We start from the raw sequence: 55373 nt of genomic DNA, 5'->3' as shown, positions 1-55373 counted from the left end.
GGCCGCGGCAGTGTTCTGCGCGTCGTTGGACTGGAACTGGCTGCAGGCGGAAAGGCCGACGCACAGGGCAAGGGTGGAGACTTTCAGCGAATTCGAGAACAGCAGGTTCATGGGAGCGATTCCATAAGGCGGAACATGAAGGGAGGCTCGGCGCGGCTGGGTGGCAGCGGCACCGCAACTTCAGCAATCAGCTTAAGAGTTGTACATAACTTACTCAGTTGGAACGAGATTTTAATCCCGAACTGACGAGCGGCGCATACTTGTGCGCAGGGATGGCCGTCGCAGCCAGCGCGACGGCAAACGCGGACGACCTTAAGAAGGTGCGGCGGGAGGAAGGTTCCTCCCGCTCGTCGCTACAGGCAGTCGCCGGCGAGGCGCGCCAGGCGCTGGGCGCGCGGGTCCATCAGCACATAGGGGCCAAGGGTGTTGACGACGAAGCCGAAAGCCAGCTGGCGGTCCGGATCGGCGAAGCCGATGGAGCCACCGGCTCCCGGATGACCGAAGGCCTGCGGGCTGAGGCCATAGGTGGCGTTGGCCACGCTTGGCTGGTCAAGCATGCAACCCAGACCGAAGCGCGTACAGGTCAACAAAGTTCGATCCTCGCCAACGGCATGCTCGCGGGTGAGCTCGGCCAGCAGCGCGTCATCCAGCAGCTTGCCCTGCAGCAAGCCGCTGTAGAAACCAGCCAGCGAGCGCGCATTGCCGTGGCCATTGGCCGCAGGTTGCGACATGCGCCGCCATTCCGGCTTGTTGGTGCTGGTGAGCACCGAGGGCGGATTGGTGAAGGCGCGGGTGGAGAGCGCGGCGGCGTCGGTCATCATGGTGCGCAGCAGGCGTTGCGCCGCAGCATCGCCCAGGTTGCCCTTGCCCCGGGCAATGTGCGCCACGCGGTGGAACTCGGCGTCATCCAGGCCGATATGGAAATCCAGCCCCAGTGGCCGCGCGGTACGTTCGACGATGGCGGTACCCGGCTCCCGGCCGTCGACACGGCGGATCACTTCGCCGATCAGCCAGCCATAGGTGATGGGCGCGTAGCCGTGCTCGGCGCCCGGCGTCCACCAGGGCGTTTCGGCGGCCAGCGCGGCGGTCATGGTCGACCAGTCATACAGCGCTTCGGGCGCCAGCGGCTCGCGGATCGCCGGCAGGCCCGCGCGATGGCACAGGAGCTGGCGCACGCTGATGTTCTGCTTGCCGGCCTGCTCGAACTCCGGCCAGTAGCGCGCCACCGGGGCGTCGAGCTCCAGGCGGCCCTCGCCCACCAGTTGCAGCACAGCAACGGCCGCAAAGGTCTTGGTGCAGGAGAACAGGTTGAGCAGCGTGTCGGCCTGCCAGTCCTGGCCCGGGTCCTTGCCCGCGCTGCCGGCCCAGAGGTCGACCACGGTCTCGCCGCCGACCTGGATGCACAGCGCCGCGCCACGCTCCTGTGGGTCTTCGAACAGCGCACTGAAGGCATCGGCAACAGGGGTGAAGCGCGGATCGCAGTGGCCGTTCAGGGTCATCTCAAGCTCCGGAAATGCACAGGGGCGGAAGACGCCATTCTTTCAGCGCGCTCCGCCCCTGGGAACCCTGCCGAAGGCAGGGTGTGGCTTCACGAATGACGGATCATTGCTCCGAGGCCTGTTCCTCGTCGTCACTGTCGTCAGGGGCCGGCGCGGGTTTGGGTTGCGGCTCCGGCGCCACCTTGGCGGCGGCGCGGGCCTGTTCGTCGATGCCTTTGAGCGTCTGCTGGTTGGCCTTGCGCACGGCGTCGACGAAGCCGGTGAACGGCAGGTCGGTGATGCCGACCAGGCCGATGTGGCCGTTCTCGCCGTCGAGCAGGCGGCCGGTCACCGGCTGGTCGAGGTACTGGAACCAGTGCGCGCCGACGATGTTCGGTTCCTTCGCCGCCTCGGCCAGGAAGCGCTGGTAGGCCTCGCCACGCTGCTGCTCGTTGTACACCTCGGCGACACCGCCCCAGAACGGCCCGCGATCGCGGGAGCCGAAATGGAATTCGGTGATCAGCACCGGCTTGTCCAGGCTGCGCACGTAGTTGGCGTCGAAGCCCTGCTGCGGCAGCGGCACGTAGAGGTTGAAGCTGAGGACGTCGCAGTATTGCGCGCAGGAGGCCAGCGCTTCCGGCGTGCTGACGGCGAAGCGCGGACCGAGCAGCAGGTGGTTGGGCGCGTGCCACTGCAGCGAGTCCTTCAGGGTCTTGAAGTACTGGTCGGCGTACAGGCGCAGGAAGGCGCTGTAGTCCTGGGCGATGGCCGGGTGCGATTCGCTGGGGACCGGCGCCTGGTAGCCCGGCGCGTCGAGGTCTTCCCAGGAGCCCAGCTGCACGCCCCAGGCCTCGGCAAGTTGTTCGTGACCCTCGTACTTGTCCTTGAGCTGCTTGATGAAGGCGCGCTTGGCCGGGCTGTCGGTGGACAGCTTGAGCGTGCCGAAAGCCAGGGCATAGTGCGCCTGGTCGTCGTCGCCACGGCCGGCCCAGGCCAGTTCGTTGTCGGCGTAGTAACCCAGCAGCCAGGCATCCTCGCGGTGGTCGCGGGCGGCGATGGCGATGGCGCGCTCGGCGGCCATGGCGAAGCGCGGGTCGAACGGGTCGGGCATCGCGCCCCACCAATCGTAGCCCGTGCTGACTGTGGCGTAGTCGCCGCTGATGGACAGCGGCACGCTGTAGGGCATGCGCGGGTCGTCAGCAAAGGCCGGATCGCTCCAGTCCCCCAGGGTGTTGAAGCCCCAGGAACCCAGGCGCTGCAAGGTGCGCTCGCGCCAGGCGGCGGCAGCGGCGTCACCGCTCAGGCCGCCGTCGGCGCGGAAGCGGTTGGCGGCGTAGAAGTCGAACCAGCGACCGTTACCGAACGCACGGCCCTGCTGGGCGCCCACGCCGCTGCGGTCATCGCGCTGGCCGTAGAAGGCGGCCAGCGGCTCGTCCTCCTTCGGCAGGCTGGCGAACATGTATTCGCGGCCTTCAACGTAGGTCTGACTGCTGTCAGCGTTCACCGCGTTGACACCCATGGACCAGAACGAATGCCCTTCCGGCGTCACCAGCCACCAGCGACCGTTGCGCTTCTCGGTGCGGAAGAAACCGCTGCCTTCGAAGGCCGGGCCGTCCAGCAGGCCGCCAAAGGCATCGCGACCGGGCGCCGGCTGCCACTTCTTCAACTGCTCGCCTTCGGCTTTCCAGGCGCTGGCCAGTTGCTCGGGGCTCCTGACCTTTTCCGGCCAGTCGCTGCGAGTGGACTGGCCGAAAGCGTCGACGATGCCGGCGTAGGCCTTGTGGTACTCGTCGTTGCCAGCGCGGGTGCCGAAGCGGCCAACGAGGATGTCCTGCGCCGCCTTGGGCGAGGTGAGGAACAGCTTCACCGCACCGACCTGGCTGCGGTCCAACTCACCCGTGACCTTGCTCGCCAGCAGCAGGCGCTGGCCATCCAGGGTGACGGGCATGGGCACACCGGCACGCATGCCGAAGTCTTCGGGGGCGATGGCGTGCAGCGGGATCACGAGAGTCTGCGCCGGGCCCGGCGGCAGGGCGATGCTCGCGCGCAGGCCGGAGGCGCCGGCGATGCCTTCGATCTCCACCTCGAGGGTGATGGCCCAGTCCATGGCGTTCTGGATGCGCAGGCTGACGCTGTCGGCCTGGGACCAGTCCCAGCTACCACTGGAGGGTGCCAGGCGCAGGGTCGGTTGCGGCGCGGGGTTGAAGTTCACCCGGCGCAGGATTTCCCCTTCGGGCGTGGCCTCGGCGGTGGAACTGGGCAGGTCGGCGTTCTGCGTGGTGACGGTGACCACGGCCATCGGCTTGACGAAGTTGAACAGGGTTTCATTGCCGCCGGCCGACCAGGCCGGGGCACTGGCGATGGCCAGGCTGAGCAGCAGAGGCAGATGCCAACGTGGAGCAATCATTTGTCCTTGTCCTTACTACACACCGCCGCAAGGCGGGCGCTGAATTCAACCAGGAAGCATTTTCCGCTCAGGACTCAAGGATCTTGCGAGCTAGAGCAGAACAAGGCGGAAGCTGGCCCGGGAGCGGAGTTTACACGCAGTCAATGAGCATCCCGGACCAGCTTCCGAAGCAGTTATGCCGACGCGCAGCTGATCGAGCCCCGATCAAGCGATTTCGCGGCGGAACGGCGGCAATGCGTTAAGAATGGCCTTGCCGTAGCGCTGCGTCACCACGCGGCGGTCCAGCAGCGTGATGGTGCCGCGATCCTGTTCGGTGCGCAGCAGGCGTCCACAGGCCTGCACCAGGCGCAGCGAGGCGTCGGGCACGGCGATCTCCATGAAGGGATTGCCGCCGCGCGCCTCGATCCATTCCGACAGTGCCGCTTCCACCGGATCATCCGGCACGGCGAAAGGAATCTTGGCGATCACCACGTGCTCGCAATAGGCGCCGGGCAGGTCCACGCCCTCGGAGAAACTGGCCAGGCCGAACAACACGCTCGGCTCGCCATCATCGACCCGCGAGCGATGCTTGTTCAGGGTTTCCTGCTTGGACAGGTTGCCCTGGATCAGCACACGCTTGCGCCATTCGCGATCCAGGCCGTCGAAGACTTCCTGCATCTGCTTGCGCGAGGAAAACAGGATCAACGAACCGCGCGAGCCTTCGACGATTTCCGGCAACTCGCGGATGATCGCCGCGGTGTGGGCGGCGGCATCGCGCGGGTCGGCCTTGAGGTCGGGCACGCGCAGCACGCCGGCGTCGGCATGGTGGAACGGGCTCGGCACTACGGCGGTGACGGCGGCGCGCGGCAGGCCGGCGCGCATGCGGTAGCGGTCGAAGGTGCCCAGCGCGGTGAGGGTCGCGGAGGTCACCAGCACGCCGTAGGCCACGTTCCACAGGTTGCGGCGCAGGGTCTCGGCGGCGAGGATCGGGCTGGCGTTGGCCTCGATATCGTAGAAAGTGCCGCTCTCGGCGAGAGTCAGCCAGCGCGCCATGGGCGGGCTGTCTTCGGGGTCTTCGCTGGTGAAGGCGGTCCACAGCTCCCAGTTGCCCTGGGCGCGGGACAGCAGGCTGCCGAACAGCGGGTACCACTCTTCGGCCTGATGACTGGCGATGCCGACGCTGCCCTCTCCGTCCATGGCCTCCTTAAGCAGTTCGGTGAGGCGGGTGAAGAGATCGGTGAGCTTGGAGAAGCCCTTCTTCAGCTCGATGCCCATCTCGCGAATGTGCTCGGGGATCACCCCGCCCTCGAAGCGATGGCGCGGCCGCTCGCGGCCTTCCATGTCCTCGCCGGCGCGGAAGTCGCCGACCTCCTCGCAGGCGGTGAACATGAACTGCTGGTGCGTGCGCAGCTCGCGGGCCAGCTCCGGCACCTGCTCGATCAGGCGGCCGAGGTCGCCCGGTAGCGGGTTCTGCGCCAGCAGCTTGGTCAGGTTCTTCTCCACCTGGCCCAGCCAGTCGGCGGTGGCGCGCAGGCGGGTGAAGTGGGCGAAGTGGCCGATGGCCTTGTCCGGCAGGTGATGGCCTTCGTCGAACACGTAGAGGGTGTCGCGCGGATCCGGCAGGATCGCGCCGCCGCCCAGGGCGAGGTCGGCCAGTACCAGGTCGTGGTTGGTGACGATCACGTCGACCTTGGTCATGCCTTCGCGCGCCTTGTAGAAGGCGCACTGCTGGAAATTCGGGCAATGGCGGTTGGTGCACTGGCTGTGGTCGGTGGTGACCTGCGCCCAGTGCGCGTCCTCGATGGCTTCGGGCCAGGAGTCGCGGTCGCCGTCCCAGCGGTTGCCCGCCAGGCGTTCGATCATCTGGTTGAACAGCTTGGTGGAGGTTTCGTCTACGTCGATGCGGAAGCCTTCCTCCTCGAACAGCTGGGCGGTGGCGCTCTGCGCCTGGCCTTCCTGCAGCAGGTGGTCGAGTTTGGACAGGCACATGTAGCGCCCGCGCCCCTTGGCCAGGGCGAAGCTGAACGACAGGCCGGAGTTGCGCAGCAGGTCGGGCAGGTCCTTGTGGACGATCTGCTCCTGCAGGGCGACGGTGGCGGTGGCGACCACCAGACGCTTGCCGGCCGCCTTGGCGCAGGCGATGGCGGCGAGGCTGTAGGCGACGGTCTTGCCGGTGCCGGTGCCGGCTTCCACCGCGACCACGGCGGCATCGCCCAGGCGATGGCCTTCCTCGTCGCTGGCGATGGTCCCCAGGACCTTCGCGACTTCGGCGATCATCAGGCGTTGGCCGTAGCGCGGCTTGAGTTCCTTGGCCTCGAGGAAGCGCGAGTAGGCGCCCTGGATCGTGGCCTTGAGTTCGGTGCTGAGCATGGACTTCCCGGGCCCCGGACACGCCCTGGCGGACATATCCGGATGCTGGATAAATTTTCAGTGGTTCGAATCGGCGGCTATGATAGCGCGCTTGACTTCAATCGCCAGCGGAGATCGTCCGAATGACACCCTTTGCCTTCGTCTATGCCCTGCACGTCCTGGCTGCCCTGGTCTGGGTCGGCGGCATGTTCTTCGCCTGGATGGTGCTGCGCCCGGCCGCCGTCGCCGCGCTGGAAGCCCCGCCCCGGCTGAAGCTGTGGCTGGAGGTGTTCCCGCGCTTCTTCCGCTGGGTGTGGGCGGCGGTGATCCTGCTGCCGGTAACCGGCGTGGGCATGCTGCACCTGAGCTTCAATGGCATGGCCGGCGCGCCGCGCTACGTGCAGGTGATGATGGGCCTGTACGTGGCGATGCTCGCGCTGTTCCTGCGCATCCAGGCGCTGCAACTGCCGGAACTGCGCACAGCGGTAGGTGCCGAGGACTGGCCGGCCGGCGGCGCCGCGCTGGGCAAGATCCGCAAGACCGTGGGCCTGAATCTGCTGATCGGCATGGCGCTGGTGGCGTTCGTCGCCGCGCGCCCGCACTGGTAAACAAAAGGCCCGCCCGGTTGCCGGGCGGGCCTTCACTTGAAACGGGCGACAGGTTCAGAAGCGCTTCACATCCAGGCGACCCTCGCTGCCTTTCACCCCTTCCGCGCCGCCCTTGCCTTGCGCACCGGCCTTCTCGCCCGCCACCGAGTAGAACCAGCAGCCCTTCTCGCTGCTGCGCGCTCCAGCCTTGCCGGGCTTGCCGCCCGCTCCGCCAGCGCCGCCATCCAGGCGCACCTTCACCTTGTCGACGTCGAACTGCTCGGGCACCTCCAGACGCACCGCACCACCGGATGCGCCCGGCTGGCCATCGGCGCCGTTCTGGCCGTCGCCCGCGGACCTCCCGCTGCCCCACAGGCATCCGGACGTCTGCGCGCTGCCGCCATCCAGGCCGTCATAGCCCGGCGCGCCGACGCCGCCGCGCACGTCAATCAGCAGGTTTTCCACCGCCACGTCCTGCAGCCGCAGCACCAGGTTGCGACCGCCGCTGGCGGGTTTCTCGAAGCTGCCGGAACTGCCCTGCGCGGCAATGACACTGCCATCGGCGAGGCTGCCGTGCTGGACGTCGATCTGCAGCGTATCGCTGCCGGGGAACACGCCGATCCGCGCATTCTTCGCCAGGTCCAGCTCGCCGATCTTCAGCTCCTTGACCCGCGACGGAATCAGCAGCGCGCCCTCCGGGCCGACGCTGATTCGGTCCAGGCTAAGGCTGTCGCCCTTCACCGGCAGGCGCAGCACGGTGTTGGCTTCCACCGACACGCTGCCAGCGGCCGAACAGGCCAGCGGGGCGAACAGCGCCAGGCCCAGCAACGACTTACGCATGGGTATCTCCTTCTACTTTTGCGGATGCCGGCTGCGGCAGGGTAGCGAAATGGAAGACGCCGAACAGCAGGATCTGCAGGCGGTCCATGCCCGGATGCGGGCGACCCTGCAGGCGTTGGCGCAGTGCCAGGGCCTCGATGATGTGGACCAGCAGGATCAGCGCGCCCGCCGCATTGAGCAGCAGCGCGAAGGGATGTGCGAAGGGTTGGATCAGGTTGGCCAGCACCGCCAGCCAGAACAACAGGGCAATCAGTTTGCCCAGCCCCAACAACGCTTTCATGAAGTGCCCCCGTGTTTTTCTTTGCCGGGGAACATACGCCTCTGTCCCGGCCTGTGCCAGTGGCAACCGGGAATGACAAAGGGGGCCACGAAGGCCCCCTTTGCACCGATCACCCCGGACTTACTGACGGGTGATCTTGATTTCCACGCGACGGTTCTCGGCGCGGCCTTCCTTGGTCTTGTTGTCCGCAACCGGCTGGCTCTCGCCATAGCCGACGACCGACTTGATGCTGCTGGCAGGCACGCCAGAGTCGATCAGGTAGTTGGACACGGCGTTGGCGCGGCGTTCGGACAGTTTCTGGTTGTAGGCGTCGGTACCGATGCTGTCGGTATGGCCGCCGATGTTCAGCTCGGTGCTCGCGGCCTCGCCTTTCAGGCGGGTAGCGATGGTGTCGAGCTTGTCCTTGTCCTGCGCATCGATCTTCGACGAGTCGAAGGCGAAGTGCAGGTCACGCACCACGATGGTCTCTTCCTTGGGCAACGGAGCCGGTGCGGGCTCAGGAGCCGGCGCAGGCGGCGGAACCTCGGCCACTTGTTCTTCAGCGCCATGCACCCAGCAGTAGGACGCACCCAGCACGCCACCGATCAGGGCTCCCCAACCCGCCCAGGCGCTGCTCTCGATGGAACCCAGACCTGCGCCCCCGACACCGCCAACCACGGCGCAAGTCGGCCAGTCGGACTTCTGCAACCCTGCGCAACCGGTGAGCAACGTGCTTACCAGCAACAGGGGTAAAGCGGTCCTTGTGATGCTCATAAAGTTATGTCTCCTCTAATGATCGGGTCTTGACCGACAATTACCGAGTAAAGACGTGACTGACAGAATGCGCCAGCACTAGGCCATATGGGCGTCACACGCTAGTCTTCGTTCATTATTTTTTGCCTTCGACGAGCCCCATGATTTCGACACGCACGCCGCAACAAGCCCTTGCCGCCCTGCTCGATCGCTACGCGCCACGACGCCTTCTGCTGGTGGGCGCCAGCCAGATTCCGGCGGTGGATGCCTTTCTCGCGGCGCATCCCGATTGCGAACTGTTTCACGCCGATGCCGGCGCGTTGCCAGCGGAGCTGGCCGGTCAACGCTACGACCTCGCCCTGCTTGCCGATTGCCTTGAACATCTGCCGCGCCGCGAAGCACAGCAACTGGTGGGCGGCATCCGCAACCTCAACAGCAGCCGCGTGGCGGCACTCGTCGACCTCGACGCGGCGCAGGCACAGGACGCGGACTTCTACGCCCTGGCCATGCAGGCCAGCGAGCGCTTCCAGCGCGACGAGCAGGTGATCACCCTGTTCACCTACGATCTGCACGAATACAAACAGGTCCCGGACTGGCTCAACGCGAAGTTCTGGGCCAACCCGGAAAACTTCGGCAAGTACTGGTGGTGACCATGACCGAACCGACCTGCCCCTGCGGCAGCGGCCGCCCATTACCCGATTGCTGCGGGCGCTTCCATGCCGGCGTTACGGCGCCCACCGCCGAGGCGCTGATGCGCTCGCGCTACAGCGCCTACGCGCTGGGCCTGGTGGATTACCTGCGCGACACGACGTTGCCCGCCCAGCAGCAGGGCCTGGACCTGGACGCCATCCGCACCTGGAGCCTGGGCAGCACCTGGCTGGGCCTGGAGGTGGTGAGCCACGAAGTGCTCGGCGGCCAGCCTGAACATGCACGGGTGACCTTCATCGCCCGCTGGCACGATGCCGGCGGCGAACACAGCCACCGCGAATGCTCGGGATTCGTCCAGCGCGAAGGCCGCTGGTACTTCCTCGACCCGACCGTGCAGATGAAGCTGGGGCGCAACGACCCGTGCCCCTGCGGCGCTGGCGGCAAGCTGAAGAAATGCTGCGGGCCCTGGATCGAGTGAAGCGCGAACCCGCACCACTTGGGGGCAAACAGTGACTCGGCTAGAATCCGCGCTTTTTTCCGGGGCGGCGGTGATTCGCCGCACCGGCTACCCCTGCCGGACCTCGCCATGCTGCTGACCGTTCTCTACATCATCGCCATCACCGCCGAAGCCATGACCGGCGCCCTGTCCGCCGGCCGACGGAGCATGGACCTGTTCGGCGTGGTGCTGGTGGCCTGCGTCACCGCGCTCGGCGGCGGCTCCGTTCGCGACATGCTGCTGGGCCATTACCCGCTCACCTGGGTGCGTCACCCGGAGTACCTGGCGCTGACCGCTGGCGCGGCGCTGTTCACCGTATTCATTGCACCGCTGATGCGCCATCTGCGCTCGATGTTCCTCGCGCTGGACGCCGTGGGCCTGGTGGCCTTCACCCTGATCGGTTGCCAGGTCAGCCTGGAGATGGGCCACAGCCTGCTGATCGCCGCCGTGAGCGGGGTGATTACCGGGGTGTTCGGCGGCATCCTGCGGGATATCTTCTGCAATGACGTGCCGCTGATCTTCCGTCGCGAGCTGTACGCCAGCGTTTCCTTCGCCAGCGCCTGGTGCTACCTGATCTGCCTGCAGATCGACCTGCCCAAGGAGCAGGCCATGCTGATCACCCTGTTCGCCGGCTTCCTGTTCCGCATGCTGGCGATCCGCTTCCGCTGGGAAATGCCCAAATTCGTCTACAAGGACGACCCGCACCAGGGCGATTGATCAGTCCTGCAGCTTGAGATGGCTGGTGTCCGGCGCAGGGCCGGCGGGAGCCGGTTTGGCCTGGCCCATGTCACTGCCCACCGGCGCGACGCTGAACTGGCTGAGGTCCACGCGCGGCGCCTGCGCCTCGGGCTTCTCGTCCTGAAGGTCGGCGCCCACCGGGGCGAGGCCGAAGTCCGGCGCTTCGACATCGACGAAAGCGGCCATGTACTCGTCACGCGGCGCCACTTTCAAGCGGCCCTGCGGTGCAGCGCCAGGCGCCCCCGGCTGGACCGGTGCGCTGGCGGGCTCGGCGGGCGGTGGCGGGGCCAGTTCGATTTCCTCGATCTGCGCATCCATGTCGACCACTTCCACGACGGCGCCGGCGCGCTCTATCACACTGCGGTACTTTTCCGCGGCCTCGGCGTCGAGGTTGTTCTTGATCACCATGCGGCGACCGGAGAAGAGCAGATCGATGCGCTGGGCGTCGGCCTGGAACAACCTGGCCAGGTTGGCTTTCACGGTGTCGAGCTGAGCACCAGGAACAGTCTGACCGGAAAACGCGATTTCATAACGGCTCATCTTCACTCTCCTGTGTTAACCCGCCGGTTACATTCGGCCAGTATGGTGCAGCTTCTTTTAACGTAACAACAACTTGCGGCCGAGCAGGTGCTTGGTACACTGGGGCGTCTTGAGGGGTAGACATGAATTATCAGGCGCAAATGATAAGAATTCTCAGCCTGCTCTGGCTGTTCAGCCTTGTTTCGGGCTGCGGCTGGATGACGGGCAATTTCGAGCAACCCGACGTGAAACTGCAGAAAGTGGACGTCGTGAAAGCTCGTTTGCTGGAGCAGGAGTTCGTCCTGCATTTCCGCATCGACAATCCGAATGACTTCAGCCTTCCGGTTCGCGGCCTGGCCTACAAGGTCAAGCTGAACGATATCGACCTGGCCGAGGGCGAGTCGAATAACTGGTTCACAGTGCCGGCCAACGGCCATGAAACCTTCGAAGTACCGGTGACCACCAACCTGTGGCGGCACATGAAGTACATCGTCAAACTGCTGGAAGACCCGGACCAGCCGATTCGCTACCGCCTCGACGGTGAAGTGAAGACCGGCCTGCTCTTCGGACAGAGCGTGCACATCGCCCGCAATGGCGAGATAATTCCCGGCGATTTCATCCCCGAGTGAGCGTCACCATGAGCCAGGAACCCCACGTACACGGTCCGAACTGCAACCACGACCACGATCATGACCACCACCATGACCACGGTCACGTGCACGGCCCGCACTGCAACCACAGCCACGAGCCGGTGCGCAACCCGCTCAAGGACGTGGGCCGCAATGATCCTTGCCCCTGCGGCAGCGGCAGCAAGTACAAGAAGTGCCACGGCGCCTGACCCAGGCTTGCGGCACCGCGAAGAAGGCCCGCCCAGCGCGGGCCTTCTGCTGTCCGGCCCAACTATTCGTCGGCTGCTGAAAATCCCGCCGCGCGCGGCTTGCACAGCTATCCTCGGCTCACTAACGTAGCGCCTTTTCCGCGACCCCTTTTGTGCAGGAGCACATCCCCATGGCCCCGCGAGCCTTCCGCCGGCTTCCCTGCTTCGGCCTTGCCGCCTCCCTCAGCGCCGCTGTCAGCCTCACCGGCTGCCAGGGCTGGCTCAACGACCGCTACGCAGGCAGCCTGCCGCCCACCTATGGCGTGCAGCCGATCAAGGGCCTGGCGGACAACGTGTCGATCCGCCGCAACAGCCTGGGGATGCCGCTGATCGAGACCAGCACCTTCCACGACGCGCTGTTCACCCTGGGCTACGTGCATGCCAGCGACCGCCTCAGCCAGATGGTCGGCCTGCGCCTGATGGCCCAGGGACGCCTGTCCGAAATGGTCGGCCCCGGCGCGCTGGAAACCGACCGCTTCATGCGCACGGTGAACCTGAAGAAGGCTGCCGACGCCCTGTATGGTGGCGCTTCGCCGCGACTCAAGCGTTTCTTCGAGACCTATGCCCGCGGCGTCAACGCCTACCTGTACCGCTATCGCGACAAGCTGCCGATGGACCTCGCCGAGTCCGGCTACCGCCCCGAATACTGGAAGCCAGAAGACTCCGCACTGGTCTTCAGCCTGCTGAACTTCGGCCTGGCGGTGAACCTGCAGGAAGAGATCGCTTCCCTGGTGCTCGCGCAGAAGGTCGGCGCCGACAAGCTGCCCTGGCTAACACCGATCTACCCGGACGAAGCACTGCCTTTCGAGGAAGCCGAGAAACTCAAGGGCCTGCGCCTGGACGGCAGGATCGCGGGCCTGGAACAACTGGACAAGGCCGCCGGCCAGATCGCCGCCCTGCAGATGATGGGCGTCGCCGCGTCCAACAACTGGGCCATCGCCCCGCAGCGCACGCGCAGCGGCAAGAGCATCCTGGCCAACGACACGCATCTGCCGCTGTCCATGCCTTCGGTGTGGAACTACGTGCAGATCCGCTCACCCAAGTACAACGCCGCAGGCGTCTCCATCGCCGGTGTGCCGGGCGTGGTGGCGGGCTTCAACGGCAAGCTGGCCTGGGGCATGACCATGGTCATGGGGGACAACCAGGACCTCTTCCTCGAACAGGTCAAGCGCCAGGGCAGCAAGCTCTACTACCTCGCCGACGGCCAGTGGAAGCCGGCCATCGAGCGCAACGAGACCTTCTTCATCAAGGGCCAGAGCCCGGTCCGCGAAGTCATCTACGAAACCCGCCACGGCCCGCTGCTCAACAGCGCACTGGGCGAGCGCAAGCACGAACTGCAACCGCTGGAGCTGTCCAGCGGCTACGGCATCGCCTACCAGAGCATCCAGGGTGAAACCGACCGCACCCTCGACGCGTTCTTCGACCTGTCCCGCGCGAAGAACGTCGAGCAGGCCTTCGATGCCACTCGCGACGTGCGCGCCATGGCCCTGAATATCGTGTTCGCCGACGAAAAGCACATCGGCTGGCAGGTCACCGGTCGCTTCCCCAACCGCAAGGAAGGCCGTGGCCTGCTGCCCTCCCCCGGCTGGGATGGCCGATACGATTGGGACGGCTTTGCCGACCCGATCCTGCACCCGTCCGACCAGGACCCGCAGCAAGGCTGGCTGGGCACCGCCAACCACCGCAGCGTGCAGCCGGGCTACGGCGCGCAGCTGTCCAGTTCCTGGTACTACCCGGAGCGCTATGAGCGCATCGCCCAACTCGCCGGCGGCAGCAGGAGCCACGACTACCGCAGCATGATCGCCATGCAGTACGACCAGACCACGCCCTTCGCCGGCAAGCTGCAATCGATGCTGGATGCGCCGGGCATGGCCCAGCCGCTGAAGAAGGCCATCGACGCCCTGCCCGCCGACCAGCGTGCTCGCGCCCGCGAAGCGCTGGACCGGATCATGGCCTTCGACGGCAAGCTATCGGCTACCTCTGGCGACGCGGCGCTCTACGAAGCTTTCCTGCAGGAAAGCAGCAAGCAGATCTTCCTCGACGAACTCGGCCCGGAAAACAGCCCGTCCTGGAAGGCCTTCGTCGAGAACGCCAACCTCTCCTACTCGGCCCAGGCCGACCACCTGCTGGGCCGCGACGACAGCCCGTTCTGGGATGACACCCGCACCCCGCAGAAGGAAGACAAGCCGGCGATCCTCGCCCGCAGCCTGGCCGCCGCCACCGCCTTCTGCGAGCAGAAGCTGGGCAGCGACCGCCGCGCCTGGCAATGGGGCAAGCTGCACACCTACCAGTGGGTCAGCGACAGCACCAAGATGGCGCCCAACCTGAGCGCCGGCGACCGCGCCAGCCTCAGTGCGATCAAGGGCTACCTGGATCGCGGCCCCTACCCGGCCGGCGGCGATCACAGCACGCTGAACGTATCGGCCTACCACTGGGGCCAGGACTTCGATACCTGGCTGATCCCGGCCATGCGCCTCGTTGTCGATTTCGGCCAGAGCGAGCCGATGATCGGACTCAACAGCAGCGGCCAGTCCGGTAACCCGGCCAGCCCGCACTACGCCGATGGCATCGACGCCTGGCTGAAGGGCAACTACATGAGCTTCCCCTTCCAGCCACAGAACCTGGAGAAGGTCTACGGCGTGAAACGCCTGACGCTGGTGCCGGAAAAGTGATGATCTGAAAAATATTTCTCCGGGGTTGGGAACTTGCTTCCCGCCCCGGAATCAGATTTGTCGACTTACTCCATGATCATATTCAGGCACCCCTTGGGTGCCTTTCTTTTTTCCCCGCTCCGCTTCCGCCGCACCTCCCTTCGCAACACCCTTCCCCAGCCGGTACTCCCTTGCATCCTTCCTACAGGAGTCATCGCCATGTCCGAATCCCTCATCGTCATCACCGGCGGCCCTGGCGCCGGCAAGAGCACGCTGCTCGACCATCTGCACCGGCATCACGGCCTGAACGTCGTCGAAGAAGGCGGCCGCGCCATCATCCGCGACCAGATGGTCCGCAATGGTGATGCATTGCCCTGGGCGAACCGCGAAGCGTTCTGCCAGGCGATGTTCGAGCACGCACTGGCGACCCGCGTCCGAGCGCTCGACGCGGGAGGGCTGTGGCTTTTCGATCGCGGCCTGCCGGATGTGCTGGGGTATGCGCGGCTCTGCGGCCTGCCGGTTACGGATGAACTGGAAGCCGCCGCCCAGGAACTGCGCTACGCGCGGACGGCGTTCCTGGCTCCCGCCTGGGAAGCCATCTACCGCAACGATACCGAGCGCCGGCAGGGCTTCGACGAGGCGCAGCGAACAGCCATGGTCATGGCCGAGGTCTACGAAGCATTGGGGTATCGCGTACTGGAACTGCCCCTGTGCAGCGTGCATGAACGTGCTGAATTCGTCCTGGCGCACTGCCCCTTGTAGGAGCGAGCTTGCTCGCGAACCTTATCTTCCAGTGGGAGTCGAGCCGGGCGTTCGCGAGCAAGCTCGCTCCTACAGGTTTTCGACCGCAACAAAAAACCGGGCCAAGGCCCGGTTTTCGTCAAGCGCAGGGCCATCAGGCCTTGGGCAGGGTCACACCGGTCTGGCCCTGGTATTTGCCGCCACGATCGCGGTAGGACACTTCGCAGGCTTCGTCCGACTGCAGGAACAGCATCTGCGCCACGCCTTCGTGGGCGTAGATCTTCGCCGGCAGGTTGGTGGTGTTGGAGAACTCCAGGGTCACGTGGCCTTCCCACTCGGGTTCCAGCGGGGTCACGTTGACGATGATGCCGCAGCGCGCGTAGGTGCTCTTGCCCAAGCAGATGGTCAGCACGTCGCGCGGGATGCGGAAGTATTCGACGGTGCGGGCCAGGGCGAAGGAGTTCGGCGGGATGATGCAGACGTCGCTGTTGATGTCGACGAAGCTCTTCTCGTCGAAATTCTTCGGGTCGACCACGGCCGAGTGGATGTTGGTGAACACCTTGAACTCGGCGGCACAGCGCACGTCGTAGCCGTAGCTGGAAACACCGTAGGAAATCACCCGGCTGTCATCGGCACCACGAATCTGGCGCTCGACGAACGGCTCGATCATGCCGTGTTCCTGAGCCATGCGGCGAATCCACTTGTCCGATTTGATGCTCATGGCGGGTGTCCTGTGCGGCGGTTGAAAAAAGAAGGCGAATCTTACCGGCAGGCGCGCCGCCCGGCAAAGGGGCGCGCCCGGCGGCGTTGTCACGGATCAGTCGTCGCTGATGGAGATATTCGGCATGTCCGGCGCGGCCTTCTCGCTCAGGGCGATACGGGCGCCGACGCAGCGGGCCATTTCCTGGTAGATCATCGCCAGCTGGCTTTCCGGGTCGGCAATCACGGTGGGCTTGCCGCCGTCGGCCTGCATGCGGATGGCCATGGACAGCGGCAGCGAGGCCAGCAGCTCCACGCCGTACTGCGCGGCCAGCTTCTCGCCGCCGCCTTCACCGAACAGGTGCTCGGCATGGCCGCACTTGGAGCAGATGTGCACGGCCATGTTCTCGACCACGCCCAGCACCGGGATGTTGACCTTGCGGAACATCTCCACGCCTTTCTTGGCGTCGAGCAGGGCCAGGTCCTGCGGGGTGGTGACGATCACCGAGCCGGCCACCGGAACCTTCTGCGCCAGGGTCAGCTGGATGTCGCCCGTACCCGGCGGCATGTCGATGACCAGGTAATCCAGGTCGTTCCAGGCGGTCTGGGTGATCAGTTGGATCAGCGCGCCGGAGACCATCGGGCCGCGCCAGACCACCGGGGTGTTGTCGTCGGTGAGGAAGGCCATGGACATGACTTCCACGCCGTGGGCTTCCAGCGGGATGAACCACTTCTGGTCACGGATCTTCGGCCGGGTACCTTCCGGGATGCCGAACATGATGCCCTGGCTCGGGCCATAGATATCGGCGTCCAGGATGCCGACCTTGGCACCCTCGCGGGCCAGCGCCAGCGCGAGGTTGGCGGCGGTGGTGGACTTGCCCACGCCGCCCTTGCCGGACGCTACGGCGATGATGTTCTTCACGTTGCTCATGCCCGGCACCTGGGCCTGGGCCTTGTGCGCGGCGATATGGGTTTCCACCTTCACCTGGGCCGAGTCGACACCGTCCAGCGCTTCCAGGGCCATCTGCACGGTCTGCGCCAGGCCGTTCTTGAACAGGCCGGCGGCGTAGCCCAGCTCCAGGGTCAGGGCGATGCGCCCGCCCTGGATGTCCAGTTCGCGCAGGTAGCCGGCGTCCATCAGGTTCTGGCCGGTGTGGGGATCGTTGATCTGGCGGAGAAGGTTTTCCACCGTGGCTCGGTTGGCGGCGCCCATGGGTACTCCCGATGAAAGACTGAGCAGAATAGGCGGGCATATTACGCCTCTCGTGACGCCCTTGCTCGTGATCATCGGTCGCATGAACGGCCAAGGCTTACTCCCAGGCGGCACACGGGTGAAAAATCAGCCACGTCCCTATATAGTTGCCGACTTCCCTCGTTTTTCCGTCACGGCCGATCATCATGTCCGAAGTCCGCAAGATTCTCGTCACCAGCGCCCTGCCCTACGCCAACGGCTCGATCCACCTGGGTCACATGCTGGAGTACATCCAGACCGACATCTGGGTGCGCTTCCAGAAGATGCGTGGCAACCAGGCGGTGTACGTGTGCGCGGACGACGCCCACGGCTCGGCCATCATGCTGCGCGCCGAGCGCGAAGGCATCACCTCCGAGCAGCTGATCGACGGCGTGCGCGCCGAGCACATGGCCGACTTCGCCGACTTCATGGTCGACTTCGACAACTACCACTCGACCCACTCGGAAGAGAACCGTGAGCTGTCCTCGGCGATCTACCTGAAGCTGCGCGAAGCCGGCCACATCGCTACCCGCCCGGTGACCCAGTACTTCGACCCGGAAAAGCAGATGTTCCTGGCCGACCGCTTCATCAAGGGCACCTGCCCCAAGTGCGGCACCGCCGACCAGTACGGCGACAACTGCGAAGCCTGCGGCGCGACCTACTCGCCCACCGAGCTGAAAGACCCGAAATCGGCCATCTCCGGCGCCACTCCTGTGCTCAAGGAATCGCTGCATTACTTCTTCAAGCTGCCTGACTTCCAGCAAATGCTGCAGCAGTGGACCCGCAGCGGCACCCTGCAGGATTCGGTGGCCAACAAGCTCGCCGAGTGGCTGGATTCCGGCCTGCAGGAGTGGGACATCTCCCGCGACGCCCCCTACTTCGGCTTCGAGATTCCCGACGCGCCGGGCAAGTACTTCTACGTCTGGCTGGACGCGCCGATCGGCTACATGGCCAGCTTCAAGAACCTCTGCGCGCGCCGTCCGGAACTGGACTTCGACGCCTACTGGCAGCAGGGCTCCGACGCCGAGCTGTATCACTTCATCGGCAAGGACATCGTCAATTTCCATGCACTGTTCTGGCCGGCCATGCTCGAAGGCGCCGGCTACCGCAAGCCCACCGCGCTGAACGTGCACGGCTACCTGACCGTCAACGGCCAGAAGATGTCCAAGTCGCGCGGCACCTTCGTCAAGGCGCGCACCTACCTGGACCACCTGGACCCGGAATACCTGCGCTACTACTACGCCTCCAAGCTGGGCCGCGGCGTCGACGACCTCGACCTGAACCTCGAGGACTTCGTGCAGAAGGTCAACTCCGACCTGGTCGGCAAGGTGGTCAACATCGCCAGCCGATGCGCCGGTTTCATCCACAAGGGCAACAACGGCCTGCTGGTGGATGCCAACCCCGCACCGGAACTGGTCGAAGCCTTCCACAGCGCCGCACCGAGCATCGCTGCCGCCTACGAAGCCCGTGACTTCGGCCGCGCCATGCGCGAGATCATGGCCCTGGCCGACCAGGCCAACGCCTGGATCGCCGACAAGGCGCCCTGGTCGCTGAACAAGCAGGAAGGCAAGCAGGATGAAGTCCAGGCCATCTGCGCCCTGGGCGTAAACCTGTTCCGCCAGCTGGTGATCTTCCTCAAGCCCGTGCTGCCGAAGCTGGCCCAGGCCGCCGAAGCCTTCCTCAATGTCGCCCCGCTGAAATGGGCCGACCACGAGCAACTGCTGGCCAACCACCAACTGAACCCGTTCAACCCGCTGATGACCCGTATCGAGCCCGCGAAAATCGAAGCCATGATCGAAGCCTCCAAGGAAGACCTCGCCGCCGCCAACCAGCCCAAGGGCAATGGCGAACTGACCAAGGATCCGCTGGCCGCGGAAATCAACTTCGACGCTTTCGCCGCCGTCGACCTGCGCATTGCGCTGATCGAGAAGTGCGAGTTCGTCGAGGGCGCCGACAAGCTGCTGCGCCTGTCCCTGGACATCGGCGACGAGAAGCGCAACGTCTTCTCCGGCATCAAGAGCGCCTACCCGGACCCGAGCAAGCTCGAAGGCCGCCTGACCCTGTACGTGGCCAACCTGGCGCCGCGCAAGATGAAGTTCGGCGTCTCCGAAGGCATGGTCCTGGCCGCCGGCCCCGGCGGCGAAGAGATCTACCTGCTGAGCCCGGACAGCGGCGCCAAGCCGGGCCAGCGCGTCAAGTAAGCATCGAACGGCAAGGAGGCCAACGATGAAACTGCACTACGGGGCAGCGCTCGCCCTGAGCGCCGCCCTCGCCGGCTGCGGCGCTCCCTCGGAGCACGGTGCCGGTTCCGGCGCCGCTTTCCAGGGGGAAGCGGCGAAAGCCGGTTCCTTCCTCGCCTATGAACACCAGGTCGGCATCCGCCTGGCCAGCGAGCGCATCGATGCGCAGCTGGCTGCCTCCCGCGACGCCTGCACCCAGGACCGCTTCGGCCAGTGTGAGCTGATCGCCATCGAACAGAGCGGCGACAGCCAGATGCGGAACGCGCATCTCGTGGTGCGCATCGTTCCCGAAGGCGTGGAAAAACTCGTTGCCCTCGCTGCCGAAGGCGGGCAACTGCAAAGCCGCAGCACCCGCGCCGAAGACCTCGCCCAGGCGGTCAGCGACAACCAGCAGTTGCGCGAGCGCCTGGAACGCGAGTACCAGACCCTGCAAGGCTTCCAGGGCCGCAAGGACATGAGTGTCAGCGACCTGCTGGCCCTGGCCAAGGCCACCGCCGAGGTCGAACAGCAACTGCACGCCGCCCGCCAGGACTCCGCCCAACAGCAACGACGCATCGCCACCAACCTGCTGACCCTGGACTTCTCCAGCGAATACCAGCCAACCGGCCGTTGGTCGCGCATCGGCAAGGCCTTCGGCAACTCGCTCGACGAACTCACCGACGGCACCGTCAACGCTATCCAGGTGGCCGCCTTCGGCTTGCCGCTGCTGGTCGTGCTGCTCATCGCCGGTCTGATCTTGCGCTGGCTGTGGCGAAAACTCGGAACCCGACGCGTCACCAACCAAGCATGAAGAAATCCAATCTCGTCTTCACCACCCTGCTCACCGGCGGGGTGCTCTACAGCGTGCTGCACCACAACCCGGTGTACCGCGACCTCTACGCCAACCGCGAAGACTGCCTGAAGGACTGGGGCACCACGCCCAACGCCTGCGAACCCGAGCCCTCCGGCAGCGGTGGTTCCGGCGGGTACAGCGGCAGCTCTGGCCGCTATCGCGGGCCGAGCTACGAGGACGGTTCGCGGCCCATGACCGCGCAGAACTACCAGGTGCAGTCGCGCCAGCTGGTCAGCCGCGGCGGCTTCGGCCACTCCGGCGCGCGCTTCTCCGGGGGCGGCTGATGCGTCGCCTGGCCATGACGCCGCGCCCCGACTGGCGCGAGCGCTGCGAGGCGGTCGGCTTCACCTTCCACAGCATCGACGGCCGTTACTGGGACGAGTCGGTGGCCTACGAATTCAGCCTCGAACAGATCGAGACGCTGGAGGCCGCCAGCGAAGACCTGCACCAGCGCTACCTCGAATGCGTGGAGTGGGTGATCCGCACCGGCCACTTCGAGCCCTTCCACCTGCCGCCGGGCGCCCGCGAGGAAATCATCCGCTCCTGGCAGCGCCAGGACCCGAGCCTCTACGGCCGCTTCGACTTTGCGTGGAACGGCGAAGGCCAGCCGAAGATGCTCGAGTACAACGCCGATACCCCCACCGGCCTGCTGGAGGCCAGCGTGGTGCAGTGGCAATGGCTGGAGGACGTGAACCCGGCCGCCGACCAGTTCAACTCGCTGCACGAGAAGCTGATCGCGCGCTGGAAGGCCATAGCCCCGGACGGCCTGCTGCACTTCACCGCCATCGACGGCCACGAGGAAGACACCGGCAACGCCCTCTACCTGCTCGATACTGCACATCAGGCCGGGCTGCCCACGCGTTATCTACCGGTCGAATTCATTGGCCATCACGCCGGGCGCGGCACCTTCATCGACCAGTACGAGCAGGACATCCGCCACTGCTTCAAGCTCTACCCCTGGGAGTGGCTGCTGCAGGACAGCTTTGCCGAGCACCTGGAGCGCAGCGCCATCCGCTTCCTGGAACCGGCGTGGAAGCTGCTGATGTCGAGCAAGGCCATGCTGCCGATCCTCTGGAAGCTCAACCCGAAACACCCCAACCTGCTGCCGGCCAGCTACCGCCAGGACATCCCCGGTGCGTACGTGCGCAAGCCGCTGTACTCCCGCGAGGGCGAGAACATCCGCATCGTCGCCGGCGACCTGGAGCTGGAAAGCGACGGCCCCCACGCCGACGCGCCCTGCATCTACCAGGGCTACGCACCGCTGGCCAACCACGACGGCAACTATGCCGTGCTCGGCTGCTGGGTGGTCGACGGCCAGGCCGCTGGCCTGGGCATCCGCGAGGACGCCAGCGCCATCACCCGCGACAGCAGCCGCTTCGTTCCCCACTATTTCGTCTAAGGATCCGCCATGAACCTGCTGCAGACCCTGCCCAATTTCCTTGCCTACTTCGCCTCGGCCATCGGACTGTTCGGACTGTTCACCCGTCTCTACGTCCGCCTGACGCCCTACGCGGAAATCCAGCTGATCCGCCAGGGCAACCTCAGCGCCGCCGTGGCGCTGCTCGGCACCCTGCTGGGCTTCGCCCTGCCGCTGGCCAGTGCCATCGCCCACAGCGTCAGTCTGATCGACATGCTGATCTGGGGGGTGGTCGCCATGCTGGTGCAGATGCTGGTGTTCCTGGGCCTTTCGCGCCTGGTGCCGGAGCTCAAGAGCGGTATCGAAAGCGACACCCTGGCCCACGGCGTATTCCTGGGCGGCGCCTCGCTGTGCGTGGGGCTGCTCAACGCCGCCTGCATGACTTACTGAGGGGCTTCCTCGCACTCCACATCCGCCGCTCCCAGATGTTCGAAGCCTTCCAGATACAGGCACGACGCATCCTCGGCGCAACCCTGCAGCGAGGCGTTGCTCAGGTTGGCCCGGGAAGTGGGATCGTCCAGGTTCACGTCCGGGAAAATATCGGTCACTTCCTCGTCGGACATGATCCTGTCGAAGGTGACGTTGACCGATTGCAGGCGGCCGAACTCCCAGTCCAGGTCCACCGCCGAAATGCGCCGATCGATCTGGCGCACCAGCGCTTCCGGTAGCTGCGGGCCGGCGTAGCTGAGATCCGTGGGATGGCAGGCGTCACCCCAGTTGCTCAGCTTCCTGCTGGCGGCGCAGCTGAATTGCGCATCGGCGCGGCCGGTGCGCTGCTCCAGCAGGCAGGCGAAGTCGGCGACATTCATCCGCGGCCAACTGACCAGGTCAGCCGTGGTAAAGGGCGCCGCCGAGGCCAGGGCACTGGAGAACAGCAGGCAGAGGGTGGTGAATCGTCGGAGCATGGGCAGGTCCATGGGAGAAACCGAGCAGGTGGGACAGCCGCCGATATTCCTCCCGCCGTGCCTGGCACCGCAACTGATTTACAGCACCGGACAATTGTACCTGACCAGCAATGCGCATAACCTATGCGCATCTACCGTGGAGGTGCCCATGCACACGACCTACGACCCCCAGGCGCCGAAGAAAGCCACCAACCTGAGCCTCAACAGCGACCTGTTGAAACAGGCCCGAGAACTGGACGTGAACCTTTCGGCGGTGCTGGAGGAGGCGCTGGCCGATGTGGTCAAGGAGCGCCTGGGCCAGCGCTGGCTGGAGCAGAACCGCGAAGCCATCGAAACCTACAACCAGCATGTCGAGGAAGCCGGCGTGTTCAGCGACGGACTGCGGAGCTTCTGATGAAGCAGTTCGACCTGTACCGCAACGCCAACCCGCGCACCCGTGAGGCGATCCCGCTGCTGCTGGACGTCCAGAGCGACCTGCTGGGCTCGCTGAACACGCGCATGGTGATCCCGCTCAGCCGCGCCAAGGGTCTGGCCGGAATCAATCGGTTGATGCCGGAAGTATGCGTCGGCGACGAGACGCTCCTGATGCTGACCCCGCAGATGGCCGGCATCGCCCGCCGCGAGCTGGGTGAGCCGGTGGGTAGCCTGGCGCACCTGCGCCTGGAGATCATCGCCGCCATCGACCTGTTGATCAGCGGAATCTGAGCATGAACACCCCACGCCTGTGCCCGGATCGCCAGCCATGACCGAACTCGCCCTGATCCTGGTCAGCGCCATCCTGGTCAACAACTTCGTGCTGGTGCAGTTTCTTGGCATCTGCCCGTTCATGGGCGTGTCGCGCAAGATCGAGACGGCGCTCGCGCTGGCCCTGGCGACCACCTTCGTGCTCACCCTCGCCTCCGCGTCGAGCTACATCCTGCAACGCTACGTGTTGCAACCGCTGGACCTGGAGTACCTGCGTACCATCGCTTTCATCCTGGTGATAGCCATGATGGTGCAGTTCACCGAACTGCTGGTGAACAGGACCAGCCCGCTGTTGGCCCGTACGCTGGGCATCTTCCTGCCGCTGATCACCACCAATTGCATCGTGCTCGGCGTGGCGCTGCTCAATGCGCGCAAGGCCGAGTTCGGCTTCCTGCAATCGACCTTGCAGGGTTTCGGCGCCGGGCTGGGCTTCACCCTGGTGCTTGTGCTGTTCGCCGCACTGCGTGAGCGCATCGCCATCGCCGACGTGCCCAAGCCGTTCAAGGGTGCGGCCATCGGCATGATCACCGCCGGGCTGATGTCCCTGGCATTCATGGGCTTCAGCGGTTTGCTCAAGCCATGATCGCGGCGCTGCTGATCGTAATGGCGTGCCTCGCCGGCGCCGTGGCGCTTCGCGTGGCTGCGGCACGAATGAAAGTCGCCGACGAATCCATCGCCGGGCAGATCAACGACCTGCTGCCGCAGACCCAGTGCGGGCAGTGCGGCTACGCAGGCTGCAAGCCCTACGCCCAGGCCATCGCCGAGGGGGATGCGATCAACAAGTGCCCGCCCGGCGGCGCTGCGACCATCGCCGCCCTCGCCGAACTGCTGGACGTCGAGCCATTGCCGCTGGACGCCCCCGAAGAGACGCCGCTGCGCGTGGCCTACATCCGCGAGGCGGAGTGCATCGGCTGCACCAAGTGCATCCGCGCCTGCCCGGTGGACGCCATCGTCGGTGCGGCCAAGCTGATGCACACGGTGATAGCCGACGAATGCACCGGCTGCGACCTGTGCCTGGAACCCTGCCCGGTGGACTGCATCGAGATGCGCGACCTGCCGCTGCGAGTCGTCGACTGGAAATGGCCGCTGCCCCAGGGCCGGCTGATCCAGACCGACCGGGAGCGGGCGGCATGAACGCTCAGGTCTGGAACTTCCCCGGTGGCCTGACGTTACCGGCCAACAAGCGGCAGTCCACTGCCACAGCAATCCAGCAGCCGCCGCTACCGCGCCGCCTGGTGCTGCCGCTGCGGCAACATATCGGCGAACCCGCCGTGCCAAGCGTCGAAGTGGGCCAGCGCGTACTCAAGGGCCAACTGATCGCCGAGCCTGGCAGCACCATCAGCGCCGCGCTGCATGCGCCGACGTCCGGCACTGTGGTCGAGATCAGCGAACGACCCTATCCACACGGCTCCGGCCTTTGCGCGCCCGCCATCGTCATCGACTGCGACGGCGCGGAGGAGTGGACGTCGCTGGAGCCCACCCCCGCGTATGCGTCCCTCTCCGGACTCGAACTGCTGCAGCGCATTCGCCGGGCGGGCATCGCCGGGCTCGGCGGCGCCGGCTTCCCCACTGCCGCCAAGCTCGCCGCTCGCGCGCAGGACGACCTGCACACCCTGATCATCAACGGCGCCGAGTGCGAGCCCTATATCAGCGCCGACGACCTGCTGATGCGCGAGCGCGCCGCCGAACTGGTGGAGGGCATCGAGGTGCTGATGCACATCCTCCAGCCGCAGCAGGTGCTGCTCGGCATCGAGGACGACAAGCCCGAGGCCATCGCCGCCGTGCAGGCCGCCATCGGCGAGCGGCCGATCCGCCTGCAACCGATCCCGACCCGCTACCCATCCGGCGGCGAGCGCCAGCTGATCCAGGTTCTCACCGGCCGCGAAGTGCCCTCCGGCGGGCTGCCGGCGGACATCGGCATGCTCTGCGTGAACGTCGGCACCGCCGTCGCCGTGGCCGACGCCGTGCTGCGCGGGAGGCCGCTGATCTCCCGCATCACCACCCTGACCGGCGCCGCACTGGCGCGCCCGTGCAACGTCGAAGCGCTGATCGGTACGCCCGTCGGCGAGCTGCTGGACTTCGCCGGCCTCGACCGCGCCAAGCTTGACCGCCTGCTCCTCGGCGGCCCGCTGATGGGCGATAGCCTGCCGTCGTTGGACGTGCCGCTGATCAAGACCGCCAACTGCCTGCTGGCCGCCACCCGCGAGGAACTTCCGCCACCGCAGCCAGAGATGCCCTGCATCCGCTGCGGCGACTGCGCTCAGGTCTGTCCTGCCAGCCTGCTGCCGCAGCAGCTGTATTTCTTTGCCGAAGACCACGCCCAGTTGATCGCGCACAACCTGTTCGACTGCATCGAGTGCGGCGCCTGCGCCTACGTCTGCCCGTCGAGCATTGCGCTGGTGCAGTACTATCGCGCGTCCAAGGCCGATATCCGCGAGCTGGAACAACGCCAGCTGAAGGCCGAGCAGTGGCGTCTGCGCTTCGAGCAACGCCAGGAGCGCCTGCGCCGCGACGAAGAACAGCGCACCGTCGACCGCCTGGCTCGTCAGGAGCGCGCCGCGCGTGTGCAGGAACAGCGGCCCGAAGTGGAGGCGCCCGCCGCGCCGGCCGCGCAATCGGTGATCGACCGGGTGAAGGCCGAGAAGTCCGTGGGCAACGCGCCCGACCAGCTCAAGCGGCTGAAGATCGAGGCGAGCATGGCGCAGGTCGCACTGAAGAAAGCCGAGAAGCAACTGGCCGCCCACGACACCGAGCAACTGCGCAGCCAGGTCGCCGAACTGCGCAGCGCCGCCGAACAGGCCAGGGCCGCGCTGGCCGGGGCCCAAGCGCAAAGCGCCAGCGCGGAGCCGGCATCCACGGCAGCCCCCTTCACGGACGAAGCGGCGCTGAAAAAGGCCAGGATCGATGCTGCCATGGCCCGGGCGCAGTTGAAGAAGTCCGAGAAGGCCTTCGGCGAATCGCCCAGCGACGAGCAGCGCGCCACCCTCGACGCCTTGCGCGCGGATGTCGAACGCATCGAGCGTCAACTCAACGAATTGCAGGGAACCACCATGCCCACCGAACCGCAAGCCGAGCAGCCCGCCGACGGCATTTTCGGCCTGCGCCGGGCCAAGCTGAACTACATCACCCAGCGCGATGCCCTGCGCGCCGCTGAGCGCGAAGGTGCCTCCGCCGCAGAGCTGGAAGCGATCCGCCAGACGCTCAGCGCCGCAGAAGCCGCGCTGCACGCTGCCGAGGACGCCAGCGGCAAGGCGCCGCCCGACCTCGTGCGAACCGACAAGCGCCCGATCACCGATGCCCTGCGCGCCGCCAAGACCGAACTGGCCTACGCCCGCGCCGACCTTAAGAAGCTCGAACGCGAAGGCGCTGGCGAGCCGGCGCTGGCCACCGCCCGCGAGCGCCTGCAGGCGGCGGAATGTGCCGTTGCCGATGCCAGTGGTGAGACTTCCTGATGAGGCTGCCACCCATCAGCTCGCCCCACGCCACCGGCACGAACCGCACGCAGAGAGTGATGCTGACGCTGCTGGCTGCCTGCGCACCGGGCGCGCTGGTACTGATCGGCCTGTACGGCGTCGGCCCCCTGTTCAACCTGCTCTGGTGCAGCCTGCTCGCCCTCTCCACCGAAGCGCTGATGCTCAGGCTGCGCGACCGCCCGGTGACGTTGTTCCTCAAGGACGGCAGTGCCCTGGTCACCGCCGTTCTGCTCGCCCTCGCCCTGCCGCCCTACTCGCCCTGGTGGTTGAGCGCAGTCGCCACGGTCTTCGCGCTGATTTTCGGCAAGCACCTGTATGGTGGCCTAGGACAGAACCCGTTCAACCCGGCGATGGTGGGTTATGCGGTGGTGCTGGTGTCCTTCCCGCAGCTGATGAGTCAGTGGCCCGCGCCGGACAACGCCCTGGGTGTCGTCGAGGGCCTGCGGCAGATCCTCGGCGTCGCCAGCCAGGGCCCGGACGCCTGGGTCGGCGCGACGGCACTGGACGTGGTGCGCAACAACCACAGCCTGACCATGGAGGAACTGCTGGCGCAATCGCCGGCTTTCGGCAGCGTCGGCGGACGCGGTGCGGAACTGGTCAACCTGGCCTTCCTCGCCGGCGGGCTGTTCCTGCTCTGGCGCAAGCTGTTCACCTGGCACGCGCCGGTGGGCATGCTCGGCGGCCTGTTCGTCATGAGCCTGCTGTTCTGGAATGGCTCCGGCTCCGACTCCCACGGCTCACCGCTGCTACACCTGTTCAGCGGCGCGACCATGCTGGGCGCCTTCTTCATCGTCACCGACCCGGTCTCCGGCGCCACCAGCCACCGCGGCCGGCTGCTGTTCGGCATCGGCGTCGGCATGCTCACCTACGTGATCCGCGCCTGGGGCGGCTACCCCGACGGACTGGCCTTCGCCGTGCTGCTGATGAATCTCGCCGCACCGACCCTCGACTACTTCACCCGCCCGCGCACCTACGGGCACAAGAAGCCCGAGCGCGGCTTCAAGGCGGGTGATCGATGAACCGCGAGTTGCTCAAGAGCATCCTGGCGCTAGGCATGGTCGCACTGATCGCCACTGGCGTGGTGGCGACCGTTCACCAATTCACCGCCCAGCGCATCGACACCGCCCAGCGCGAAGCGCGTGGCCGTGCTTTGCTGGCGCTGCTGCCCAGTGGCAGCTACGACAACCACCCGCTGGAAACCCAGGTCAGCGTCTTCGATCCCAAGCTGCTGGGCCGCGACGAGCCGGCGCCCGCCTACATCGCCCGGCTGCAGGGGCAGCCCACCGCAGTCGTGCTCCAGCCCGTGGCGCGGGATGGTTACGGCGGCTCGATCCAGTTGCTGGTGGGCGTAACCGTACAGGGCCATCTGCTCGGCGTGCGGGTCGTGGCCCATCACGAAACACCGGGCCAGGGCGACCGTATCGAACTGGGCAAGAGCGACTGGCTGCACGGCTTCGACGGCCGCTCGCTGAGCGACCCGGCCGACGCCGGCTGGAACGTGAAGAAGGACGGCGGCCAGTTCGATCAATTTGCTGGCGCCACCGTGACCCCGCGTGCGGTGGTCAAGGCCACGCACCTGGCGCTGCAGTACTTCGATGCGCACAAGTCGGAGCTGCTCGCCCCCGCCGCCTCGGGAGAAAAGCATGAATAATCCCGGTTACCGCGAAATCGCCCTGCAGGGCCTGTGGAAGAACAACCCCGGCCTGGTGCAACTGCTCGGCCTGTGTCCGCTGCTGGGCACCAGCAGCTCCATGGTCAATGCCTTCGGCCTGGGGCTGGCGACACTCTTCGTGCTGGTCTGCTCCAGCGTCGCCGTATCGCTGATCCGCGGCACGCTGAGCGAGGCCGTGCGCCTGCCGGCCTTCCTGCTGGTCATAGCCGCCCTGACCACCTGCGTCGAGCTGCTGATGCAGGCGTGGCGCTATGAGCTGTACGAAGTGCTGGGCATCTTCGTGCCGCTGATCACCACCAACTGTGTGATCCTCGGCCGTGCTCAGTCCTTCGCCTCGACCCACAACGTGGTGCGCTCGGCCTTCGACGGACTGATGATGGGGCTGGGCTTCGCCCTCGTCCTGCTGGCCATCGGCACACTGCGCGAGCTGCTCGGCCACGGCACGCTGTTCGCCGGTATGGACCTGCTGTTCGGCCCAAGCGCCGCCGAGTGGAAGCTACAGATCCCTGGCTACCAGGGGCTGCTGCTGGCCGTGCTGCCGCCCGGCGCCTTCCTGGCGCTGGGCCTGCTGATTGCCCTGAAAAACCGTATCGATGAAAGCCTGGCGGACCGCGCCAAGACGCCAGCGGGCGACGAGCCCGCAACCGAGCGCCCACGCGTCCGCGTGACCGGAGTGATCGAATGAATGCCGCCAAGCGCGCGGAGATTTTCCGCCGACTCAAGGAAGACAATCCCAACCCCGAAACCGAGCTGGCCTACAGCACGCCCTTCGAGCTGCTCATTGCCGTGCTGCTCTCCGCCCAGGCCACCGACGTCGGGGTGAACAAGGCCACCGCCAAGCTCTATCCGGTGGCCAATACCCCGGAGGCGATCTACGCCCTCGGTGTGGAAGGCTTGTCCGAGTACATCAAGACCATCGGCCTGTACAACAGCAAGGCGAAGAACACCATCGAGACCTGCCGCATCCTCATCGAGAAGCACGGCGGCAAGGTGCCGGAGAATCGCGAAGACCTGGAAGCCTTGCCGGGGGTGGGCCGCAAGACCGCGAACGTGGTCCTCAACACGGCTTTCCGACAGCCGGCGATGGCAGTGGATACGCACATCTTTCGCGTCTCCAACCGCACCAACATCGCACCGGGGCGCAACGTGCTGGAGGTGGAGCGCAAGCTGCTCAAGTTCGTGCCCAAGGAATACCTGCTGGATGCGCACCACTGGCTGATCCTGCATGGGCGCTACGTCTGCAAGGCGCGCAAGCCGCAGTGTGGTAGCTGCCGAATCGAGGACTTGTGCGAGTTCAAGCACAAGACTTCGGACGATTGAGCGTTATGGGAAAATTCCTTCAGGCCGATTGAAAAAATCTTTTTTACCGCTTGGCCCTTTGTCGTTATAAGGGGCGCCAACACACCCCGTGTTGTGGAGTGCACTGAATGGCAAACGACAAAGAAGACCTCGAACTCGAGGACGATGTCAGCACAGACGACAGCGATGACGGCGCAGAAGCCACAGCAGAGGTCGCCAAGACCAACCTGACCAAGCGCCGCATCATCGACAACTACCTGGAAGAGCGTCGCCTGCAGCGCCAACTGTCCGACTACGATTTCGATCTGTAAGCCTTCTCCTGAACGAAGTACCCGCATGAAAAAGCCCCGCATCCTGGCGGGGCTTTTGTTTTCTGCTCTTCGTAGAGCGAGCTTGCTCGCGATCCAGGCATGGCCCGCCCTCTAAGCCCGGGCTTGCCCTCTCCCCAGCCCTCTCCCTGAAGGGAGAGGGAATCGTTCGGTGCTCCCGGATAACGCAGAAACCGCCGGCAAGCGCAGGGCTTTCCATGCGCACCGGAAAGGCCCCTCTCACTTCACGGAGAGGCAGTCGTTCGGTGCTCTCGGATAACGCAGAAACCGCCGGCAAGCACAGGGGTTTTACTGCGCACCGGAAAGTCCCCTCTCCCTTCAGGGAGAGGGTTAGGGAGAGGGAAATCGCAGGCACCCAGGGCAAGAAGAAGACACAGTCGCCTACAGGGTCACACCGCGACGCTCGCGCGCTGCACCACGCGGTAGCACGGTTCGTAGGCCGCACCACCCGGCAGCTTCATGCGGTGCTGTTCGACGAAGGCCTGCAGCAGGGCATCCAGGGGTTCCATGATGGCGGCGTCGCCGTTGATCTCGTAGGGGCCGAACGCCTCGATCATGCGGATGCCATGTTCCTTCACGTTGCCGGCGACAATGCCGGAGAAGGCCCGGCGCAGGTTCGCCGCCAGCTCGTGGGGCGGCACGTCGCGGCCCAGGTCCAGGCTTGCCATGTTCTCGTGGGTCGGTTCGAACGGGCGCTGGAAGCCTTCGTCGATCTTCAGCAGCCAGTTGAAGTGGTAGGCATCGTTGCGCTCGCGGCGGAACTGCTTGACCCGCTTGAGGCCAGTGCTCATTTCCCGCGCTACTTCCGCCGGGTCGTCGATGATGATGCGGTAGCGTTTCTGCGCCGCCTCGCCCAGGGTCGCACCGACGAAGGCATGCAGCTGTTCGATGTACGCCGCCGCGCTGCGCGGGCCGGTGAGCACCAGGGGGAACGGCATGTCCTGGTTCTCAGGATGCATGAGGATGCCCAGCAGGTAGAGGAATTCCTCCGCCGTGCCCACGCCGCCGGGGAATACGATGATGCCATGGCCGACGCGGACGAAGGCCTCCAGGCGCTTCTCGATGTCCGGCAGGATCACCAGTTCGTTGACGATGGGGTTCGGCGCCTCGGCGGCGATGATCCCCGGCTCGGTCAGCCCCAGGTAGCGGCCGTCAGTGATGCGCTGCTTGGCATGGCCGATGGTGGCACCCTTCATCGGGCCCTTCATCACGCCCGGGCCGCAGCCGGTGCAGACATCGAGGCTGCGCAGGCCCAGCTCATGGCCCACCTTCTTGGTGTACTTGTACTCGTTGGTGCTGATGGAGTGGCCGCCCCAGCACACGACGATCTTCGGCTCCACGCCGGCGTGCAGGGCGCGCGCGTTGCGCAGCAGGTGGAAGACGTAGTCGGTGATGCCGGCCGAGCTGTCGAGGCCGAAGCGTCGGCTGTTCAGCGCATTCTGGGTGTAGACGATGTCGCGCAGGGCGCTGAACAGCATTTCACGGGTGCTGGCGATCATCTCGCCATCGACGAAGGCGTCGGCCGGCGCGTTGAACAGTTCCAGGCGCACGCCGCGGTCCTGCTGGTGGATTTCCAGCTCGAAGTCGCGGTAGGCATCGAGGATGTGCTTGGCGTTGTCGATCTGCGTGCCCGTGTTGAGGATGGCCAGGGCACACTGGCGAAAGAGTTTGTAGGTACTGCCAGAGCCCGCTTCGCTGAGCTGGTGGACTTCACGTTGGGAGAGGGTTTCGAGGCTGCCCTTGGGGCTGACCGAGGCGTTGTTAACCGGTCTTGGGGACATGCTGTATTCCTTGACGATGGAAGCCGGGCGTCAAAGCGCGGGGCCTTCCGATAAATCGATGCGGCCGTCCGTTCGGCCGTCACTGCCGGGGGCGTCGCGGCGGGGATTCTCCAGCCCGCAGCGCGCTCCTTCTGACTGTGACAAGCGAATGGCGGAAACTGCTTCCGCAATCGACGCGTCCGACGTCGATGCCCCTTGAGTATGAACGCTGGGGTGACTTTCTGATGACAGCCAGAAAGAAAAACCCCGCCAGGGTGGCGGGGTTTCTCGTCAGGAGGTCTGCGTGAAGATGCAGGATCAATCCTTGCGTTGCGGGCTCAGCAGCTCGATCTTGTAGCCGTCCGGGTCCTCGACGAAGGCCAGGATGCTGGTGCCGTGCTTCATCGGGCCCGGCTCGCGGGTGATCTTGCCGCCACGGGAGCGGATGTCTTCGCAGGCCTTGTAGACGTCGGCCACTTCCAGGGCGATGTGGCCATAGCCGGTGCCCAGCTCGTACTTGTCCACGCCCCAGTTGTAGGTCAGCTCGATGACGCTGTTGTCGTCCTCGTTGCCGTAGCCGACGAAGGCCAGGGTGAACTGGCCGTCCGGGTAATCCTTGCGGCGCAGCAGGGTCATGCCCAGGACTTCGGTGTAGAAGGCGATGGATTTGTCCATGTCGCCGACGCGCAGCATGGTGTGCAGCAGTCTCATCGGTTCTTTCCTCATCAGGTGCCCGGATAGTGGGCTTATAAACACAAACCCCGGCTCGTGGCCGGGGTCTGCTTGTCACGGGAGACGCAAGCTTATCAGAACAGCTTGCGGCCCTTGTTCGCGGCGATACGCATGCGCAGCGCGTTGAGCTTGATGAAGCCAGCGGCATCGGCCTGGTTGTAGGCGCCGCCGTCCTCCTCGAAGGTCGCGATGTTGGCGTCGAACAGCGAGTCGTCGGACTTGCGGCCGACCACGATGACGTTGCCCTTGTACAGTTTCAGGCGCACGACGCCGTTCACGTGTTCCTGGGAGGCATCGATCATCTGCTGGAGCATCTCGCGCTCCGGGCTCCACCAGTAGCCGGTGTAGATCAGCTTGGCGTAGCGCGGCATCAGCTCGTCCTTCAGGTGAGCGACTTCGCGGTCCAGGGTGATCGACTCGATGGCGCGGTGCGCCTTGAGCATGATGGTGCCGCCGGGGGTCTCGTAGCAGCCGCGGGACTTCATGCCGACGTAACGGTTCTCGACGATGTCGAGACGGCCGATGCCGTTGGCGCCGCCGATGCGGTTCAGCTCGGTCAGGACCTGGGCCGGAGTCATGTCCTTGCCGTCGATGGCGACGATGTCGCCCTTGCGGTAGGTCAGCTCGATGTAGGTCGCGGTGTCAGGGGCCTTCTCCGGGGAGACGGTCCACTTCCACATGTCTTCTTCGTGCTCGGTCCAGGTGTCCTCCAGCACGCCGCCTTCATAGGAGATGTGCAGCAGGTTGGCATCCATGGAGTACGGCGATTTCTTCTTGCCGTGGCGCTCGATCGGGATGTTGTGGGCTTCGGCGTAGTCCATCAGCTTCTCGCGGGACAGCAGGTCCCACTCGCGCCAGGGAGCGATCACCTTCACGCCCGGCTTGAGCGCGTAGGCACCCAGTTCGAAGCGCACCTGGTCGTTGCCCTTGCCGGTGGCGCCGTGGGAGATGGCGTCAGCGCCGGTGGCGTTGGCGATCTCGATCAGGCGCTTGGCGATCAGCGGACGTGCGATGGAAGTACCCAGCAGGTACTCGCCCTCGTAGACGGTATTGGCACGGAACATCGGGTAGACGAAGTCACGGACGAACTCTTCTCGCAGGTCCTCGATGAAGACCTCTTTCACGCCCATCTGCTTGGCCTTGGCGCGGGCCGGCTCGACCTCCTCGCCCTGACCCAGGTCGGCGGTGAAGGTCACCACTTCACAGTTATAGGTATCCTGCAGCCACTTCAGAATTACGGAGGTGTCCAGGCCACCGGAATACGCCAGGACTACCTTCTTCACGTCCGCCATGCCACTCAACTCCACGGGGGTTGTCACGAAAGGGGCCGATTCTACTGTCCGCTCGGAATAATTTACAGAGGGGCGACAGCTTTTGACGACAAAGCGACAAATACTATCGTCTGTGCGACCCGGCGCCGCAGCTCAGCCCTTGGGTGCAGCGGGCGGGGTAGCAGGTGGGTTGGCGGCATTGGCGGCTGGCGCTGCGGGGGTGCCCTGAGCCGGTGCGCTGGCGGCGGGCGCCGGTGCGGAGGTGGCTGGCGGAGCTTCCGCGGGAGCCTGCTCGACGACCGCCTCGCGGGACAGGTTCACCGTCACGCGGCGGTTCTTCGCGCGGTTGGAGGCGGAGTTGTTTTTCACCAGCGGGTAGCGCTCGCCATAGAAGCGCACGGTGATCTGCGATTCCGCCACGCCGTTGGCCTTGAGGTACTCCATCACGGCGACGGCGCGCCGGCGCGAGGCCTCACGGTTGGCCAGGCGGTTGCCGCTGTTGTCGGAGTGGCCATCCAGTTCGATGCGGTTCACCGTAGGATCGGCCTTCATGTATTGCAGGATGATGTCCAGCTTGGCGCGCCCCAGCGGGTCGACTTCGGTGCCGCCGTCGGGGAAGCCGACCTGGCTCTGGCGCACCTGGTCGAAGTTGACCGGAAGCATCTTTGTCGAACAGTCCTGGAACTGCGCATATCCGTCGGCGAAACGCGTCGGCAGCAGGCGCACCAGCAGACTCTCGCCGGTACGCGTGCGATGGCGGACTTCCGGCGTACGGCCTTCCAGCAGCCCGCCAAGCAGTCGCCCGGCCTGCTGCTGGGTGCTGTTGAACGGTACATCGCCAGCGCCTACGCGCACCGAGCCCAGGTTCAGGTCGCCCTGCCCCGGCCGCCATGGCGGCGCGGCGGCCAGCAGGGTCGCCGAACCGGTGTCCAGCCAGCCCTGTTGCGACTTGAGGCGGAAAGTGGGCTGTTCACCGGCACGCCAGACGAACTCCCCCACACCGAAGGCCCCCACGCTCTGCGACAGCCGGCACTCGAACTGATCCCCCGCCACCGTCCACTGAGCGCTCTCCAGGCGCGGCTGGAAGGTCAGCCCCCAGGCCGGCAGGCTTGCGCAAAGTGTGAGCAGAAGAAGAGAAGACTGGCGCACGGTGGCATCCACACAGGTAAAAAGGCGTCCCACAATCTATCGGTCGGCGCTGGCAAAACTTGATAGCGAGTGCCGGCGGCGGCCTTTTCCGGTAGCATTTCCCCCTCTTCCCGCTGCAACCGCACCCCTGGAATCCGCATGTCCGACCGCCTGACACTCCTGCGCCCCGACGACTGGCACATCCACCTGCGCGACGGCGCCGCACTCGCGCAAACCGTCGGCGATGCCGCCCGCACCTTCGGCCGTGCCATCATCATGCCGAACCTGGTCCCGCCGGTGCGCACCGCCGCCGAAGCCGACGCCTACCGCCAGCGCATCCTCGCCGCCCGCCCGGCCGGCAGCCGCTTCGAGCCGCTGATGGTGCTCTACCTCACCGACCGCACCAGCGTCGAGGAAGTCCGCGCCGCCAAGGCCTCCGGCTTCGTGCACGCCGCCAAGCTGTACCCGGCCGGCGCCACCACCAACTCCGATTCCGGCGTCACCAGTGTCGACAACATCTTCCATGTGCTCGAAGCCATGGCCGAGGTCGGCCTGCCGCTGCTGGTGCACGGTGAGGTGACCCGCGCCGAAGTCGACGTTTTCGACCGCGAGAAGCGCTTCATCGACGAGCACCTGGCCCGAGTGGTCGAGCGTTTCCCGACCCTCAAGGTGGTCTTCGAGCACATCACCACCGGCGATGCCGCCGCCTTCGTCAAGGCCGCCCCGGCCAACGTCGGCGCCACCATCACCGCGCACCACCTGCTGTACAACCGCAACCACATGCTGGTTGGCGGCATCCGCCCGCACTTCTATTGCCTGCCGATCCTCAAGCGCAACACCCACCAGGAAGCCCTGCTGGATGCGGCCACCAGCGGCAGCCCGAAGTTTTTCCTCGGCACCGACTCGGCTCCGCACGCGCGCCATGCAAAGGAAGCCGCCTGCGGTTGCGCCGGCTGCTACACCGCCTACGCCGCCATCGAGCTGTACGCCGAAGCCTTCGAGCAGCGCAATGCGCTGGACAAGCTGGAAGGCTTTGCCAGCTTCCACGGCCCGGACTTCTACAGCCTGCCGCGCAACAGCGACCGCATCACCCTGGTCCGCGAAGAATGGGAAGCCCCGGCGGCCCTGCCGTTCGGCGACTTCGACGTGATCCCGCTGCGTGCTGGTGAAAAACTGCGCTGGCGCCTGCTGGAGACCGAGGCATGAGTGACGAGAACGAAATCTTCGAGGAAGAACTCGACGGTTCCTTCCCGCCCGGCCCGCGCCACCCGATGGCGCGTCGCTTCCGTGGCTACCTGCCGGTGGTCGTGGACGTAGAGACCGGCGGCTTCAACGCCGGCACCGACGCCCTGCTGGAAATCGCTGCCGTCACCATTGGCATGGACGAGAGCGGCTACCTGTTCCCGGAGCACACCTACTTCTTCCGCGTTGAGCCTTTCGAAGGCGCCAACATCGAGCAGGCCGCCCTGGAATTCACCGGCATCAAGCTGGACCACCCGCTGCGCATGGCCGTGCCGGAAGAGCAGGCGCTGACCGAGATCTTCCGTGGCGTACGCAAGTCGTTGAAGTCCAACGGCTGCAAGCGGGCCATCCTGGTCGGCCACAACAGCAGCTTCGACCTGGGCTTCCTCAACGCCGCGGTGAACCGCAGCGGCGTGAAGCGCAACCCGTTCCACCCGTTCTCCAGCTTCGACACCGCGACGCTGGCCGGCCTCGCCTATGGCCAGACCGTGCTGGCCAAGGCCTGCCAGACCGCCGGCATCGAGTTCGACAACCGCGAGGCCCACTCCGCGCGCTACGACACCGAGAAGACCGCCGAGCTGTTCTGCGGCATCGTCAACCGCTGGAAGGAATTCGGCGGCTGGATGGAAGACGATCACTGATCGAGCCTTCCTGAAAGAAAAAGCCCCGCGATTGCGGGGCTTTTTTTACACACGAACAGCCTTACAGCTTGCTGGAATTCTCGGCCAGGTAGGCGGCAACGCCTTCGGGCGAGGCGGTCATGCCCTTGTCGCCCTTCTTCCAGTTGGCCGGGCAGACTTCGCCGTGCTCCTCGGTGAACTGCAAGGCATCGACCAGGCGCAGCAGCTCGTCCATGTTGCGGCCCAGCGGCAGGTCGTTGACGATCTGCGAGCGCACCACGCCGTTCTGGTCGATCAGGAAGGCGCCGCGGAAAGCCACGCCGCCTTCGGACTCGACGTCATAGGCCTTGGCGATCTCGTGGGTAATGTCGGCGGCCAGGGTGTACTTGACCGGGCCGATGCCGCCCTTGTCTACCGGGGTGTTGCGCCAGGCGTTGTGGGTGAAGTGGGAGTCGATGGAAACACCGATCACCTCGACGTTGCGCGCCTGGAACTCGGGGATACGGTGGTCCAGGGCGATCAGCTCGGACGGGCAGACGAAAGTGAAGTCCAGCGGGTAGAAGAACACCAGGCCGTACTTGCCCTTGATGGCTTCGGACAGCACGAAGCTGTCGACGATCTCGCCGGTGCCCAGCACGGCGGCAACATTGAAATCGGGAGCTTTCTTACCTACGAGTACGCTCATTTCCTTCTCCTTGATGGTGAGGCGCTAGGGAGCGAAAAGCCTGCTGCCCAGTCGAATCTGCCGGGCTTGAGGGGCTGCCGCTCAGTGGGGCAGTCATCATACACCGCAACACGCCACGCCTTCATCCATGCGGGTTTCAGCGCTAAGCCATTGAGCGATCAACCATTTATCGGAGAGCGCCAAAAGTGACCCGCACAAATTTTGACAATCATTCTCATTATTATTAGTATCGTTTCCAACAACCCCACAGCGACTGTAGTGCAACCATGTACGTCTGCCTCTGCAACGGTGTTACCGATACCCAGATCCGCGATGCGATCTACGACGGCGCCTGCAATTACCGCGAGGTGCGCGAATGCACCGGTGTCGGCACCCAGTGCGGCAAGTGCGCCTGCCTGGCCAAACAGGTGGTTCGGGAGACCCTCGGCGAACTGCAGGGCGCCCAGGCGATGAACTACAACCTGGCCTACGCGGCGGGTTGAGAAAAAATACCGCTGATCGATTCAGTTGAAATTCCGCAGAAACCGGGCCGTGGCCCGGTTTTTTTATGCCCGTAATTCAGTGTCTTAGCGTCAAGTTGCGGAATGAAAACATTCGCATTCATATTCCTTTTTATAACAAATTCAAGGACTTATGTTTGACAGATGGTTATAAGGGCGCGAGAATTTCACTCTCTCCCACTCCACACGGCAGGACTCCGGCATGAAAGGCGACAAGAAAGTCATCCAGCATCTGAACAAGATCCTCGGCAACGAGCTGATCGCCATCAACCAGTATTTCCTGCACTCGCGCATGTGGAACGACTGGGGCCTGAAGCGCCTCGGTGCGCACGAGTACCACGAGTCCATCGATGAGATGAAGCACGCCGACAAGCTCATCGAACGCATCCTGTTCCTCGAAGGCCTGCCCAACCTGCAGGACCTGGGCAAGCTGCTGATTGGCGAGAACACCCAGGAAATGCTGCAGTGCGACCTGAACCTGGAGCTCAAGGCCTGCAAGGACCTGCGCGACGCCATCGTGCATTGCGAAAGCGTGCATGACTACGTCAGCCGCGACCTGCTCAAGGACATCCTCGAGTCCGAGGAAGAGCACATCGACTACCTGGAAACCCAGCTGGGCCTGATCCAGAAAGTCGGCCTGGAGAACTACCTGCAGTCGCACATGCACGAAGACGACTGATGAAAAAAGGCACCGGCGCTGATGTGGACGCCGGTGCCCTTCCCTTCTAGACGTTCGCCTTGGGCGGACGACGCACCAGCCCGGCCTTGAACACCAGGCCCGCGCACAACCCGATCACCACCAGTAGCGACAGGCGCAAGCCCACATGTTCGGCGAGGAAGCCGATCAGCGGCGGCCCCAGCAGCAAACCGCCATAGCCGAACGACGCCACCGCCGCCACGCCGCGCGAAGGTTCGATGCCCGGCCGGTTGCCCGCCGCGCCGATGAGGATCGGCACTACCACCGACAGTCCCGCGCCCACCAGGGCGAAACCGGCAATCGCGCCAGCGACCCAGGGACTGAACAGCGCCAGCAGCATGCCCGCAATGGCCAGCAGTGCCAGGTTGCGCACCAGCGCCTCGTCGGCAAAGCGTACACGCAGGCGATCACCGAACAGCCGGCCCAGTACCATGGTTGCGGAGAACGCCGCGAAGCCCAGTGCAGCCAGGCGCTCGGACGCTCCCAGCACCTGATGCAACAGCAAGGCGCCCCAATCGGCGACCGCCCCTTCGGAAACAAACGCGCAGAGCGTCAAAAGCCCCAGGCCGATCAGGGCCGGTGGCGGCAGGCGCCAGCCACGTTGGGCCGGCGCCTCCTCCTCCATGGGCTCGGGACGGCCCTCGAACAGGTTGCGTGCGAAGAACGGCAGTATCGCCACGGCGATCAGCGCCAGCAGGCTGAAGTGCCAGATCGGCGCCAGGTCGGCGAAGGCCGCCGCGCCGACAGCACCCACCAGGCCGCCCAGGCTGTACATGCCATGCAGGCTGGAGATGCACGGACGGCCGAGGCGCCGTTCGACTTCCACCGCCTGGGTGTTCATCGCCACGTCCATGGTCGCGAAGGTCAGGCCGACGGCTAGAAAGCCCGCCGCCAGGACCCAGACGTCCTGCGCCAGCCCGAGCAGCGGGAAGGTCGCCATCAGCGCCAGCCCCGAAATCACCGTGATCGCCCGGCTGCCGTAGCGGCGCACCAGCGCGCCGGCAAAGGCAAACGCCAGCAGCGCGCCGAAGCCCGCACCCAGCAGGGCCTGGCCCAGTTGCTGTTCGTCAACCCCGGTCATGCTCTTGAGAGCTGGCACCCGCCCCATGACGCTGCCATGGACCATCCCGCCCATGGCGAAGCAGTATCCGCACGCCCAGCGCGCGGCGTTGGCCCGCGTCTGTTCAGTCATTTTTTCCTTCCCAAAAACAAAGCCCCGCCAAGGCGGGGCTTTGTGCAACAGCACGAAAGACTCAGGCGTTGGCCTTGCTCACGGCGTCCTTGATCAGCGGTTGCAGTTCACCCTTCTCGAACATCTCGGCCAGGATATCGCTGCCGCCGACCAACTCACCACCGACCCACAGTTGCGGGAAGGTCGGCCAGTTGGCGTACTTGGGCAGGTTGGCGCGGATTTCCGGGTTCTGCAGGATGTCGACATAGGCGAACTTTTCGCCGCAAGCCATCAGCACCTGCGCGGCGCGGGACGAGAAACCGCACTGGGGAGCGTTCGGCGAACCCTTCATGTACAGCAGAACGGGGTTGCTGGAGATCTGCTCTTTGATGGTATCGATGATATCCATGAACTTCCTCGGCTTAACTATCAGACACTGACCCGGCAGTCGCCTCTCGGGGCATAGGCCGGCACGGTACTGCGCATTGTACTGCAAAGCCGAGTGCAACGCTCGGCTTTGCAGGTGACGTGCGTCAGCTCGTCAGGCTGCCTCGACTTCCACCGGAACGCCGTTGAGCGCGGTGTTGCCGGAGAGCGCATCCAGATGGCGCTCGTCGGTCAGGTCGTTGGCGCTGGCTCCGCCCTGCTCGCGGGCGATGGACAGCTGCACGCCCGGCCGCCCGTGGCCCCAGCCGTGGGGCAGGCTGACCACGCCGGCCATGACTTCATCGCTGGAAGCGACCTCGATCTCAATGCTGCCGACCCGCGAGCGAACGCGCACTTTCTGACCATCCACCAGCCCGCGCGAAGCAAGATCCTGCGGGTGCATCAGCAACTGGTGGCGCGGCTTGCCCTTCACCAGGCGGTGATAGTTGTGCATCCACGAATTGTTGCTGCGTACGTGCCGGCGACCGATCAGCAGCAGCTGATCGATGGCCGGCGACTGGGTGTCGGCGAAACGGCGCAGGTCGCCCAGGAAGAGGTCGGGCGCCGCCTCGATGCTGCGGCTGGCGGTCTTCAGACGGGGCGCCAGGTTCGGCTGCAGCGGCCCCAGGTCCAGCCCATGCGGGTGTTCGCGCAGCCGGGCAAGATTGAGCTTGAACTCGCTGGCATCGCCGTAAGGGCCGACGCGCAGGCCCATCTCGATCATCAGTTCCGGCGCCATGGTGGGTTTCAGTTCGATGCCCATGCGCGTGGCGTAGGCCTTGGCCAGACCAACGAAAATTTCCCAGTCATGCAGGGCACCTTCGGGTTTGGGCAGGATCGCTTCGTTGAAACGGGTAACGTTGCGCACCGCAAAGACGTTGAAGGTGGTGTCGTAGTGATCATGCTCCAGCGGTGCAGTGGGCGGCAGTATCAGGTCGGCGTAACGCGTGGTCTCGTTGACGTACAGGTCGACGCTGAGCATGAACTCCAGGCCGTCCAGCGCCTGCTCCAGACGACGGCCATTGGGCGTGGACAGCACCGGATTGCCGGCCACCGTCACCAGCGCACGCACCTGCCCTTCCCCTTCGGTGAGCATCTCCTCGGCCAGCGCTGCCACCGGCAGCTCGCCGCCATATTCCGGCAGGCCGGACACGCGGCTCTGCCAGCGATTGAAGGCGCCGCCCGCGGTGGTCGCCACCAGATCCACTGCCGGTGTGGTGCACAGGGTGCCGCCGACGCGGTCGAGGTTGCCAGTGACCAGGTTGATCAATTGCACCAGCCACTGGCACAGGCTGCCGAAGACCTGGGTGGAAACCCCCATGCGGCCGTAGCAGACCGCCTTGTCGGCGGCGGCGAAGGCCCTTGCCAGCTCGCGGATGTCAGTGGCCGGCACACCGCAGCGCGCCGCCATGGCATCGACCTTGAACGGCGCCAGCGCTTCGCGTACCGCTTCCAGGCCATTCACCGGCAAGTGGGTTTCCCGGGTCAGGCCCTCGCTCAGCAGCGTGTCGAGGATGCCCAGCAGCAGCGCGGCGTCCTCGCCGGGGCGGACGAACAGGTGCTGGTCGGCAATGGCCGCCGTCTCGGTGCGACGGGGGTCGACCACCACCAGCTTGCCGCCACGCGCCCTCAAGGCCTTCAGGCGTTTTTCCACATCCGGCACGGTCATGATGCTGCCGTTGGAGGCCAGAGGGTTGCCGCCCAGGATCAGCATGAAATCGGTGTGGTCGATGTCGGGAATGGGGATCAGCAGGCCATGGCCGAACATCTGCTGGCTGACCAGGTGGTGCGGCAGTTGGTCGACAGAAGTCGCCGAATAGCGGTTGCGGGTCTTCAACTGGCCGAGGAAGTAGTTGCTATGGGTCATCAGCCCGTAGTTGTGCACGCTGGGGTTGCCCTGGTACACGGCAACGGCGTCATTGCCATGGCGCTCGCGGATCTCGGCAAGCCGCGTGGCGACCAGCTCGAAGGCCTCGTCCCAGCCGATCGGCTGCCACTCGTTGCCGACGCGTCGCACCGGCTGGCGCAAGCGGTCCGGATCGTTCTGGATGTCCTGCAGCGCCACCGCCTTGGGGCAGATGTGGCCGCGGCTGAAGCTGTCCTGGGCGTCGCCCTTGATCGAGAGGATGCGTTCATCCTCGGTCTCGATGGTCAGGCCGCAGATGGCCTCGCACAGGTGGCACGCACGGTGGTGGAGGGTCTTGCTCATGGCTCGCCTCGTTATTGTTCTCGCCGGCGCCTCATGGGGCCGGTCGCGGGGTCGCAAGCACTATGAATCCTGGCCTGGCGAAGCACCACCAGCTTCCGTCGGGTGAATCGTGGGGCATCAGGAACGACCATGTTGAAGCCCCGCCCGACGGGGCCTCCGGGCGAAACTTGCGTATATCCGTCATTTCCTTATAGGATCGCGCCTTCCCCAATTTCCCGCTCCATGCGGTCCCGCCGCAGGTTCAGCCCGTTTTTTCTCACGAAAGCCGGTCGGTACCTCGGCCTGATTCTGAGAATAAGTAGTAGGTACGAACCATGAGCGCACGTCACTTCCTCTCGATGCTGGATTACACGACCGAAGAACTGCTCGGTCTGATCCGCCGCGCCACCGAGCTGAAGGACCTGCGGGACCGAGGCGTGCTCTACGAACCGCTGAAGAACCGGGTGCTGGGCATGATCTTCGAGAAGGCCTCGACGCGGACGCGGATTTCCTTCGAAGCCGGCATGATCCAGCTTGGCGGCCAGGCCATCTTCCTCTCCCCGCGCGACACCCAGCTGGGCCGTGGCGAGCCGATCGCCGATGCCGCGCGGGTGATGTCGCGGATGGTCGATGCAGTGATGATCCGCACCTTCGCCCACAGCAACCTGATCGAATTCTCCGAAAATTCCCGCGTGCCGGTGATCAACGGCCTGTCGGACGACCTGCACCCCTGCCAATTGCTGGCCGACATGCAGACCTTCCACGAACACCGCGGCAGCATCGCCGGCAAGACCGTGGCCTGGATCGGCGACGGCAACAACATGTGCAACAGCTACATCGAGGCGGCGATCCGCTTCGACTTCCAGCTGAACGTGGCCTGCCCGGAAGGCTACGAGCCGAACGCCGCTTTGCTGGAACTGGCTGGCGAACGCGTGAAGATCTTCCGCGACCCGCGCGAGGCGGTGGCCGGCGCGCACCTGGTGAGCACCGATGTCTGGGCCTCCATGGGCCAGGAAGACGAAGCGGCCGCGCGCCTGCGCCTGTTCCAGCCATATCAGGTAACACGTGGGCTGCTCGACGGCGCGGCGGCGGATGTACTATTCATGCACTGCCTGCCGGCCCACCGCGGCGAAGAGATCAGCGAAGACCTGCTGGACGATGCGCGCTCAGTGGCCTGGGACCAGGCGGAAAACCGTCTCCACGCCCAGAAGGCGCTGCTCGAACTCTTGGTCGAGCACGCCCACTACGCCTGATCCCCGCTTAGAGTCCAATGACCCAGACGCTGCTGCTCAACCTCGAAGATCTTTCCTGTGGCTATGAACAGCAGCGTGTGGTGCAAGGCGTCAGCCTGCACCTGAACGCCGGTGTCATCGGCTGCCTGCTCGGGCCTTCGGGCTGCGGCAAGACCACCACTTTGCGCGCCATCGCCGGTTTCGAGCCGGTGCAGAGCGGCCGCATCGAACTGGCCGGCGAAGTGATTTCCCGCCCCGGCTTCACCCTGTCGCCGGAGAAGCGCCGGATCGGCATGGTGTTCCAGGACTACGCGCTGTTCCCGCACCTGTCGGTGGCCGACAACATCGCCTTCGGCATCCGCAAGCACCCCGAGCGCGAGCGCATCGTCGGCGAGTTGCTGGAGTTGGTGAAGCTCGACGGCCTCGGCCAGCGCTTCCCCCACGAACTTTCCGGTGGCCAGCAACAACGCGTGGCGCTTGCCCGCGCGCTGGCGCCGCAGCCGCAACTGCTGCTGCTCGACGAACCCTTCTCCAACCTCGACGTGGAGCTGCGCCGCCAGCTCAGCCACGAGGTGCGCGACATCCTCAAGGCCCGCGGCACCAGCGCCATCCTGGTGACCCATGACCAGGAAGAAGCCTTCGCCGTCAGCGATCACGTCGGCGTGTTCCGCCACGGCGTGCTGGAGCAGTGGGACACACCGTTCAACCTTTACCACGAGCCGCAAACGCCCTTCGTCGCCAGCTTCGTCGGCCAGGGCTATTTCATTCGCGGACAGATGCACGGGAACGATGCGGTGCAGACTGAGCTGGGCCTGCTGCGCGGCAACCGGGCCTACAGCCTGCCGGACGGCAGCGCAGTGGACGTGCTGCTGCGCCCGGACGACCTGGTGCCGGCCGCCGAGGGCGCGCTGAAGGCGCGAATCGTCGGCAAGTCATTCCTTGGCGCGGCGACGCTCTATCGCCTGCAACTGCCCACCGGCACCCAGCTGGAATCGCTCTTCCCCAGTCACGCCGACCACCAGCCGGGCGATGAAGTGACCATCGGCGTGGCCGCCGAGCACCTGGTGCTGTTCCCCGCCCAGGGCAGCGTGGCGCTCTAGCCGAGCGCGCTGTCCAACTCGAGCATCAGCTCCGGCAGCAACTCGAACAGGTCGCCCTGCAGGCCGTAGTCGGCTATCTCGAAGATCGGTGCATCCGGGTCGAGGTTGATCGCGGCAATGACCTTGGCGTCCTTCATTCCCGCCACATGCTGTACGGCACCGGAAATCCCCACGGCCAGGTAAAGCTCCGGCGCGACGATGCGCCCGGACTGGCCTATCTGCAGCTCCGCCGGTGCGAAACCCGCGTCCACCGCCGCCAGTGACGCGCCCACGGCACCCTGCAATCGATCTGCCAGCGGATAGAGCGCGGCGAAACCTTCCTGCGTCTGCAACCCGCGCCCGCCAGCGACAATGACGTTCGCCGACTCCAGGGCGGGACGCTCGAAGTCCGGATGCTCCTCGCCCTGCCAACACGACAGGCCAAGATCGTCCGGCCCGCCAATGCGTTCGAGCACGGCGCTGCCGCCCTCGGTTACGACGGGATCGAATGCCGTGGGACGGATGCCCAACACGATCACCGGCCCGTCGCAGCGCACTGTAGCGATAGCGTTGCCGGCGTAGATCGGGCGCTGGAAGGTGTCACGGTCGAGCACGGCGATGACGTCCGACACTGCATCGACATCCAGCAGCGCGGCGATCCGTGGCAGGCAGTCACGGCCCACAGCGGTGGCCGGCGCGAGGATATGCGAGTAGTTCGGCGCCAGGCTGACGACCAGCGCCGACAGGTTTTCCGCCAGCAGGTGGTCATAGGTCGCATTGTCCGCGAGCAGGACCCGCGCCACACCGTCGAGGCGGCCAGCGCGCTCGGCCAGATCACCGAGATCGCTGCCAGCCAGCAGCAGATGGACCTCGCCGCCGATTTGTCTCGCAGCCGCCAGCGCGCTCAGGGTCGCCGGAGCGAGAGCGGCAGGACAACCGGTGGATTGATAGTCAGCGATGAGCAGGATTGCCATGGGTTTGCCTCCTTTCGGACGCGCCGCGCAGAACCGACGCGGCCGCATGTGAAGGCAAGGGTACGCCGGGGAGACGGCATCCCCCCGGTCTCAGGTCAAACAACCAGCAGACGACCGCTGGCCACCAGGCGCGCGTATCCAGCGATGCTCACACGGTCATCCTCCAGTCGGCACCACAGCTCGCCACCGCGCGCCGAGCACTGGAAGGCACGCATCTGCAGCTTGTTCAGGCGGCCCGACCAGTAGGGGATCAGGCTGCAGTGGGCGGCGCCGGTCACCGGGTCTTCGTTGAGGCCGATGGCCGGGGCGAAGAAGCGCGAGACGAAGTCGTAGTCATCGCTGCGCGCGGTGACGATCACGCCCAGGTAAGGCAGGCGCGCCAGGGCGGCAAAGTCCGGCTTGCAGTCGCGCACGGCCTGCTCGGATTCCAGCAGCGCCAGCAGGTGCGAGGCGTTGCTCAGCGCATCCACCACATCCACGCCCAGTGCGCTGGCCAGCTCCACGGTAGCGCCCGTTTCGCTCGGCGGCTGAGCCGGGAAGTTCAGTGCCAGCCGGCCGTCCTCGCGGCTCACGCGCAGCGGGCCGGACAAGGAATTGAGCTCCAGCACCTCGCCCGGCTCATCGAACACTTCGAACAGCACGTGGGCACTGGCCAGGGTGGCGTGGCCGCACAGCGGTACTTCGGCGGTCGGCGTGAACCAGCGGATGCGCCAGCCCTCGGGCTCCTTCACCAGGAAGGCGGTCTCCGAAAGGTTGTGCTCGGCGGCGATCTTCTGCATCAACTCGTCGCTCAGCCAGACGTCGAGACGGTAGACCATGGCCGGGTTGCCGGCGAAGGGACGGTCGGTGAAGGCGTCCACCTGGTGGAAGTCGAGCAGCATGGCAATCTCCTTGTCAGTGATGGCCGAGCATGACAGAAGCCGACGGGCGGCGAACCGTACAGTAGGGACCACACAGTCCCTCTGAGTCAGCCTCCAGGTGCACCTGCCTTCATCTGAAAGTCAGTGCTTGGGATTTCCCTCTCCCTGAAGGGAGAGGAGACTGGTTCGCTATAGGCTGAAACCGTAGCTTCCGCCGGCACGAATAGCGCCCTCTCCCTTCAGGGAGAGGGCGGGGGGGAGAGGGCTGGCCGAAGTGCAAAATCAGGCTCACGGGCATGGCCGATACAGGGAAACTCAGGGCCGCCCGATAGGCGCGAACGTCGCCGAGGTCAGCCCGGCCAGGGTCTCGGCACTCAGCTCCACTTCCAGACCACGTCGCCCGGCGCTGACATGGATGGTCGGGAAGCCCTGGGCGGATTCGTCGATGAAGGTGCGCAGGCGCTTCTTCTGCCCCAGCGGGCTGATGCCGCCGACCAGGTAACCGGTGGCGCGCTGCGCGGCGTTGGGGTCGGCCATGTCGGCCTTCTTCACGCCCGCCGCATGGGCCAGCGCCTTGAGATCCAGGGTACCCACCACCGGCACCACGGCCACCAGCAGTTCGCCCTTCTCGCTTGCCGCCAGCAGCGTCTTGAAGACGCGCGCCGGGTCGAGGTTGAGTTTCTCCGCGGCCTCCAGACCATAGGACGGCGCCTTCGGGTCATGCTCGTAGCTCAGTACATGGTGCTCAGCGCGGTTTTTCTTCAGCAGGTCGATGGCGGGGGTCATGATCGGCGGGCTTCTCGCAGGCAACTTTCCAACGCATAACAGTAAGCCAAGGTGTGGCGCACTGCACGATGTTCGCTTCACCGACGCGGATGAATCCCGTATGTTCACCGCCAATCCCCTCCCGGACCTGCCACCGGGACCGCCGAACGGAATCCGCACAAGGCGCCGTCATGACCGACCTGAAAAAGAAGAAGTACGTCGTCGCCCTCGACCAGGGCACCACCAGCTCGCGCGCCATCATCTTCGACCACGATGCCAACGTGGTCAGCACGGCCCAGCGCGAGTTCGCACAGATCTACCCGCAGCCGGGCTGGGTCGAGCACGACCCGATGGAAATCTGGGCAACCCAGAGCTCGACCCTGGTGGAAGCCCTCGCCCAGGCCAACATCAGCGTCGCTGAAGTGGCTGCCATCGGCATTACCAACCAGCGAGAAACCACCCTGGTGTGGGACAAGGCCAGCGGCCGGCCGATCCACAACGCCATCGTCTGGCAGTGCCGGCGCAGCGCGGCGATCTGCGAGCAGCTCAAGCGCGACGGCCTGGAACAGCACATCCGCGACACCACCGGGCTGGTCATCGACCCCTATTTCTCCGGCACCAAGCTCAAGTGGATCCTCGACAACGTCGAAGGCGCCCGCGAGCGCGCCCAGCGCGGCGAACTGCTGTTCGGCACGGTCGACAGCTGGCTGATCTGGAAGCTCACCGAAGGCGAGGTGCACGTCACCGACTACACCAACGCTTCGCGCACCCTGATGTTCGATATCCACAAGCGCGACTGGGACGAGCGCCTGCTGGCCGCGCTGGACGTGCCGCGCGCCATGCTGCCGCAGGTTCGTCCGTCTTCGGCGGTCTACGGTCACGCCAAGGTCGGCGGCCTCGGTGTACATCGCACGCCGATCGCCGGGATCGCCGGCGACCAGCAGGCCGCGCTGTTCGGCCAGATGTGCGTGGAGCCCGGCCAGGCGAAGAACACCTACGGCACCGGCTGCTTCCTGCTGATGAACACCGGGGCCAACGCGGTGAAATCCACCCACGGGCTGCTCACAACAATCGCCTGCGGCCCGCACGGCGAGGTCGCCTATGCGCTGGAGGGCGCGGTATTCAACGGCGGCTCCACCGTGCAATGGCTGCGCGACGAGCTCAAGGTGATCAACGACGCCCACGACTCCGAATACTTCGCCACCAAGGTGAAAGACAGCAATGGCGTCTACCTGGTCCCCGCCTTCACCGGTCTCGGCGCGCCCTACTGGGACCCGTACGCTCGTGGCGCGCTGTTCGGCCTGACCCGCGGGGTGAAGGCCGACCACCTGATCCGCGCCACTCTCGAATCCATCGCCTACCAGACCCGCGACGTGCTCGACGCCATGCAGCAGGACGCCGGTGAACCGCTGCGCGCCCTGCGGGTGGACGGCGGCGCAGTGGCCAACAACTTCCTCATGCAGTTCCAGGCCGACATCCTCGGCACCCCGGTCGAGCGCCCGCAGATGCGCGAGACCACTGCCCTTGGCGCGGCCGTGCTGGCGGGGCTGGCCTGTGGTTTCTGGGGCGATCTCGCGGAACTGAAGAATAAGGCGGTGATCGAGCGGGTGTTCCGGCCGGCCTGTGACGAGGCGGAGCGCGCGCGGCTGTATGCGGGCTGGAAGAAGGCCGTGGAGCGTACTCGCGGCTGGGCAGCTGAAGACTGAGATGCACTTCTCGGGACCTTCCTGAGCGGGGCACAGCCCTCTCCCCCGCTCTCTCCCTGAAGGGAGAGGGAGCCGTTCGGAGTGACCGGCCAGCTTGGTGTTACGCTTGATGCCGCTCAGTCCCCTCTCCCTTCAGGGAGAGGGTTAGGGAGAGGGAAGCACTCCGCGCCGAACCCGACCGGCATGACAGCAAGGCCCCACTCCGGCATCCTTGCCCCTTCGCCCAGTCCCAGCGAGCACCACGCATGAACCTGCCCCCCCGCCAGCAAAGCATCCTCGACCTGGTCCGTGAACGCGGCTACCTGAGCATCGAGGAACTCGCCCAGCAGTTCGCCGTGACCCCGCAGACCATTCGCCGCGACATCAACCAGCTCGCCGAACAGAACCTGCTGCGCCGCTACCACGGCGGGGCAGCCTGGGATTCAAGCATCGAGAACACCGCCTACAACACCCGCGCCGACCAGATGCGCGACGAGAAGCAGCGCATCGCCGAGGCCATCGCCGCGCACATCCCGGACAACGCTTCGCTGTTCATCAACATCGGCACTACCACCGAGGCCATCGCCCGCGCCCTGCTCGGTCATAAGAACCTCAAGGTCATCACCAACAATCTGCACGTCGCCAGCATCCTCGCCGGCAAGGGCGACTTCGAAGTGCTGATCGCCGGTGGCACCGTGCGCGGCGACGGCGGCGTGGTCGGGCAGGCGGCGGTGGATTTCATCGAGCAGTTCCGCGTCGACTTCGCCGTGGTCGGCATCAGTGGCATCGACGAAGACGGCAGCCTGCTGGACTTCGATTACCAGGAAGTGCGCGTCTCCCGCGCCATCATCGATAACGCGCGGCAAGTGTTCCTCGCCGCCGACTCCAGCAAGTTCGGGCGCAACGCCGTGGTGCGCCTGGGGCCGATCTCCCTGGTCAGCCGGGTGTTCACCGACAGTCCGCCACCCGCTGCCGTGGCGCGCCTGCTGCACCAGCACAAGGTCCAGCTCGAGCTAGTCTGAGCCCCGCAACCGCCTTCGCTTTCGAACATTCAGACGAACGCCTGCGCGAATTCGCGCTTCAGGCTGGTCATATTTCGTTCATTGAACTAGGATATTTTCGAAAACGAACATCACAAGATTCACTTTCAATCCCCAAGGCGGCCTTCATGAACCCAACCAGCAAGCGCCACGCGCCCCTGGCCGAAGTCTATGACCTGGCCGTCGTCGGTGGCGGCATCAATGGCGCAGGGATCGCGGCAGACGCCGCCGGGCGCGGGCTTTCGGTGTTCCTTTGCGAACAGCACGACCTCGCCAGCCATACCTCCTCGGCCAGCAGCAAGCTGATCCACGGGGGCCTGCGCTACCTGGAACACTACGAATTCCGCTTGGTCCGCGAAGCCCTGGCCGAGCGCGAAGTGCTGCTGGCCAAGGCGCCGCACATCGTCCATCCGCTGCGCTTCGTGCTGCCGCATCGCCCGCACCTGCGCCCGGCCTGGATGATCCGCGCCGGACTGTTCCTCTATGACCACCTGGGCAAGCGCGAGAAGCTGCCAGCCTCCCGTGGCCTGCGCTTCGATCCGGACAGCCCGCTGAAAGCCGAGATCACCCGCGGCTTCGAATATTCCGACTGCTGGGTGGACGATGCCCGCCTGGTAGTGCTCAACGCCATGGCCGCCCGCGAGAAGGGCGGCCATGTGCACCCACGCACCCGTTGCGTCAGCGCCCGGCGCAGCAAGGGCCTGTGGCACCTGCACCTGGAGCGCAGTGACGGCAGCCTGTACTCGGTGCGCGCCCGCGCGCTGGTCAACGCCGCGGGCCCCTGGGTCGACCGCTTCCTGCGCGACGAACTGCGGCAGAAGCCGCCCTACGGCATCCGCCTGATCCAGGGCAGCCACCTGATCGTGCCGCGCCTGTACGAAGGTGAGCACGCCTACATCCTGCAGAATGAGGATCGGCGCATCGTCTTCGCCATCCCCTACCTCCACCAGTTCACCCTGATCGGCACCACCGACCGCGAATACCAGGGCGACCCGGCGAAGGTCGGCATCAGCGAAGAAGAGACCGATTACCTGCTCGACGTGGTCAATGACCACTTCAAGCGCCAACTCGGCCGTGAGGACATCCTGCGCAGCTTCTCCGGGGTACGTCCGCTGTGCGACGACGAATCCGACGACCCGTCCGCCGTGACCCGCGACTACACCCTGGCGCTGGACAACACACCCGGCGAAGCGCCACTACTGTCGGTGTTCGGCGGCAAGCTGACCACCTACCGCAAGCTCGCCGAAGCTGCGCTGGAACAACTGGCACCGCATTTCGCCGGCGTCATGAAACCCAGTTGGACCGCCAGCGCCCCGCTGCCCGGCGGCGAGGCGATGACGACGGTGGAAGACCTGGCCATCCAGCTCATGGACCGCCTGCGCCAGCTCGACCCAGCCCTCGCCCGGCGCTGGGCCGGCACTTACGGCAGCCGCATCTGGAAGCTGCTGGACGGCGCGCATAACCTCAGCGAACTGGGCGAACACCTGGGCGCCGGGCTCTATGCGCGGGAAGTGGAATATCTGGTGCGCGAAGAGTGGGCGCGCGACGCCGATGACATCCTCTGGCGCCGCACCAAACTCGGCCTGTTCCTCAACGCCCGGCAGCGCGAGCGCCTGGAGCAGTTCCTCAGCAGCGAAAGCCCGCTGGAGCCGAGTACACAGGTGGCCTGAACGCCGAATTGGAGCGGGAAGCCCGCCTCGGGGATAATCCACCGACCATCCCCGACGCCACCGCACCGGTGGGGTCGCCGCATAAGAGAACGACGTGGACCTGATCCTCAAGGCAACCATCGGCGCCGGCGTGGTGCTGATCCTCGCCATGCTGTCGAAGACGCGCAATTACTACATCGCCGGCCTGGTGCCGCTGTTCCCCACCTTCGCCCTGATCGCCCACTACATCGTCGGCAAGAGCCGTTCGCTGGACGACCTGAAGACCACCATCCTGTTCGGCATGTGGTCGATCATCCCCTACTTCGTCTATCTCGCCGCGCTCTACCTCATGGTGGATCGCCTGCGCCTGGAGATATCGCTGGCGATGGCCGCGCTGGCCTGGCTGGTGGCGGCCTCGCTGCTGGTGTTCGTCTGGGTGCGGTTGCACTGAAACCTTGCCGGTGATGCCTCGGATCACAGCTGGGCGACGTGTCCGCCGCCCTGGTGCTCGCGCAGGTAGGGCAGCACCGCGCCCAGCAGCGGTTCCTTGAAGTCTTCCTGGAAGCGATGCGCCATGCCGGGAATCAGCTTGAGCACCGAGCCGCGGATGTGCGCCGCCACGTGTACGCCATGCATGACCGGTAGCAATGGGTCAGCGGTGCCATGGACCACCAGCGTCGGCACGTTCAGACGATTGAGCAGTTCCACGCGGCTCGGCTCGGCGAGGATCGCCAGCATCTGCCGTTGTACGCCTTCAGGGTTGAAGGCACGGTCGTAGGAACGCGCCGCCTGCTGCAGCAATTGCTGACGGTCATCGCGCACGTTCGGGCTGCCAAGCGCGGCCAGCAGGTCGGCCTGTTGCTCGATGGCCTGCTCGCGGCTGGCCGCTTCACGCCGGGCGAGCAGGCGCAGCAGCGATTCGCTGGGGGCCGGCAGGCCTTCGGCGCCGGAACTGGTCATCACCAATGTCAGGCTGATAACGCGGTTGGGCGCCATGTCGGCCACGTGCTGGGCGATCATCCCGCCCATGCTCGCGCCCAGCACATGGGCGCGCTCGACATGCAACGCGTCCAGCAGATGCAGCGCATCGCCGGCCATGTCGGTCAGGCTGTAGGGCGCACTCACAGGCAGCCCGAGGCGATAGCGGATGACTTCGTAGGTCAGGTTGCCGCTGGGTGTAGGAACGCGCCAGGAAGACAGCCCGACATCGCGGTTGTCGTAGCGGATAACCCGGAAGCCCTGCTGGCAGAGCGCCTCGACCACTTCGTCCGGCCAATGGATCAGTTGGCCGCCCAGGCCCATGACCAGCAGCAGCGTCGGGTCTTGCGGGCGGCCGATGCTCTGGTAAGCCAGGCGCACGTCGCCCAGGTCGACCAGTTCGGTCGGCACCCGCGCATCGCAGCGATCCGCAGCGACCGCCCGATCGGCAAAAGAGAGAGAGGACAGGCCGCAGAAAACAGCGACTGCTAGAAGAAAAGCACGCATGAGTGAAAATCCGGAACGCAGAACCCCAGTTGAGCAAGATTCTGATGAATTTCCGTCGCGCGCTCTGCCACAGGTCCATGACAGTTTGATGAACGGCGCTGAGCGGTCACCGACGGCCCTTCCCGACTTCCCCTGACAGGGATCAAGGGCAAACAGTCCCGAGAGTCGCGAAGATAGGAGCCCCCGCTCGGACGTTTCGCCATGGCCTACCCCATTCTGCTGGTGCTGCACCTGTTTGCCGCGATCCTGTTCGTCGGCACGGTGTTCTTCGAAGTGCTGATTCTGCAAAGCGCCCACCGCCAGGTTCCGCCGCGGGTGATGAAAATGGTCGAGGGAGCGCTGGGCCGTCGTCTGCGCCGGGTGATGCCCTGGGTGATCCTGACCCTGTTCGGTAGCGGCCTGGGCATGTTGCACCTGCGCTACGCGCCGCTGCTGGCCGATCCGCTGGCATCGCCCTTCGCCACGCTACTCAGCCTCAAGCTGCTGCTGGCCACCAGCGTCCTGGGCCATTTCATCTTTGCCATGTACTCGTTCCGCGTGGGGCGCATGACCGGACAGCGCTCCCGCCGCATTCACTACAGCGTCTTCGCCCACGTGGTGCTGATCGTGTTGCTGGCCAAGGGGATGTTCTACCTGAGCTGGTGACTCCAGCCTGGTGAATCAGGGCCGGCGAAACCGTGCTGGTGAAGTGCCAATCGCCGGCTTATCATGAGAGCAGCTCAATATTTTCGCCGTTTTATCAAGATTTCCTCATACTGAGGCGAGGTCGCGCCATGCTTGAACTCCGTCATCTGAAAACCCTGCATGCCCTGCGCGAAGCCGACAGCCTGGTGGAGGCCGCCGAGCGCCTGCACCTGACGCAATCCGCCCTGTCCCACCAGTTCAAGGAACTGGAAGAGCGCCTGGGCCTGTCCCTGTTCATCCGCAAGACCAAGCCGGTGCGCTTCACCAGTGCTGGCCTGCGCCTGCTGCAGCTGGCCGACGCCGTACTGCCGCAGCTGCGCGGCGCCGACCGCGACCTCGCGCGCCTGGCCGGCGGCACCGCTGGCCGCCTGCACATGGCCATCGAATGCCACAGCTGCTTCCAGTGGCTGATGCCGACCATCGACCAGTTCCGCGACGCCTGGCCGGAAGTGGAGCTGGACCTCGCCTCCGGCTTCTCCTTCGCCCCGCTACCGGCACTGGCCCGCGGCGACCTCGACCTGGTGGTGACCTCCGACCCGGTGGACATCGCCGGCATCACCTATGTGCCGCTGTTCACCTACGAGGCTCTGCTGGCGGTGGACAATCACCACGCGCTGGCCGGCAAGTCCTTCATCGTCCCGGAAGACCTCGCCAGCCTGACGCTGATCACCTACCCGATCGAGCGCGATCGCCTGGACATCTTCACCCGCTTCCTCGAACCCGCCGACGTCGAACCGGCGCAGGTGCGCACCTCGGAACTGACCGTGATGATGATGCAGTTGGTGGCTTCCGGCCGCGGCGTCTGCAGCCTGCCCAACTGGGCGCTGCACGAATACAGCTCGCGGGGCTACGTGACTGCCAAGCGCCTGGGCGAGAAAGGCCTGTACTGCACCCTGTTCGCCGCTATCCGCGCGGACATGCTGGACGCGCCGTTCATGCGTGACTTCCTGCTGACAGCGAAGGACACCTCCTTTGCCACCTTGGAAGGTGTCAGCGCGGCCAAGGGCTGACAGTCGGTACCTACGTTTCAGATAAATCACAGAATCTGCCGTAAGCCTCACGAGCACCCGATGAACAAAGGCCGCAAGTGGAACGACAGTCCATAAAAAAGGCCCGCCATTGCGGGCGGGCCCAAAGATAACGATTGACTAGTCGATCAATCATTAGGAGCACCCTGTAGGAACAGGGTGCGGGAAGCATGATCAGTAAGTTGACGGATTTATCCAAGCTCGCTCATCCGCGCAGGAATCGCCCTATGCACTTCTGAGACATCCGCCACATCCCTGGTTTGTTTTCCGACACAATCGGGAAGGATCGGGTAGGAGGCGGCCTCACGG

At 65.5% G+C, this 55373-nt stretch carries 58 protein-coding genes (1 of these 58 running past the window's edge); 35 read left to right on the top strand and 23 right to left on the bottom strand.

All coding sequences use genetic code 11. The annotated features are described in order from the left end of the window. The 4 genes from C167_RS0125010 to dinG all read right to left on the bottom strand — a co-directional run. Positions 1-111, bottom strand: partial view of an OmpA family protein gene (locus C167_RS0125010; protein ID WP_017521053.1) — the beginning only. 681 nt of this gene lie to the left of the window's left edge; the window shows 111 of its 792 coding nt (coding positions 1-111); the start codon lies at positions 109-111; its stop codon lies beyond the left edge, outside the window. A gap of 242 nt (positions 112-353) precedes the next feature. Continuing rightward, positions 354-1499, bottom strand: coding sequence for an EstA family serine hydrolase (locus C167_RS0125005; RefSeq protein ID WP_017521052.1), 1146 nt, complete (start codon positions 1497-1499; stop codon positions 354-356). 103 nt (positions 1500-1602) lie between these two features. Then, complete coding sequence (locus C167_RS0125000) at positions 1603-3885, bottom strand: beta-galactosidase (RefSeq protein ID WP_017521051.1); 2283 nt, start codon at positions 3883-3885, stop codon at positions 1603-1605. A 204-nt stretch (positions 3886-4089) separates the two neighbouring features. Beyond that, a complete protein-coding gene (gene dinG, locus C167_RS0124995) occupies positions 4090-6234 on the bottom strand; it encodes an ATP-dependent DNA helicase DinG (RefSeq protein ID WP_017521050.1) in 2145 nt (714 codons plus the stop codon). Positions 6235-6356: 122 nt separating this feature from the next. Here dinG and C167_RS0124990 point away from each other — a divergent pair, with 122 nt between their 5' ends. Then, positions 6357-6821 (top strand): CopD family protein, encoded by a 465-nt coding sequence (locus C167_RS0124990; RefSeq protein WP_017521049.1) that lies wholly within the window; start codon positions 6357-6359, stop codon positions 6819-6821. Positions 6822-6875: 54 nt separating this feature from the next. Here C167_RS0124990 and C167_RS0124985 read toward each other — a convergent pair whose 3' ends face one another. The 3 genes from C167_RS0124985 to C167_RS0124975 form a co-directional block, all read right to left on the bottom strand. Continuing rightward, positions 6876-7640, bottom strand: a complete 765-nt coding sequence (locus C167_RS0124985) for a hypothetical protein (protein WP_017521048.1) — start codon at positions 7638-7640, stop codon at positions 6876-6878. Next, entirely contained in the window at positions 7633-7920 is a 288-nt protein-coding gene (locus C167_RS0124980; RefSeq protein ID WP_017521047.1) for a DUF1145 domain-containing protein, read from the bottom strand. Before C167_RS0124980 ends, C167_RS0124985 begins: the two co-directional genes overlap by 8 nt. A gap of 120 nt (positions 7921-8040) precedes the next feature. Next, entirely contained in the window at positions 8041-8673 is a 633-nt protein-coding gene (locus tag C167_RS0124975; protein WP_026079264.1) for an OmpA family protein, read from the bottom strand. A 140-nt stretch (positions 8674-8813) separates the two neighbouring features. Here C167_RS0124975 and C167_RS0124970 point away from each other — a divergent pair, with 140 nt between their 5' ends. The 3 genes from C167_RS0124970 to C167_RS0124960 all read left to right on the top strand — a co-directional run bounded on the left by C167_RS0124970 (position 8814) and on the right by C167_RS0124960 (position 10513). After that, positions 8814-9302: a DUF6231 family protein gene (locus tag C167_RS0124970; RefSeq protein ID WP_017521045.1), complete on the top strand. Its 489-nt coding sequence runs from the start codon at positions 8814-8816 to the stop codon at positions 9300-9302. A gap of 2 nt (positions 9303-9304) precedes the next feature. Continuing rightward, on the top strand, positions 9305-9778 hold the full coding sequence (locus tag C167_RS0124965) for a YchJ family protein (protein WP_026079263.1): 474 nt from the start codon (positions 9305-9307) through the stop codon (positions 9776-9778). Positions 9779-9886: 108 nt separating this feature from the next. Further along, the gene (locus tag C167_RS0124960) at positions 9887-10513 is read left to right on the top strand and encodes a trimeric intracellular cation channel family protein (RefSeq protein ID WP_017521043.1); all 627 of its coding nucleotides are present in this window, start codon (positions 9887-9889) and stop codon (positions 10511-10513) included. Here C167_RS0124960 and C167_RS0124955 read toward each other — a convergent pair whose 3' ends face one another. Beyond that, positions 10514-11074, bottom strand: a complete 561-nt coding sequence (locus tag C167_RS0124955) for a hypothetical protein (RefSeq protein WP_017521042.1) — start codon at positions 11072-11074, stop codon at positions 10514-10516. It abuts the gene before it with no gap. Between the two features lie 122 nt (positions 11075-11196). Between C167_RS0124955 and C167_RS0124950 the strand changes: the two genes are divergently transcribed. The 4 genes from C167_RS0124950 (at position 11197) to C167_RS0124935 (ending at position 15343) form a co-directional block, all read left to right on the top strand. Beyond that, on the top strand, positions 11197-11682 hold the full coding sequence (locus C167_RS0124950) for an LEA type 2 family protein (protein ID WP_017521041.1): 486 nt from the start codon (positions 11197-11199) through the stop codon (positions 11680-11682). 8 nt (positions 11683-11690) lie between these two features. Next, on the top strand, positions 11691-11891 hold the full coding sequence (locus tag C167_RS0124945) for an SEC-C metal-binding domain-containing protein (protein ID WP_017521040.1): 201 nt from the start codon (positions 11691-11693) through the stop codon (positions 11889-11891). A gap of 170 nt (positions 11892-12061) precedes the next feature. After that, positions 12062-14602 carry a penicillin acylase family protein gene (locus C167_RS0124940; protein WP_017521039.1) on the top strand — a complete coding sequence of 847 codons (2541 nt, stop codon included), beginning with the start codon at positions 12062-12064 and terminating at the stop codon, positions 14600-14602. A gap of 198 nt (positions 14603-14800) precedes the next feature. After that, positions 14801-15343: an AAA family ATPase gene (locus C167_RS0124935; protein WP_017521038.1), complete on the top strand. Its 543-nt coding sequence runs from the start codon at positions 14801-14803 to the stop codon at positions 15341-15343. A 133-nt stretch (positions 15344-15476) separates the two neighbouring features. Here the strand turns inward: C167_RS0124935 and dcd are convergent, their stop codons facing one another. Both dcd and apbC read right to left on the bottom strand, forming a co-directional pair. Further along, the gene (gene dcd / locus C167_RS0124930) at positions 15477-16043 is read right to left on the bottom strand and encodes a dCTP deaminase (protein WP_017521037.1); all 567 of its coding nucleotides are present in this window, start codon (positions 16041-16043) and stop codon (positions 15477-15479) included. A gap of 96 nt (positions 16044-16139) precedes the next feature. Further along, entirely contained in the window at positions 16140-17234 is a 1095-nt protein-coding gene (apbC, locus tag C167_RS0124925; RefSeq protein WP_017521036.1) for an iron-sulfur cluster carrier protein ApbC, read from the bottom strand. Positions 17235-17419: 185 nt separating this feature from the next. Between apbC and metG the strand changes: the two genes are divergently transcribed. Genes metG through C167_RS34910 form a run of 5 tightly spaced genes read left to right on the top strand, consistent with a single transcriptional unit; the run spans position 17420 to position 22131 of the window. Then, positions 17420-19453, top strand: coding sequence for a methionine--tRNA ligase (metG, locus tag C167_RS0124920; protein ID WP_017521035.1), 2034 nt, complete (start codon positions 17420-17422; stop codon positions 19451-19453). 25 nt (positions 19454-19478) lie between these two features. Beyond that, positions 19479-20282, top strand: a complete 804-nt coding sequence (locus tag C167_RS0124915; RefSeq protein ID WP_017521034.1) for a DUF4349 domain-containing protein — start codon at positions 19479-19481, stop codon at positions 20280-20282. Further along, on the top strand, positions 20279-20608 hold the full coding sequence (locus C167_RS0124910; RefSeq protein ID WP_017521033.1) for a hypothetical protein: 330 nt from the start codon (positions 20279-20281) through the stop codon (positions 20606-20608). The genes C167_RS0124915 and C167_RS0124910 overlap by 4 nt, the downstream gene beginning before the upstream one ends. Further along, positions 20608-21723 (top strand): glutathionylspermidine synthase family protein, encoded by a 1116-nt coding sequence (locus C167_RS0124905; RefSeq protein ID WP_017521032.1) that lies wholly within the window; start codon positions 20608-20610, stop codon positions 21721-21723. The genes C167_RS0124910 and C167_RS0124905 overlap by 1 nt, the downstream gene beginning before the upstream one ends. 9 nt (positions 21724-21732) lie before the next feature. Beyond that, positions 21733-22131 (top strand): DUF350 domain-containing protein, encoded by a 399-nt coding sequence (locus C167_RS34910; protein ID WP_017521031.1) that lies wholly within the window; start codon positions 21733-21735, stop codon positions 22129-22131. On the opposite strand, the gene C167_RS33395 is transcribed toward C167_RS34910, so the two are convergent. Beyond that, positions 22125-22646 (bottom strand): hypothetical protein, encoded by a 522-nt coding sequence (locus C167_RS33395; RefSeq protein WP_157791872.1) that lies wholly within the window; start codon positions 22644-22646, stop codon positions 22125-22127. The genes C167_RS34910 and C167_RS33395 overlap by 7 nt on opposite strands. Before the next feature lie 148 nt (positions 22647-22794). Between C167_RS33395 and C167_RS0124890 the strand changes: the two genes are divergently transcribed. From C167_RS0124890 to C167_RS0124845, 10 genes are all read left to right on the top strand, one after another. After that, positions 22795-23040 (top strand): type II toxin-antitoxin system CcdA family antitoxin, encoded by a 246-nt coding sequence (locus tag C167_RS0124890; protein WP_017521029.1) that lies wholly within the window; start codon positions 22795-22797, stop codon positions 23038-23040. After that, positions 23040-23351, top strand: coding sequence for a CcdB family protein (locus C167_RS0124885; RefSeq protein ID WP_017521028.1), 312 nt, complete (start codon positions 23040-23042; stop codon positions 23349-23351). Before C167_RS0124890 ends, C167_RS0124885 begins: the two co-directional genes overlap by 1 nt. A 37-nt stretch (positions 23352-23388) precedes the next feature. Continuing rightward, positions 23389-23973: an electron transport complex subunit RsxA gene (rsxA, locus tag C167_RS0124880; RefSeq protein WP_017521027.1), complete on the top strand. Its 585-nt coding sequence runs from the start codon at positions 23389-23391 to the stop codon at positions 23971-23973. Next, on the top strand, positions 23970-24524 hold the full coding sequence (gene rsxB / locus C167_RS0124875) for an electron transport complex subunit RsxB (RefSeq protein WP_017521026.1): 555 nt from the start codon (positions 23970-23972) through the stop codon (positions 24522-24524). Before rsxA ends, rsxB begins: the two co-directional genes overlap by 4 nt. After that, on the top strand, positions 24521-26842 hold the full coding sequence (gene rsxC / locus C167_RS0124870; protein WP_017521025.1) for an electron transport complex subunit RsxC: 2322 nt from the start codon (positions 24521-24523) through the stop codon (positions 26840-26842). The genes rsxB and rsxC overlap by 4 nt, the downstream gene beginning before the upstream one ends. Beyond that, positions 26842-27882 (top strand): RnfABCDGE type electron transport complex subunit D, encoded by a 1041-nt coding sequence (locus tag C167_RS0124865; protein WP_026079262.1) that lies wholly within the window; start codon positions 26842-26844, stop codon positions 27880-27882. The genes rsxC and C167_RS0124865 overlap by 1 nt, the downstream gene beginning before the upstream one ends. Then, positions 27879-28514: an electron transport complex subunit RsxG gene (rsxG, locus tag C167_RS0124860; RefSeq protein ID WP_017521023.1), complete on the top strand. Its 636-nt coding sequence runs from the start codon at positions 27879-27881 to the stop codon at positions 28512-28514. Before C167_RS0124865 ends, rsxG begins: the two co-directional genes overlap by 4 nt. After that, positions 28507-29220 carry an electron transport complex subunit E gene (locus C167_RS0124855; RefSeq protein ID WP_017521022.1) on the top strand — a complete coding sequence of 238 codons (714 nt, stop codon included), beginning with the start codon at positions 28507-28509 and terminating at the stop codon, positions 29218-29220. Before rsxG ends, C167_RS0124855 begins: the two co-directional genes overlap by 8 nt. After that, the gene (gene nth / locus C167_RS0124850) at positions 29217-29855 is read left to right on the top strand and encodes an endonuclease III (protein WP_017521021.1); all 639 of its coding nucleotides are present in this window, start codon (positions 29217-29219) and stop codon (positions 29853-29855) included. Before C167_RS0124855 ends, nth begins: the two co-directional genes overlap by 4 nt. A 107-nt stretch (positions 29856-29962) precedes the next feature. After that, positions 29963-30145 carry a PA3496 family putative envelope integrity protein gene (locus tag C167_RS0124845; RefSeq protein ID WP_017521020.1) on the top strand — a complete coding sequence of 61 codons (183 nt, stop codon included), beginning with the start codon at positions 29963-29965 and terminating at the stop codon, positions 30143-30145. 407 nt (positions 30146-30552) lie between these two features. Here the strand turns inward: C167_RS0124845 and ppnN are convergent, their stop codons facing one another. The 4 genes from ppnN to C167_RS0124825 all read right to left on the bottom strand — a co-directional run bounded on the left by ppnN (position 30553) and on the right by C167_RS0124825 (position 35075). Beyond that, positions 30553-31944, bottom strand: a complete 1392-nt coding sequence (ppnN, locus tag C167_RS0124840; RefSeq protein WP_017521019.1) for a nucleotide 5'-monophosphate nucleosidase PpnN — start codon at positions 31942-31944, stop codon at positions 30553-30555. Positions 31945-32241: 297 nt separating this feature from the next. Beyond that, a complete protein-coding gene (gene gloA / locus C167_RS0124835; RefSeq protein WP_017521018.1) occupies positions 32242-32634 on the bottom strand; it encodes a lactoylglutathione lyase in 393 nt (130 codons plus the stop codon). A gap of 95 nt (positions 32635-32729) precedes the next feature. Next, a complete protein-coding gene (locus tag C167_RS0124830) occupies positions 32730-33947 on the bottom strand; it encodes an argininosuccinate synthase (RefSeq protein ID WP_017521017.1) in 1218 nt (405 codons plus the stop codon). Between the two features lie 132 nt (positions 33948-34079). Further along, complete coding sequence (locus C167_RS0124825; protein WP_037006342.1) at positions 34080-35075, bottom strand: flagellar protein MotY; 996 nt, start codon at positions 35073-35075, stop codon at positions 34080-34082. A 138-nt stretch (positions 35076-35213) separates the two neighbouring features. On the opposite strand from C167_RS0124825, the gene pyrC reads away from it, so the two are divergent. Beyond that, a complete protein-coding gene (pyrC, locus tag C167_RS0124820; RefSeq protein ID WP_017521015.1) occupies positions 35214-36260 on the top strand; it encodes a dihydroorotase in 1047 nt (348 codons plus the stop codon). Beyond that, entirely contained in the window at positions 36257-36937 is a 681-nt protein-coding gene (gene rnt / locus C167_RS0124815; RefSeq protein WP_015476175.1) for a ribonuclease T, read from the top strand. Before pyrC ends, rnt begins: the two co-directional genes overlap by 4 nt. A gap of 61 nt (positions 36938-36998) precedes the next feature. Here rnt and C167_RS0124810 read toward each other — a convergent pair whose 3' ends face one another. Continuing rightward, a complete protein-coding gene (locus C167_RS0124810; protein WP_017521014.1) occupies positions 36999-37601 on the bottom strand; it encodes a peroxiredoxin in 603 nt (200 codons plus the stop codon). A 266-nt stretch (positions 37602-37867) separates the two neighbouring features. Here C167_RS0124810 and C167_RS0124805 point away from each other — a divergent pair, with 266 nt between their 5' ends. Both C167_RS0124805 and bfrB read left to right on the top strand, forming a co-directional pair. Further along, the gene (locus C167_RS0124805; RefSeq protein ID WP_017521013.1) at positions 37868-38083 is read left to right on the top strand and encodes a bacterioferritin-associated ferredoxin; all 216 of its coding nucleotides are present in this window, start codon (positions 37868-37870) and stop codon (positions 38081-38083) included. A gap of 220 nt (positions 38084-38303) precedes the next feature. Then, positions 38304-38780 carry a bacterioferritin BfrB gene (bfrB, locus tag C167_RS0124800; protein ID WP_017521012.1) on the top strand — a complete coding sequence of 159 codons (477 nt, stop codon included), beginning with the start codon at positions 38304-38306 and terminating at the stop codon, positions 38778-38780. A gap of 46 nt (positions 38781-38826) precedes the next feature. Here the strand turns inward: bfrB and C167_RS0124795 are convergent, their stop codons facing one another. The 3 genes from C167_RS0124795 to C167_RS0124785 form a co-directional block, all read right to left on the bottom strand. After that, on the bottom strand, positions 38827-39990 hold the full coding sequence (locus tag C167_RS0124795) for an MFS transporter (protein ID WP_017521011.1): 1164 nt from the start codon (positions 39988-39990) through the stop codon (positions 38827-38829). A 61-nt stretch (positions 39991-40051) separates the two neighbouring features. After that, positions 40052-40378, bottom strand: a complete 327-nt coding sequence (gene grxD, locus C167_RS0124790) for a Grx4 family monothiol glutaredoxin (protein ID WP_017521010.1) — start codon at positions 40376-40378, stop codon at positions 40052-40054. 132 nt (positions 40379-40510) lie between these two features. After that, entirely contained in the window at positions 40511-42604 is a 2094-nt protein-coding gene (locus C167_RS0124785; RefSeq protein WP_017521009.1) for a molybdopterin oxidoreductase family protein, read from the bottom strand. Between the two features lie 314 nt (positions 42605-42918). Here C167_RS0124785 and argF point away from each other — a divergent pair, with 314 nt between their 5' ends. Together argF and C167_RS0124775 are read left to right on the top strand one after the other, a co-directional pair. Further along, positions 42919-43836, top strand: a complete 918-nt coding sequence (argF, locus tag C167_RS0124780) for an ornithine carbamoyltransferase (RefSeq protein ID WP_026079260.1) — start codon at positions 42919-42921, stop codon at positions 43834-43836. 17 nt (positions 43837-43853) lie between these two features. Then, positions 43854-44915 (top strand): ABC transporter ATP-binding protein, encoded by a 1062-nt coding sequence (locus tag C167_RS0124775; RefSeq protein ID WP_017521007.1) that lies wholly within the window; start codon positions 43854-43856, stop codon positions 44913-44915. On the opposite strand, the gene C167_RS0124770 is transcribed toward C167_RS0124775, so the two are convergent. The 3 genes from C167_RS0124770 to ybaK all read right to left on the bottom strand — a co-directional run bounded on the left by C167_RS0124770 (position 44912) and on the right by ybaK (position 47514). After that, complete coding sequence (locus tag C167_RS0124770) at positions 44912-45868, bottom strand: electron transfer flavoprotein subunit alpha/FixB family protein (RefSeq protein ID WP_017521006.1); 957 nt, start codon at positions 45866-45868, stop codon at positions 44912-44914. The genes C167_RS0124775 and C167_RS0124770 overlap by 4 nt on opposite strands. Before the next feature lie 95 nt (positions 45869-45963). Then, entirely contained in the window at positions 45964-46749 is a 786-nt protein-coding gene (locus C167_RS0124765) for a PhzF family phenazine biosynthesis protein (protein WP_017521005.1), read from the bottom strand. A gap of 294 nt (positions 46750-47043) precedes the next feature. Next, complete coding sequence (gene ybaK, locus C167_RS0124760; protein WP_017521004.1) at positions 47044-47514, bottom strand: Cys-tRNA(Pro) deacylase; 471 nt, start codon at positions 47512-47514, stop codon at positions 47044-47046. A gap of 170 nt (positions 47515-47684) precedes the next feature. Between ybaK and glpK the strand changes: the two genes are divergently transcribed. From glpK to C167_RS0124740, 4 genes are all read left to right on the top strand, one after another. After that, a complete protein-coding gene (glpK, locus tag C167_RS0124755; protein WP_017521003.1) occupies positions 47685-49199 on the top strand; it encodes a glycerol kinase GlpK in 1515 nt (504 codons plus the stop codon). Between the two features lie 245 nt (positions 49200-49444). Continuing rightward, entirely contained in the window at positions 49445-50200 is a 756-nt protein-coding gene (locus tag C167_RS0124750) for a DeoR/GlpR family transcriptional regulator (RefSeq protein WP_017521002.1), read from the top strand. Between the two features lie 146 nt (positions 50201-50346). Next, a complete protein-coding gene (gene glpD / locus C167_RS0124745; protein ID WP_017521001.1) occupies positions 50347-51888 on the top strand; it encodes a glycerol-3-phosphate dehydrogenase in 1542 nt (513 codons plus the stop codon). Between the two features lie 103 nt (positions 51889-51991). Next, positions 51992-52318: a GlpM family protein gene (locus C167_RS0124740; RefSeq protein WP_162140477.1), complete on the top strand. Its 327-nt coding sequence runs from the start codon at positions 51992-51994 to the stop codon at positions 52316-52318. Between the two features lie 23 nt (positions 52319-52341). Here C167_RS0124740 and C167_RS0124735 read toward each other — a convergent pair whose 3' ends face one another. After that, positions 52342-53352, bottom strand: coding sequence for an alpha/beta fold hydrolase (locus tag C167_RS0124735; protein ID WP_026079259.1), 1011 nt, complete (start codon positions 53350-53352; stop codon positions 52342-52344). A 201-nt stretch (positions 53353-53553) separates the two neighbouring features. Between C167_RS0124735 and C167_RS0124730 the strand changes: the two genes are divergently transcribed. After that, the gene (locus C167_RS0124730) at positions 53554-53997 is read left to right on the top strand and encodes a CopD family copper resistance protein (protein WP_017520998.1); all 444 of its coding nucleotides are present in this window, start codon (positions 53554-53556) and stop codon (positions 53995-53997) included. A 128-nt stretch (positions 53998-54125) separates the two neighbouring features. Then, complete coding sequence (metR, locus tag C167_RS0124725; protein ID WP_017520997.1) at positions 54126-55046, top strand: transcriptional regulator MetR; 921 nt, start codon at positions 54126-54128, stop codon at positions 55044-55046. Positions 55047-55373: the final 327 nt, after the last annotated feature.

Source organism: Pseudomonas nitroreducens TX1 (assembly GCF_000313755.1).
In the GTDB taxonomy this organism is placed as follows: Bacteria; Pseudomonadota; Gammaproteobacteria; order Pseudomonadales; family Pseudomonadaceae; genus Pseudomonas; species Pseudomonas nitroreducens_A.
The sequence above is the reverse complement of the archived record's forward strand: the minus strand, read 5'-3'. Positions and strand labels throughout refer to the sequence as shown.

Coding starts and splice junctions, on each gene's coding strand:
- C167_RS0125005 (WP_017521052.1), bottom strand. CDS start 1,499: ATGACCCTGAACGGCCACTGCGATCCGCGCTTCACCCCTGTTGCCGAT.
- C167_RS0125000 (WP_017521051.1), bottom strand. CDS start 3,885: ATGATTGCTCCACGTTGGCATCTGCCTCTGCTGCTCAGCCTGGCCATC.
- dinG (WP_017521050.1), bottom strand. CDS start 6,234: ATGCTCAGCACCGAACTCAAGGCCACGATCCAGGGCGCCTACTCGCGC.
- C167_RS0124990 (WP_017521049.1), top strand. CDS start 6,357: ATGACACCCTTTGCCTTCGTCTATGCCCTGCACGTCCTGGCTGCCCTG.
- C167_RS0124985 (WP_017521048.1), bottom strand. CDS start 7,640: ATGCGTAAGTCGTTGCTGGGCCTGGCGCTGTTCGCCCCGCTGGCCTGT.
- C167_RS0124980 (WP_017521047.1), bottom strand. CDS start 7,920: ATGAAAGCGTTGTTGGGGCTGGGCAAACTGATTGCCCTGTTGTTCTGG.
- C167_RS0124975 (WP_026079264.1), bottom strand. CDS start 8,673: ATGAGCATCACAAGGACCGCTTTACCCCTGTTGCTGGTAAGCACGTTG.
- C167_RS0124970 (WP_017521045.1), top strand. CDS start 8,814: ATGATTTCGACACGCACGCCGCAACAAGCCCTTGCCGCCCTGCTCGAT.
- C167_RS0124965 (WP_026079263.1), top strand. CDS start 9,305: ATGACCGAACCGACCTGCCCCTGCGGCAGCGGCCGCCCATTACCCGAT.
- C167_RS0124960 (WP_017521043.1), top strand. CDS start 9,887: ATGCTGCTGACCGTTCTCTACATCATCGCCATCACCGCCGAAGCCATG.
- C167_RS0124955 (WP_017521042.1), bottom strand. CDS start 11,074: ATGAGCCGTTATGAAATCGCGTTTTCCGGTCAGACTGTTCCTGGTGCT.
- C167_RS0124950 (WP_017521041.1), top strand. CDS start 11,197: ATGAATTATCAGGCGCAAATGATAAGAATTCTCAGCCTGCTCTGGCTG.
- C167_RS0124945 (WP_017521040.1), top strand. CDS start 11,691: ATGAGCCAGGAACCCCACGTACACGGTCCGAACTGCAACCACGACCAC.
- C167_RS0124940 (WP_017521039.1), top strand. CDS start 12,062: ATGGCCCCGCGAGCCTTCCGCCGGCTTCCCTGCTTCGGCCTTGCCGCC.
- C167_RS0124935 (WP_017521038.1), top strand. CDS start 14,801: ATGTCCGAATCCCTCATCGTCATCACCGGCGGCCCTGGCGCCGGCAAG.
- dcd (WP_017521037.1), bottom strand. CDS start 16,043: ATGAGCATCAAATCGGACAAGTGGATTCGCCGCATGGCTCAGGAACAC.
- apbC (WP_017521036.1), bottom strand. CDS start 17,234: ATGGGCGCCGCCAACCGAGCCACGGTGGAAAACCTTCTCCGCCAGATC.
- metG (WP_017521035.1), top strand. CDS start 17,420: ATGTCCGAAGTCCGCAAGATTCTCGTCACCAGCGCCCTGCCCTACGCC.
- C167_RS0124915 (WP_017521034.1), top strand. CDS start 19,479: ATGAAACTGCACTACGGGGCAGCGCTCGCCCTGAGCGCCGCCCTCGCC.
- C167_RS0124910 (WP_017521033.1), top strand. CDS start 20,279: ATGAAGAAATCCAATCTCGTCTTCACCACCCTGCTCACCGGCGGGGTG.
- C167_RS0124905 (WP_017521032.1), top strand. CDS start 20,608: ATGCGTCGCCTGGCCATGACGCCGCGCCCCGACTGGCGCGAGCGCTGC.
- C167_RS34910 (WP_017521031.1), top strand. CDS start 21,733: ATGAACCTGCTGCAGACCCTGCCCAATTTCCTTGCCTACTTCGCCTCG.
- C167_RS33395 (WP_157791872.1), bottom strand. CDS start 22,646: ATGCTCCGACGATTCACCACCCTCTGCCTGCTGTTCTCCAGTGCCCTG.
- C167_RS0124890 (WP_017521029.1), top strand. CDS start 22,795: ATGCACACGACCTACGACCCCCAGGCGCCGAAGAAAGCCACCAACCTG.
- C167_RS0124885 (WP_017521028.1), top strand. CDS start 23,040: ATGAAGCAGTTCGACCTGTACCGCAACGCCAACCCGCGCACCCGTGAG.
- rsxA (WP_017521027.1), top strand. CDS start 23,389: ATGACCGAACTCGCCCTGATCCTGGTCAGCGCCATCCTGGTCAACAAC.
- rsxB (WP_017521026.1), top strand. CDS start 23,970: ATGATCGCGGCGCTGCTGATCGTAATGGCGTGCCTCGCCGGCGCCGTG.
- rsxC (WP_017521025.1), top strand. CDS start 24,521: ATGAACGCTCAGGTCTGGAACTTCCCCGGTGGCCTGACGTTACCGGCC.
- C167_RS0124865 (WP_026079262.1), top strand. CDS start 26,842: ATGAGGCTGCCACCCATCAGCTCGCCCCACGCCACCGGCACGAACCGC.
- rsxG (WP_017521023.1), top strand. CDS start 27,879: ATGAACCGCGAGTTGCTCAAGAGCATCCTGGCGCTAGGCATGGTCGCA.
- C167_RS0124855 (WP_017521022.1), top strand. CDS start 28,507: ATGAATAATCCCGGTTACCGCGAAATCGCCCTGCAGGGCCTGTGGAAG.
- nth (WP_017521021.1), top strand. CDS start 29,217: ATGAATGCCGCCAAGCGCGCGGAGATTTTCCGCCGACTCAAGGAAGAC.
- C167_RS0124845 (WP_017521020.1), top strand. CDS start 29,963: ATGGCAAACGACAAAGAAGACCTCGAACTCGAGGACGATGTCAGCACA.
- ppnN (WP_017521019.1), bottom strand. CDS start 31,944: ATGTCCCCAAGACCGGTTAACAACGCCTCGGTCAGCCCCAAGGGCAGC.
- gloA (WP_017521018.1), bottom strand. CDS start 32,634: ATGAGACTGCTGCACACCATGCTGCGCGTCGGCGACATGGACAAATCC.
- C167_RS0124830 (WP_017521017.1), bottom strand. CDS start 33,947: ATGGCGGACGTGAAGAAGGTAGTCCTGGCGTATTCCGGTGGCCTGGAC.
- pyrC (WP_017521015.1), top strand. CDS start 35,214: ATGTCCGACCGCCTGACACTCCTGCGCCCCGACGACTGGCACATCCAC.
- rnt (WP_015476175.1), top strand. CDS start 36,257: ATGAGTGACGAGAACGAAATCTTCGAGGAAGAACTCGACGGTTCCTTC.
- C167_RS0124810 (WP_017521014.1), bottom strand. CDS start 37,601: ATGAGCGTACTCGTAGGTAAGAAAGCTCCCGATTTCAATGTTGCCGCC.
- C167_RS0124805 (WP_017521013.1), top strand. CDS start 37,868: ATGTACGTCTGCCTCTGCAACGGTGTTACCGATACCCAGATCCGCGAT.
- bfrB (WP_017521012.1), top strand. CDS start 38,304: ATGAAAGGCGACAAGAAAGTCATCCAGCATCTGAACAAGATCCTCGGC.
- C167_RS0124795 (WP_017521011.1), bottom strand. CDS start 39,990: ATGACTGAACAGACGCGGGCCAACGCCGCGCGCTGGGCGTGCGGATAC.
- grxD (WP_017521010.1), bottom strand. CDS start 40,378: ATGGATATCATCGATACCATCAAAGAGCAGATCTCCAGCAACCCCGTT.
- C167_RS0124785 (WP_017521009.1), bottom strand. CDS start 42,604: ATGAGCAAGACCCTCCACCACCGTGCGTGCCACCTGTGCGAGGCCATC.
- argF (WP_026079260.1), top strand. CDS start 42,919: ATGAGCGCACGTCACTTCCTCTCGATGCTGGATTACACGACCGAAGAA.
- C167_RS0124775 (WP_017521007.1), top strand. CDS start 43,854: ATGACCCAGACGCTGCTGCTCAACCTCGAAGATCTTTCCTGTGGCTAT.
- C167_RS0124770 (WP_017521006.1), bottom strand. CDS start 45,868: ATGGCAATCCTGCTCATCGCTGACTATCAATCCACCGGTTGTCCTGCC.
- C167_RS0124765 (WP_017521005.1), bottom strand. CDS start 46,749: ATGCTGCTCGACTTCCACCAGGTGGACGCCTTCACCGACCGTCCCTTC.
- ybaK (WP_017521004.1), bottom strand. CDS start 47,514: ATGACCCCCGCCATCGACCTGCTGAAGAAAAACCGCGCTGAGCACCAT.
- glpK (WP_017521003.1), top strand. CDS start 47,685: ATGACCGACCTGAAAAAGAAGAAGTACGTCGTCGCCCTCGACCAGGGC.
- C167_RS0124750 (WP_017521002.1), top strand. CDS start 49,445: ATGAACCTGCCCCCCCGCCAGCAAAGCATCCTCGACCTGGTCCGTGAA.
- glpD (WP_017521001.1), top strand. CDS start 50,347: ATGAACCCAACCAGCAAGCGCCACGCGCCCCTGGCCGAAGTCTATGAC.
- C167_RS0124735 (WP_026079259.1), bottom strand. CDS start 53,352: ATGCGTGCTTTTCTTCTAGCAGTCGCTGTTTTCTGCGGCCTGTCCTCT.
- C167_RS0124730 (WP_017520998.1), top strand. CDS start 53,554: ATGGCCTACCCCATTCTGCTGGTGCTGCACCTGTTTGCCGCGATCCTG.
- metR (WP_017520997.1), top strand. CDS start 54,126: ATGCTTGAACTCCGTCATCTGAAAACCCTGCATGCCCTGCGCGAAGCC.